Origin of the sequence: Chromobacterium sinusclupearum (genome assembly GCF_002902845.1) — a bacterium.
GTDB lineage: Bacteria > Pseudomonadota > Gammaproteobacteria > Burkholderiales > Chromobacteriaceae > Chromobacterium > Chromobacterium sinusclupearum.
Genome location: NZ_PPTF01000033.1, coordinates 1 through 48662, shown reverse-complemented (window position 1 = coordinate 48662; position 48662 = coordinate 1). Strand labels below are relative to the sequence as shown.

The window sequence follows — 48662 nt, the reverse complement described above, 5'->3', positions numbered from 1 at the left end:
TGAGAACCTCCTGCGCAGAAAGGGAAACCGCCCTGCTAGCTACGCCAGCAGGGCGGTTGAGTCGGGCTGACCATCACATTAGCCCCGAATCTCGGGGCTTTTTTCTTGATGCTCCACGGCCTCAGCGCTGGTGCGCCAGATTGAGCCGGTTCTCCACATGGCGCTGCAAGCGCTCGAACAGCGCGCTCAGCGCCCAGTAGATGGCCGCGGCGGCGAGGTAAAGCGGCAGCGGCTGAAAGGTTTGGGCAATGACTTCCTTGGTGGCCAGCATCAGTTCGGTCACCGTGATCACCGATACCAGCGAAGTATCCTTGATCAGCGAGATCAGGCTATTGGACAAGCTGGGCACTGACAAGCGCAGAGCCTGCGGCGCGATGATGTGGCGCATGGTCTGCCACCAGGTGAAGCCTAGCGAAAACGCCGCCTCCCACTGGCCCTTGGCTACCCCGGCGATGCCGCCGCGCAAACTTTCCGACAGATAAGCCGCCACGTTCAGCGTCAGCGCCAGCACGCCGGCCGGCACCGGGTCCAGCTCCAAGCCCACGCCGGGCAAGCCATAGTAGATGACGAAGATCTGCACCAAGAGCGGCGTGCCGCGCATCGCGCTGACGTAAAACGCCGCCAGCTGCGCCAGCAGCGGCACCCTGGCTACCCGCACCATCGCCACCATGAAACCCAGCGCCAGCCCCAGCGCCATCGCCACCACTGCGAACAGCACCGTATGCCAAGCGCCCTTAAGCATCACCGGCAGCGCCGCCTCGAACAGAGCCATCCAATCGCTCATGCCATCCCCTCCATAAAGGCGACGCCCCCGCTGCGCAGGGGCGTCTCATCCATCCTGATTCCGCTACGGAATTACTGCTTGGCTACTGCCGGCGCCTTAGAAACATCGATGCCGAACCATTTGAGCGAGATTTTCTTGAACGTGCCATCTGCCTTCATGCCGCTCAGCGCCTGATCGATCGCCGCCTTGAATTGCGGATTGCCTTTGGCGAACGGAATCGCCATCGTCGCCACCTCGCCAACCGGGGCGCCGGCCTTCAGCGGCAGTTTAGCCTGCTTGATGGCAAACGGAATCAACAGGCTGTCGTTCAGCGCCGCGTCCAAACGGCCGGTAGCCAGATCCTGCAAGTATTCCGGCGCGCCCGGATACGTCTTCACCTGCACGCCCGCCACCGCCTTGGCCATATCCGCATAGTTGCTGCCCTGGCCTACACCCAGCTTCTTGCCGTTCAAATCGGCCAAGCTCTTGAAGTTTCGCGTTTCGTTCTTGCGCACGATCAGCTGCGCGCTGGAATAGGTATACGGCTGGCTGAAATCGAACACGGCCTTGCGCTGCGGCGTCAGCCCAACCTGGTTGACCACGATGTCGAACTTGCCGCTCTGCAGGCCAGCCAGCAAGCCGCTCCACTCAGCCGCAGTGAATTCCGGTTTGACCTTCATGCGACGGGCGATCTCGCTGGCGATTTCAACGTCGAAGCCGGTCAACTGCTGCTTGGCGTCCTTGAAGTTGAACGGCGGATAAGTCCCCTCCAATGCGATCTTCAATGTGCCGCGCTGTTTGACGGCATCCAGCAGACCTGCCGCCATCGCGGCAGGCATGGCAAGCAGGACAAGTAAAGCAGTAAGAGGCAGTCGAATATTCATATAACAATTTTTTATTTAGAATGTTAAAAACATTAACATGAAGAATATCAGACTTCTCTGACTTACAGCAAGCCTACGCCCTCAAAAGAAAAACCCACTGCATGCAGTGGGTTCTATTGCAATCTTGAGCCTCAGGCCTTGGCAAGCTCCGCTTGCCGCTGACGCCGCCATTGCAGGAGCAGGCAAAGGCAGGTAGTTAGGAACAAGCCCGCCAAGGCGCTTAGCACAACTATCAGCCCCCCCCTGGGACTCGCCTTCTCCAACGGCGTCACCGCAGGCAGCACTACCTGTACATCCTGCGCGGCCTGCAACTCCGCCACTCGAACCTGTCGTTGCAATTCATCGGCCAAAGCACGGTTGAAGTAGAAATCACGCAGCAATTTCAACTGCTCGCCCGGCAGCTTATACAGGCTGGAGTTGCCTTTTTCCAACTCGGCCCGCAATTGCAGCAAATTGCCCATCAGGCCTTCTTTTTCGCCCAGCGCGTATTGTGCATCGAGCGAAGCGAAACCGATCAGGATTTGTTCGGCGTTGCCATCCAGACTGAGGCGATTACGCAAACCCATTTTCTCAATGGCGCCCGCATCGTTGTCCAGCTCCTTGCGCGCGATGTCCAAGCGCCCGCGCAACACGAACAAACGCTTGCTTTGCTCGGTCGCATGGCTATCCAGAATCTGCTGCCGCACTATGGCTGCCAGCGCGCCGGCAATGCTTGCGGCCTGCTCCGGATCCTGATCCCGCACGCTCAACTCCAGCAAACCATCTTTAGTGGCTGACGCTTTCACCCGATTCAACAATTCAAGCTTGGCTTCCCTATCGCCCTCAACTCGATAACGCTTTTGCAGATCGAAACGATCCACCAGGCCATCCAACGTCGTCGCGCCCTGTGCAATGGCGATGCCGCCTTGCGCGCCTACCGGCGCCGGAATCGACAGCAGCGTTTTGCTATCGTATTGATTTGGCATCTTCCAGGCGATCAAGCCAGCCGCTACGGCAAAAACCAACACTCCGCACAACAACCAGCGATACCAGATACAGACAAATGCCCAAATCTGAGCCAGATCCAATTCATCTTCACGATCTTGCAAAATATTTTCCCCAAGCGAATCCGATCGTTTTCAAGCAACTACCTTACTTTAGGTGAACCTTTATATTGCTATCTGATGCTACTTTGATATTAAAACTGACCCAGCCCATTTGGCTGGCAGGATTTGCAAAATAGCCGCATTCCCATGCGGCTATTTCAATTAAATCTTACAACGATGTTTAGACATTGAACAGGAAGTTCATCACATCGCCATCCTGCACGACGTATTCCTTGCCTTCCGCCCGCATCTTGCCAGCCTCTTTGGCCTTGGCTTCGCCGCCGTAAGCGATGAAGTCTGCGTAGGCGATGGTCTGAGCGCGGATGAAGCCGCGTTCGAAATCAGTGTGGATGACGCCGGCCGCTTGCGGCGCGGTGTCGCCGATATGGATGGTCCAGGCGCGGACTTCCTTGACGCCAGCAGTGAAGTAAGTCTGCAGGCCCAACAGCTTGTAGCCGGCGCGGATCAGCCTGTCCAAGCCCGGCTCTTCCAGACCCAGCGTTTCCAGAAATTCAGCCTTGTCGGCATCTTCCAGCTCAGCGATTTCAGATTCGATCGCCGCGCATAGCGCCACCACCGGCGCGCCTTCTTTGGCCGCGTATTCTTCCACTTTGGCCAGCAGCGGGTTATTGCTGAAACCGTCTTCCGCCACGTTGGCCACATACATGGCTGGCTTGATGGTCAGCAGGCACAGCGGCTTGATCAGCGCCTTCTCTTCATCGGACAGGCCCAGCGAACGCGCCGGCTTGCCTTCGTTCAGGTGCGGCACCAGCTTGTCCAGCACCGCGATCAGCGCGCGGGCATCCTTGTCGCCAGACTTGGCTTTCTTGCCCTCGCGGGTGATGGCTTTTTCCACGGCGGACAGGTCGGCCAGCGCCAGCTCGGTCAGAATGGTCTCGATGTCGGCGATCGGGTCCACCTTGCCGGCGACGTGCACGATATTGTCGTCGTCAAAACAGCGCACCACGTTGACGATGGCGTCGGTCTCGCGAATGTTGGCCAGGAACTGGTTGCCCAGGCCTTCGCCCTTGGAGGCGCCCGCCACCAGGCCGGCGATGTCGACAAACTCGACGATGGCCGGCTGGATTTTCTGCGGATTGATGATCTTGGCCAGTTCGGCCAGACGATGATCCGGCACTTCTACGATGCCGACATTAGGCTCGATGGTGCAGAACGGGTAATTGGCGGCTTCAATGCCGGCCTTGGTCAGCGCGTTGAACAGGGTGGACTTGCCGACATTGGGCAAACCGACGATACCGCATTTCAGACTCATGGCTGTCTTCCTAGAATTTCTATTTCAATCCATTATGGCGGCGGTCCAGCGGACCGCCAGCCCGCAATCACTTCGCTTCGGTGTGCAGCGTCTTCATCGCCTCGGCCATCTTGCCGGCGATGGCGCGCGGCAGCTCGCGCAAGGCGGCCAGGATGGCCTCGTCCAGCGCCTGCTGCTCCTCGGCGCGCGGCTTCTTCAACACGAAGTTGGCCACTTCTTTCTTGTCGCCGGGGTGGCCAATGCCGAGCCGCAAGCGCCAAAAAGCCGGCGAGCTCAGCCGCGCCGCGATGTCCTTCAAGCCGTTGTGGCCGCCATGGCCGCCGCCCTGCTTGAAGCGGGCGACGCCAGGCGCAAGATCCAGCTCATCGTGGACCACCAGAATCTCGTCCGGCAGTATCTTGTAAAAATGCGCCAGCGCCAGCACGGCCTGGCCGGACAGATTCATATACGTCATCGGCTTCAACAGCCAGACGTCCTGGCCTTCGACTTGGATTCTGGCGACGTCGCCATGAAACTTGCCTTCGCTGCGCCAGTTGCCCTTGAACTGCCAGCACAGCTCGTCCACCAGCCAGAAGCCGGCGTTGTGGCGCGTCTTTTCGTATTCGGGGCCCGGATTGCCCAGGCCAACAATCAGGCGGATGCCGGACATGTCGTCATTCCAAATTAAAAAGCCCGCTGCCCGCCACATGGGCGCACAACGGGCTCTTCACCGTTACCGCCAGGCGGCACGGCAGCAGGGATTACACACGAGCGAAATCGATGTGCAGCACTTGCTGTTTGTACGGGTGCATTTGGAACGCGGCAACCTTAACCTGTTCCTTCTGGCCATCGATCACCAGATCCAGCACGGAGGTGTGGAAATCTTCGTGCTTGACGGCGTGGTAGATGGTGTTGTGGTCCAGTTCCAGGGAAACGGCTTCCTTGCCAGCGCCGTATACCACGGCCGGCAGTTTGCCAGCGTGACGCAGGCGGCGGCTCGCACCCGTACCCAGATCAGCACGCTTGGCAGCAATCAGTTCGTAAGACATGTCAAAACTCCAGTTTCAGATTAAAAGCACCCGGCCCGCCGCGACCAGCAGGCCCGATGTTTACGGCAGGCAAGCGCCCGTCGCAACCAGTTCCTCATTGAAGAGGTAGGACACCGATTCTTCGTTGTTGATGCGGCGCAGCGTCTCGGCCAGCAAGCCGGCGATGGAGGCCACCCGGATATTCGGGCAGGCCTTGGCCGCAGCGGTCAACGGGATGGTGTCGGTCACCACCACCATATCGATGTCGGAATTCTTGATGCGATCCACCGCCTGACCTGAGAAGATCGGGTGGGTCGCATAGGCCAGCACGCGCTCGGCGCCGCGCTCTTTCAACGCGCTGGCGGCCTTGCACAGCGTGTTGGCGGTGTCGATCATGTCGTCGACGATCAGACAGGTGCGGCCGGATACGTCGCCGATGATGTTCATCACTTCGGCCACATTGGCTTTCGGGCGACGCTTGTCGATGATCGCCAGATCGGTGTTCAGGGCCTTGGCCACTGCGCGGGCGCGGACCACGCCGCCCACGTCCGGGCTGACTACGATCAGGTCGTCGAAGCGCTGGGCGCGGATGTCCTTCAGCAACACCGGGGTGGCGTAAACATTGTCCACCGGGATGTCGAAGAAGCCTTGAATCTGGTCGGCATGCAAATCGACAGTCAGCACGCGGTCGATGCCGGCGCTGGTCAGCATATTGGCCACCAGCTTGGCCGAGATCGGCACCCGGGCGGAACGCGGACGGCGATCCTGGCGGGCGTAGCCGAAGTAAGGAATCGCCGCGGTGATCCGGCCGGCGGAGGCGCGCTTGAGCGCGTCGGCCATCGTCAGGATTTCCATCAGATTGTCGTTGGTCGGGGCGCAGGTGGATTGCAGAATGAAAACGTCGCGGCCGCGCACGTTTTCCAGCAATTCCACCGCCACCTCGCCGTCGCTGAACTTGCCGACATCGGCGCGTCCCAACGAGATATCCAAATGTTTGACTACGTTCTGAGCAAGTTCCGGATTAGCCGTACCGGTAAATACCATCAAACTGTCGTATGCCGCCATGATTCGCTTTGCCTTAGCTGGATAAAGAAAAAGCGTGTAAGGCATTCTTACACGCTTTTTTCATGCTCTCTCTTATTTGGAGAAAGTCCTGGCTGGGGAGGTAGGGATCGAACCTACGAATGCCGGAATCAAAATCCGGTGCCTTACCACTTGGCGACTCCCCAGTAACCTTATTCAGCGCTGTCGAACAGGGGATGGACATCAAGTCCTTCAGCAACAAATCCCTGATATTTTTCCGACAACACTCGGTAAACTTTATCGGCTTCGTCTTTCGACTGAAACTCCAGGAACACGCAGGCTCCGGAGCCGGTCATCAGCGGCGAACCATATTTTTTCAGTTCGCTCAGTACTTCATTCACCGCTGGAAACATTCTCGTTACAACGTCTTGCAGATCGTTTCTGCGTTGCTGCGTTGTTTCGAGGCTTCGCATTATGCCGAGGCGACCAAGCCCTGTCAACATGCCCTGCGAAAAATTTCGGAATATCGCGGCGGTGGGCACATGTACCTGTGGGTGAATTACCAAATACCAGGCCGGCTTCAAAGAAACCGGCTCCAGGACCTCACCGACGCCGGTCGCCAGCGCGCTGCGGCCGAAGATGAAAACCGGCACGTCCGCGCCCAGTTGCAAGCCGAGCTGCTGCAGCCGCTCGCGAGGCCAATTCAAGCGCCACAGCCGATTCAAGGCGATCAATACCGTGGCGGCGTCGGAACTGCCGCCGCCCAGGCCGCCGCCCATGGGCGTGCGTTTTTCCAGCTTGATGCTGGCGCCCAGGGCGCAACCGCTTTCTTGCTGCAACAATCTGGCCGCGCGCACCGTCAGGTCCTGCTCTGGCGGCACGCCGTCAGTCGGCGTCAACAGCTCGATCTCGCCATCGTCGCGCACCGCCAGATGCAAGGTGTCGCCAAAATCGATGAAACGGAACACCGTTTCCAACAGGTGGTAGCCGTCCGGCCGCTTGCCCACCACGTGCAACAATAAATTCAGCTTGGCCGGGGCCGGGAAAGAGTAAAACGCATGCTGCATATCGGTCTTGAATCTGTATCTGAATGGGTATTTTGCGGATGGGCAACAGGACCACTCACTGCCAGCTCTGCACCACCACTTTGACGGTCAGGCCATCGCGCTGCATTTCCACCCGCTTGGGGTGCTGGCTATCGACGTCGGCGTCGCGCACGAATTGGATGCGCCAGCCCTGCTGCTCCAGGCTGCCGTCGGCGTCGAGACGGCTGGGCAAGTTCGGCGCCGGCAGGCCGCGTATCCACCATACCAGATTGGACAGCGGCAGCGGCCAGCCCATCACTTGCCGGGTCAGGCTCTCCACGTCGTCGGCCTGCCAGCGCTTGCCGTCCGCCAACAGAACCACGCCATCGCCGTCGCGCAGCACCTTGGCTACGGTATTGCCCAGCGGCGAGTTGATCGCCACCTCGTCGCGCGGCGGCTGATGCTGCCAGTCGAAATTGGCGACATGGCCCTTGCCGTCCAGATTGGCAGACAGCCGGCCGCTGACGCTGAACGGCGTATCGATGGCGGCGGACGCTGACGGGGCGGCGCGGAACGGCACTTCGCGGCTGGCGCAGGCTGTCAGCAGCACGGCCAGCAGCGCGCAGGCCAGCCATTTCATCGCTTGGCCCCCAGCCGCCGCATGGTCTCGGTGATCACTTCATGGTCCGGATGCGCCGCCAGTTCCTTCTCCCATAGCTGCTGCGCCTCGTCGCGCCGGCCCTGACGCCACAGCACCTCGCCCAGATGAGCCGCCACCTCGGGATCGGGCATGGCGTGGTAGGCCTTTTCCAGATATTTGCGCGCCGCATCCAGCTTGCCTTGCTTGTACAACACCCAACCCATGCTGTCCTGGATCACCGGATTGTCCGGCTCCGCCTTCAGGGCCTTGTCGATATAGCCATAGGCCTCATGGTAGCGGGTGGTACGATTGGCCAGCGTGTAACCCAGCGCGTTCAGCGCCTGGGTATCGCCCGGCTTGTCCTTGAGAATCAGACGCAGATCGCGCTCGGCGTTGCCGGCATTGCCCAGCATGTCCGACACCAGCGAACGCTCGTACAGCAGCTCGATGGAACGCGGTTGGCGGCGCAGCGCCTGGGTCAATAGCTCATACGCGCGTTGTGGCTGCTTGGCGTCGCGCGCCAGCTGCGACTGCAACAGCACCACCGACACTTTTTCCTGATCCGTGCTGCCCAGCAGGCCCAAGCGGCCCAAGGCTTCGTCGAGCTGGCCCTCGCCGGCCTCCAGCAGCGCCAGCCGCGACTGCGCCGGCAGATACTGCTGGCCAGGCCCGACCTGGCGATACCAGTTGGCGGCGCGCGCCGCGTCGTGGTCGTCTTCGGCGATCTGGCCCAGGGTGAAACGGACAAAATCCGGTTCAGGGTGGCGCTGCGCCAGCGCCCGCTCCAGGCGATCCGACGCGGTTTTCAGATCGCGCATCTGATAGGCCAGCAGACCGGTGGCGTACAACAGGTCCGGATTATCCGGATAATCTTTCAATAGCGCTTCAAACGCCGCTCGCGCCTCGACAAAGCGCTTGGCGCCAACCAGCAGCCGCGGATAAGCCATCTGCAGTTCCAGGCTGGCCTGCGGCCGACGCGCCAGTTCGCGCTGCAAAAACGCTGCCGCCTGATTCATATCCTGCCGCCGCAAACGGTCCACCTGCCAGGCAACCGGCAAATCCCACTGTGGGGCGATCTGGGCCAGGCGGTCGAACTCCCGGTCCACCGCGGCCTTGTCGCCGTTATCCGCCGCCGCGGCCAGCACGGCGAAGCGCGCTTCCGGCAGGTTCGGATACTGGGCGGCCAGTTCGCTGACCATCTGATAGGCGCGGGCCGAGCCGCCGTCCGGCCGCGTGCTCAGCCTGGCCAATTGCACGAAGATGGCCGGCGCGCGCGCAGGTTCGCGCCGCAGCAGCTCCTCTGCCAGCGGCTTGCTCTCGGCCAGGTCGCCGCTGCGCATCAACGTGACGAACAACTGCTCGCGCGCCGGCAGAGAGTCGGGATCGAGTTCTATCCACAAGCGCAAGGCCGCGGCCGCCTCTTTCAACTGGCCGGACAGCAGGCAGAACTCGGCGGCGCGCTGCGCCAGCCTGGGGTCGCGCGTCTGACGGGCAAGATCGAGATAAGTCAGCCCAGCCGAACCGGCGGCGCCGCGCTGGGCGGCGATCTCTCCGGCCAATACGCCATAAAAGATTTCCGGCGTCAGCTCCACTTTGGGCAGCGCGGCATCCGCCGACTTGGCGGCATCATCCTGGCTGGCGTTGTCATCGCCGGCGGCGTTCTGCTGCACTGGAGGTACCGACGGCGCGGGTGGCTTGACGCTGGCGCATGCCGCCAGCAGCAGCGCCAGCAGCAATGGAAGGGTTCGTTTCAGCGGTTTCATTCGCATGGAGTCTAAGGTGCCTGCTCAAAGCCTGTTGAACGCGTAGAATAGCATGTCCGGTTTTTATGTTTGCACCATTTACCGATTCGCATTGAAGACCATGCCCGAACTGCCAGAAGTCGAAACCACCCGCCGCGGCGTCGAGCCGCATCTCGCCGGCCGCACCTTGCGCGGCGCGGTCGTGCGCAACCCCTCGCTGCGCTGGCCGGTGCCGCCCGATCTTGCCGAGCGCCTCGCCGGCGAGACCGTGCTCGCGGTGCGCAGACGCGCCAAATACCTGCTGCTGGAATGCCAAAGCGGCACCTTGCTGATTCACCTGGGCATGTCCGGCAGCCTGCGGGTGATGGCGTCCGGCGCGCCGGCGCAAAAGCACGACCACGTGGACCTGTTGCTGGACGGCCAGCTGCTGCGCTACCGCGATCCGCGGCGCTTCGGCGCCATGCTGTGGCATGTCGGGCCGATCGAGCTGCACCCGCTATTGAAAGACCTGGGGCCGGAGCCCTTGTCGGACGCCTTCGACGGCGCGGTGCTGTTCAAGGCCATCCGGCGCCGCAGCAGCGCCATCAAGCTGGCCATCATGGACAACCACGTGGTGGTCGGCGTCGGCAATATCTACGCCAATGAGTCGCTGTTTTACGCCGGCATCGCCCCGACGCGTCCTGCCAACTCGCTCAAGCGCGCCGAATGCGACCTGCTGGCAGCAGAAATCCGCGCCGTGCTGCGGCGGGCAATCGATGCCGGCGGCAGCACCTTGCGCGATTTCGTCGACAGCGAGGGCAAGCCCGGCTACTTCCAGCAAAACTATATGGTGTACGACCGCCAGGAGGCGCCGTGCCGCCGTTGCGGCACCCCCATCCGTCATATCCGCCAAGGCCAGCGCAGCTCTTACTATTGCCCGCTGTGCCAGCCGTGATAGAGTGGCGGCCTGTCATCATTCAGACTCGAAATCTTAAAAAAACCTTGAAGTCATCCGCTACCACCTCAGTCGCCACTCGCTGCGGCCGCGTATTGCGCCTGCTTGGCCATCTTGCCGTAGGCGTGTTCATCATTGCGACCCGCTATTCCCGGCTGGCGCAGGCCGAGCGCGCGGTCGTCACTCGCCGCTGGGCGCAGCACGCGCTGAAGATACTCGGCGTCAGCATCAAGGTTCAGGGCATCAATCCCGGTTTTTACCCGCCCAATACGCTGCTGGTGGCCAATCACGTGTCCTGGCTGGACATCATCGCGCTGAACAGCTGCACCGTATCGCGCTTTGTCGCCAAACGTGAGATTCGCGATTGGCCGCTGATCGGCTGGCTGGCCTATGTCGCCGGCACGCTGTTCATTGATCGCGGCAACCGCCGCGACGCCTCCCGCGTCAATCAGATTCTGGCCGAGGCGATGCAGAACGGCGGCTGCATGGCCGTATTCCCGGAAGCCACCACCTCGGATGGCAGCGGCCTGTTGCCGTTCAAGGCCTCCTTGTTCGAGGCGGCCCTGCTGGCGGGCGGCACGGTGCAGCCGGTCTCGCTGCGCTACCAGCGCCCGGATGGCAGCCTGCTGCTGGAGGCGGCCTATATCGATGAGATTTCGCTGCTGCAAAGCATGGGAAAGGTGCTGTCCGTCCCCGAAATCGAGGTCGAAATCTGCTACGGCAAGCCGTTGAAGGCCGGCGATGCCGGCCTGGACAACCGCTTTCTGCTGGCCGAGGCCGCCCGCGCAGAGGTGGCGCGCGGCTTGCGTTTGGCGCTGGAGGCCCCGGCCGCGGCGGCTAGCCAGGCCACCAGCGAAACCGGCGCCTGAGCCAGCCCTATTTACCCGCTGCCAGCGCGACTTCTCGATACGCCTCGCACGGCAGGGAAAACAGCTGGCGGTCGTCCAACCGCAGCGCGGACAGGCTGCCGCCCCACAGGCAACCGGAGTCTATCGCCAGAATATCCTCGTCCAGATGCAAGCCCAGCGCCGACCAGTGCCCGCACACGATGGGCGTGCCGCCATGGCGGCGGCCCGGCGCCTCGAACCACGGCACCAGATTGGCCGGCGCGCCGTCCAACTCGCCCTTGTAACTCAGATCGATCTCGCCGTCGCGGGTCAGGAAGCGCATGCGGGTCATCACGTTGACGATGATGCGCAGCCGGTCCACGCCTTTCAGGTCGTCGCTCCAGCGCGTCGGCTTGTTGCCGTACAGGCGGCCCAGGAATTCCCGATATCGATTGCTGGCCAGGCCGAACTCCACTTCCTCGGCCAAGCGCAGCGCCTTGGAAATGGTCCACTCCGGCAGCAAGCCCGCGTGCACCATGGCGTAGCCATGCCCCTCCAGCATCAGCGGCTGGCAGCGCAGCCAGTCCAGCAGGACCTTGCCGTCAGCGGCGTTTAGAATGTCCTCGATGGTGTCGTCGCGATGCAGCTTGCCGAACCCCTCCGACACCGCCAGCAGATGCAGATCATGATTGCCCAGCACCATCTCCACGTGATCCTGATGGCGGAATACCCAGCGCAGCACGTCCAGCGACTGCGGGCCGCGATTGACCAAGTCGCCGGTCAGCCACAAGGTGTCTTTGCCAGGATTGAAATCGATCAGGCGCAGCAGCTTCTGAAAAGGAGCGAAGCAACCCTGGATATCGCCGATTGCATAGATGGCCATTATTATTTCCTTGTGAAGCGGATCGAGGACGATCCCATCCGCGTTTAAGCCATGATACCCCATGCTACAATGCACGGCCTCGATTACCGAATTGCTACGCCCGTCCGGGCCATACCGCCATGTCCGCTCCCCTGCTCAACCCGCCGCAACGCGCGGCCATTCATTACCTAGACGGCCCGCTGCTGGTGCTGGCGGGCGCGGGCTCCGGCAAGACCCGGGTCATCACCTACAAGATCGCGCATCTGGTGCGGCAGGGCGGCATCCCGGCGCGGCACATCGCCGCCATCACCTTCACCAACAAGGCCGCGCGCGAGATGCTGGAGCGCGTGGGCAAGCTGATGACCTCGGCCGAGATCCGCGGCATCACCGTCTCCACCTTCCACTCTTTGGGGATGCACATTCTCAGACAGGAAGCGCCACATCTCGGTTATAAACCGCAATTCTCCATTCTGGACTCCTACGATGCCGGCAAGATCATCGCCGACATCTTGAACACCACGTCCAAAGACGAGATCCGCAAAGTGCAGAGCCAGATCTCGCTATGGAAGAACGACCTGAAAACGCCGGACGACATGCTGCTGGCCGCGCAGGATCAGTGGGAAAGCATCTGCGCCAAAACCTATATCGCCTATCAGGACACGCTGACGGCCTATCAGGCGATGGACTTCGACGATCTGATCCGCCTGCCGGTGCAACTGTTCCGCGAACATCCGGAAGTGCTGCTCAAATGGCAGGGCAAGCTGCGCTACCTGCTGATCGACGAATACCAGGACACCAACACCTGCCAATACCAGCTGGTGAAACTGCTGACCGGCGTGCGCGGCCTGTTTACCGCAGTCGGCGACGACGATCAGTCCATCTACGCCTGGCGCGGCGCCAATATGGAAAACCTGCGCCTGTTGCAGCAGGACTTCCCTCAGCTCAAGGTGATCAAGCTGGAGCAGAACTACCGCTCCACGGCCCGCATCCTGCGCGCCGCCAACAGCGTGATCTCCAACAATCCGAAATTGTTCGAGAAGCAGCTGTGGAGCGAACTGGGCTTGGGCGAACCGATACACGTGGTGCAGTGCAAGGACGAGGAACACGAGGCGGAGACCGTGGTGCAGAAGCTGCTGGCGCACAAGTTCGAGCACCGCACCGACTTCAAGGACTACGCCATCCTGTACCGCGGCAATTATCAGGCGCGGATTTTCGAGCAGGCGCTGCGCAATCAGCGCATTCCGTACCAGATGGCCGGCGGCCAAAGCTTCTTCGACAAACCGGAGATCAAGGACCTGTTGGCGTATATGCGCCTGATCACCAACCCGGACGACGACCCAGCCTTCATCCGCGCCATCACCACCCCCAAGCGCGGCGTAGGGGCGGGCACGCTGGAGAAACTGGGCGCCTGGTCCGGCCAATATGGCAAGAGCCTGTTCGCCGCCGCCCACGACGGAGGGCTCCGAGTGCAGATTCAAGCCGCGCAGCTGGCCCCGCTGGAACAGTTTTGCGACTTCATCACCCAACTGCAATACCGCGCCACCCGCGAGGAAGCCGGCAAGCTCGCGCTGGAACTGCTGCAGGCCATCGGTTACGAAGCCTGGCTGTACGACAGCGAGGACAGTCCTAAGATTGCCGAGACCAAGTGGAAAAACCTGCTGGAGATGGTGGCCTGGCTGGCGCGCAAGGGCACCGACGATGGCAAGAACCTGATCGAACTGACCCAGACCATCGCGTTGATCACCATGCTGGAAGGCCGTGACGAAGGTGAAGTCGACGCGGTAAGAATGTCCACCCTGCACGCCTCCAAGGGCCTGGAATACCCTCATGTATTCCTGGTCGGTTGCGAGGAAGGCATCCTGCCGCATAGCGAGTCAGTAGAGAACGGCATGGTGGAGGAAGAGCGGCGGCTGATGTACGTCGGCATCACTCGCGCCCAGCGCAGCCTGACGCTGAGCTATTGCGTCAAACGCCGCCGCGCCGGCGAATGGCAATTCATCGAGCCGTCCCGCTTCATCAGCGAGATAGACGGCGACGACTTGCGCCATTTCGGCAAACCCGGCGCGGAACCGCTAGTCAGCAAGACGGAAGGCAAGTCGCGGTTGGCCAATCTGACGGCGATGCTGGCCGGCAAGGACAAGTCCGGCGACCCGCCGCAGAATTGAGCAGGCAAGAAAAATGGCGCCGCGAGGCGCCATAAAGAAGAATGAGGAACATCTCTGGGTGAAGCGAGGCTGGGGAACCCCACCTGACTTGCAAGCTTGACTGGCCTACCCGTCAATCAGATGTACCCATGATGCCTGAAGTGGCCTGCGCTGCCACCTGTCCTTTCTATCCGGTCACATCTATTGACTTTTTGACGCAATGCAATATTCATGAAAAACGCCCCAGGCATGAACCATGGGGCGCTTTTATTACTGCTATCAATTATTTTGAATTATTGACCATATACTCGACTGCGGCGCGGAATTCCGCATCGCTGCCGGTATAGCCGCCTTTGGGCGGCATGGCGTTCAAGCCCTTGGTGGCGATCTTCACCACTTCATCCAGGCCCGGCTTCAGGCGCTCGGCCCAAGCTGCCTTGTCGCCGAATTTCGGCGCGTTGGCTACGCCTGCCGCGTGGCAGGCCACGCACACGCTTTCATAGATCTTCTTGCCCACCACGGCGGGATCGGCCGCAGCCGCCGCGCCGGCTGCGCCGCCAACCGGCGGTTCGGTGAACTTGGCGCCGCCGGCATTGCCCATATAGGCCACCGCGCGCTTGACTTCGTCATCGGTCAAGTCCGGCGAACCACCCTTGGCCGGCATCGCGTTGAAACCGTGCAAAGCATGGGTCACCAGCGTATCCCACCCCTTGGCGATGCGCGGCGCCCAACTGCCGGCGTCGCCGAATTTGGGCGAGCCGGCCAGACCCGTGCCGTGACAGGAAATGCAGATCGCCTTGTATACCTGCTCGCCGGTGCGCATGCCCGGCGGCGCATCGCTGGCCTTGGATTCGCCGACCGGCTTCAGACGGGCCGCGACGGCTTCCTTGGTCATCACCTCGGCATCCACATTGAATCCACTGGTGGCCAGCTTGGCCAGAAGCCAAATCGCCACGACAAGAAAGACAACGACGCTGACCAGAACCTTTACGATCTGATCGGGGGCCATTCCGTTCTCATTACTCATCCCAAGCCTCGCCTGAAAAAATGACATTTAAAACCTGTCGATTATAAAGTATGCAGGTGCGCAAGGCAAAAAACCATACTCTGGACTCGGATTAGTTTTCTGTTGTATGATGCTTCCTTGAGTGCCATCGCACAAAGCACCCGTAGCTCAGTTGGATAGAGTGTCAGTTTCCGAAGCTGAAGGTCACAGGTTCGATCCCTGTCGGGTGCGCCAAAGAAATCAAGGGCTTGTAGCTTCACGCTGCGGGCCTTTTTTGTTTTTTATGCTGCCATTTTTCTGAATTACCGTAAATAGAACGGGGCTATAAAAAACATGCCATCCGGCAACCGCCGCCGCAATCCCGCAACATCCCACCGCCCAGCCAAGTGTTTTTTTGCGCGTCAAATTTGATATAGATCATTTCGGCGCCGAATTTCACCGGATGCGATGCCACCGTTCTGCCTCAGCCAAACAAGCCCTGCCTCATGGCCAGCAACAACGGAACCAGTGACAGGCTATCCGGAATCTCATGGCGCGCGATCATTTCCATCACTTCGTTCCCATCAAACCAGCCCGTTTCCAACACCTCATTGCCGTCGATCTGCTCGCAGCGCCGTTCCGTTTGCTCCGCCAGGAAAATCTCGAACAGCTGATTGCTGCTGCCATATGTCGGATAAAAGGCGATCAATGGCTGCAGCACCAACGCGGCATGGCCGGTTTCCTCCAGCAGCTCGCGCCCCGCGGCTGCGAGAGACGCCTCGCCGGCATCCACGCCGCCGGCGGGAATCGCCCAGACTTCGCGATCGATCAATACCCGGTACTGGCGCACCAGCAGCACTTTCCCCGCATTCAAAGCCAAGACGCCCACTGCGGAGCGGTCATACTGCGCGGAGAAATAGCGAATCAAGCTGCCATCCGGCAAGCGGACCTGGCGCCGCCACACCTGAAACCAGGGATTCGCATGCTCCACGCTGACATCCAGCACCTCCCAAGCCGCATTGGCCATCGCGTTGTCCTTTAGGCATGCCCCCCCTGCCCGCGGCCAGGGGTTGGCTCGATCATCCCATCAACGACACACTGTCGTTTTCGTCGTCATCTTCCTCGCCGAGGAAGCCTCCGCTCTGATGGGCCCACAATCTGGCGTACAAGCCGCCATGCGACAGCAATTGCTGGTGGGTGCCCTGCTCCACCACCTGGCCGCGGTCCAGCACGATCAACCGGTCCATCGCCGCGATGGTGGACAGACGGTGCGCGATCGCCACCACTGTCTTGCCTTCCATCAGACGGTACAGACTGCTCTGGATCGCCGCTTCCACTTCAGAGTCCAGCGCGCTGGTCGCCTCGTCCAGCAGCAGTATAGGCGCGTCCTTCAGCATCACGCGCGCGATGGCGATGCGCTGGCGCTGGCCGCCGGACAATTTGACGCCGCGCTCGCCGACGTGGGCATCGTAGCCGGTGCGGCCCTTCGGGTCGCTCAGGGTGCGGATGAATTCGTCCGCTTCGGCCTTGCGCGCGGCCGCGATCATGTCCTCGTCGCCGGCATCCGGCCGGCCATACAGCAGGTTCTCCCGCACCGAGCGGTGCAGCAGCGAGGTATCCTGCGTCACCATGCCCACCTTGGCGCGCAGGCTATCCTGCGTGACGCCGGCGATGTCCTGGCCATCGATCAGGATGCGGCCGCCGTCCAGATCATAGAAGCGCAGCAGCAGGTTCACGATGGTGGACTTGCCGGCGCCGGAGCGGCCGACCAGGCCAATTTTTTCGCCGGGACGGATGGTCAGGTTCAGATTGGCGATCACCGACTTGGCGCCGCCATAGGAGAAATCCACGTTCTCGAAGCGGATCTCGCCGCGCGGCACCTCCAGCTTGGCTGCATCGGGCTTGTCCAGCACCGTGACGCGGCGCGACAGCGTGGTGATGCCGTCCTGCACCGTGCCGATATTTTCAAACAGGCTGGACATTTCCCACATGATCCAGTGAGAAATGCCGTTCAGGCGCAGCGCCATCGCAATCGCCGCCGCTACCGCGCCGTAGCTGACTTCGCCGCGGCTCCACAGCCACAGCGCCGATCCTGCGGTCAATCCAACCAGCAGCATGCTGGTCAACTGATTGACAATCTCGAAGCCGCTGACCAAACGCATCTGGCGATAGGCCGTGGTCAGAAACTCCTGCATCGCGCCCTTGGCGAAGCGCGCCTCGCGCTGGCCATGCGAAAACAGTTTGACGGTGGCGATATTGGTATAGGCGTCGGTGATGCGGCCGGTCATCAGGCTGCGCGCGTCTGCCTGCTGAGTCGCGGCCTTGCCCAGGCGCGGCACGAAGAACCACAGCGTCGCGACGTACAGCGCGAGCCAAGCCAGGAAAGGCAGCAGCAGGTAGAGGTCGAAATGCCCCAGCACCGCGATCATGGTGACAAAGTAAATCACCACAAACACCATGATGTCGGTGAGGATCAGCACCGTGTCGCGCACCGCCAGCGAGGTTTGCATCACCTTGGCCGAGACCCGGCCGGCGAATTCATCCTGATAAAAGCTCAGGCTCTGGCCCAGCAAGTGGCGGTGGAAATTCCAGCGCAAGCGCATCGGAAAATTGGAAAACAGACCCTGGTATTTGCACATCGCCTGCATGGCAACCAACGCGACGCTGCCCAGCAGGATGCCGCCGAGCAAAAACAGATGGCCGCGTTCGCGCTGCCACAGTTGATCCGCCGGCGTCTTGGCCAGCCAATCAACCACCGAGCCCATCATCGAAAACAGCAGGGCTTCGAAGGCGCCGATGCAGGCAGTCAGCAGCGTCATGCACAGGATCAGACCGCGCAGGCCTTTGGTGCAGAACCAGATAAAGGAAAAAAAGCCCTGAGGAGGTTGGGCAGGGGGCGTGTCCGGATACGGGGACACTCGGCGTTCAAACCAGCCAAACATAAAGATCGCTCCGCTCTCCGCCGCCGGGGAGGCGCGCGGACAATGGGTTTAAGGGAGCGATGACGGTAGCGTATCCTGCGGCAAGATGCAACGGGAAAGTTGTAAGAATGCAGTCCGCGCGGAGCTACTCGATCCACTCCTGTTTGATGTAGACCTCTTCCAGCTTTTCGGTCTTGCGCGTCTTCACGTCCACGCGATGCACCTCCGCGCGCACATTTCCCCTATACACACGCAGCATCAGCTCCGCGGCTTGACGCGCCTGTTCCTGAGTCGGATGCAACGGCCCCTTGTCGTCGATGCCGAAGTGCGGCGAAATCAATTTCAACCGGTACATTTTTATTATCTCTGTCGAAGCGGCGTTTATTGAATTTTTATACTGATTGGATTTCCTCTCGGCAATATTAACATGAGTTAAGCTGAGCGCTCACCCTAATGCGCAGCCCATCCCGAACTTTTACACAACATCATATGGCGCTTACAAAACCACTTAAAATCACAATATTCCAATATTGAAACACTCATCATAAAAATGATGAAAAATCATACCGCATCGACTCATCTCAAAAATAAACCCGGCATTGCCGGGCTTTTTCATTCACGCAAGCGGGGCGCGATAAGCTGGACTCAGGCCAGCGCCGCCTCATCCTGCCCCATGGCATGCCGAATACGCGCCAGCGCGTCGGCCACCACCGGATTGGCCTGCTGCCAATAGCCCAAACGGCACAGGCAATCCATGCAGACCAGGGCGGCATCGATCATGAAGCGCTCAGCCACCAACAGCTGCTCCACCTCCTCCAGCGGCAGCAGCAAGTGCTCCGCCACCTCTCCATCCTGACAACAGGGCGGCTGCCCCAGCGGCAGCCACAAATCGTAGGCATACAGCCATTCGCGATGCAGACCACGCTGCACCGGGCGCTGCGCCAGCAGCAGAGAGGATGGCTTGAGTCCTTGCAGCGACTCGCGCGCGATGCCGGCCTCTTCCCAGCCCTCGCGCTCCAGCGCCAGCTCCAGCGTCTCGCCGGCCGCCACGCCGCCGCCAACCAGATTGTCCATCCGGTTCGGGTCCACGGCCTTATGCGGGCTGCGCCGGCCGACCCACATCCGAACTTCTCCGTCCGCCATGCGGCACAGGCCGTTGATATGAACCGCGCGGCTGGTCAAACCCAGCGGCCGGAAGGCGGCGCGTTCCAGCTCGAAAAAGGGCGTGCCGTCCTGACGGAAGGCGGTAAAGTTTTCGTTGCGCCAGCCGTTCAGCCAGCCGGCCTGCTGCCAGCGCCGCGCCGCCAAGGCCAGCGCATGGCTGATGCTGCGGTAGCTGCCGTCCAGCCGGCAACAGACGCCAAGGTAGTTTTCTTCGAACAGGGCTGACTCATGCTGCAGCAAGCGCGCCTTCCATTGCGCGTTGACGCAACCCATGCGTTCGGCGCCGATGAATAGCGGCGTGAACTGTTGGGAATCGAATCGGCTGATCTTATCCAGATAGCCCAGAACGGCATCCACCTGCATGAACACTCTCCCCCTGCATTTTTTCGGGAAGGCTGCATCTTAGGATGTCTACCGGCGCTTGACTATTCTTCCTCGCACAATGACGCGAAGTGTTGCATTCCATCCATTTGGCTCAGCGCAAACGGTCCGCCAAGCCGGAATCGCGCCGCGGCGCGGAGGCCACGCCCGCCAGCCAGACCGCCTCGCTGCCCGCGACGGCAAAGCGAGAACGCGCCCGGGTGATGGCGGTATACAACATAGCCCGGTTCAACAATGGCCCCACCTGCTCCGGCAGCTGCAGCCACACTTCGTCGTACTCCGAACCCTGGCTTTTGTGAACCGTCATCGCGAACACCGTTTCGTGCGCCGGCAAGCGCGCCGGCGCAAAGGCCCGCCAGCCGCCATCATCCGCCGGAAACAGTACGCGCAGGCCTGCTTCGCTCTGCAGCGCAAAGCCGATGTCGCCGTTGAACAGCCCGAGTCCGTAATCGTTCTCGCTGATCATGACGGGCCGACCCGGATACCAGTCGCGGCCCGGCTGTTTGAAGCCATCGCGCTCCAGCTTGCGCTCGATGCGCTGATTGCATTCGGCCACCTGGCGCCGTTCCGCCGCCAGCAACATGAAAGCGGAGAAGGCGCTTTGCACCCGCTCCGGCGGCTCGCCTGCCGCCACGGCGCGCCAATAGCCCTCGCGCCTGGCCAGCAAAGCCGCGTCCTCCACCGCGTCCCGCAGCGCCACGTCCGCCCAGGCCTCGTCGCGCAGCACATCCAGCGCCGCCGCGCCGTCGCCGGCGTTGACCCGGCGGGCCAGCTCGCCGATGCCGGACTCCGCGCCGAAGCGATGGCTGCGCGTGAGCAAGGCGACGCAGTCGGTCAAGGCCCCGGCCTCGCCGCCGCTTTCCGGCTCGGTGCCGCATACCCGCCGCAGCCATTGCCGGGTGGATTCGCGATAGCCGATGCGGGCGCACAACTCGCCCAGCACCGCGCCGGCCTCCACCGACGACAGCTGGTCACGATCGCCCAGCAGGATCAGCCGGGCCTGCGAAGGCATCGCCTCCACCGTGCGCGCCATCAGCGCCAGGTCTATCATCGACGCCTCGTCCACCACCAGCAGGTCCAGCGGTAGGGGATTGCCGCCATGATGGCGCGGCTGCTCCGCGCCGGGACGCAAGCCCAGCAGACGGTGCAGCGTTTCCGCCTTGGCCGGCAGCTGACGCCTCACCGCCTCGTCCACGTCCAGCCTGTCCCGCGCCGCGCGCACCGATTCGGACAGCCGCGCCGCCGCCTTGCCGGTCGGCGCCGCCATCGCCATCACCAGCGGCCGCGGCGACAAGGCCGCCAGCAAGGCCAGCAGCCGCACCACGGTGGTGGTCTTGCCGGTGCCCGGCCCGCCGGAAATCACCATCAGCCGCTGCCGCGCCGCCAGTGCCGCCGCCAGCTTCTGCCGATCCGGCTGGCCATCGCCGGCATCGGGAAACAGCCGCGCCAGCAAGTCCGACAGCCTGGCCTCGTCCGGCAGCGGCAAAGGCTCGGCCAAACGGATCAGCGCCGCCGCCAAGCGGTCTTCATCATGCCAATGGCGGGCAAAATACAGCCGCCCCGCATCGTCCAGGATCAGCGGCGCATACGCGCCGGGCGCGCCGACCAGCGGGCTGGCCCGCAAGGCCTTCAGCTCCGCCCGATGCGCCAGCGGCAGACAGACATGGCCGGCCTGATTGGCGTGGCTCAACTCGCCGATCAAGGCCAGCAGGGTGTCGTCTACATCGGGCAACAGCCGCGAGAACAAGGCGGCCAGTTGCTCAGGCAACTGGGGTGACAATGATTTCATCATGAATCCGGGAATGGCCATGCCGCCGCAGTCAGGGAACGACTGGACCGCGCAGGATGAATAAAGGCTTGAGTTTGCCCTGGTTGTTGAGCGTCTGGATGGCCTGATTGAATCTCGGCAGCAGCTCGCGATACTGCGGATGCAGGCGCAGCATCACCGGCAGGCTGCCTGCCGACTCCGACAACTGGCAAAGGCTGCCCTCGGCCCGTCGGTTCCAGTACAAGGCGCGGCCGCGCTCCAAGGCCGCCGCTTGCACCTGGCCCAGCCGCAGTTTGTCGAGCAGTTCGTCCTCGTTGCTCGATACGTCGCGCTTCAGCCGCTGCGCCTGGAATGCAGGCTCCAGCAAGGGGTACTGCTGCCCGGCCAGCGTGCCCACCGTCCAGCCTTTCATATCGGCCAGCGCAGTCTGGACATGCCCTTTGCCGGGCGGCAGGCACAGCTGGTACTCCACCTCGCCTATCGGCATGGTATAGAAGCCCGCCACCGGCGACAGCGCGCGCCAGGACGGGTTGACGCCGACCTCCACATCCAGCCGGCCGATCACAAACAGTTGCTCCAAACGCTGCGTCGGGTAGTAGTCGAGCTGGAAGCGGATGCCGCTCTGTCGCGCGATCAGCGCCACAGCCTCGCGGTAAGCCTGCTGCAACTCGCCATCCCCTGCCTGGCGCAGCGGTTCGCTGCTGTCGTTGGCCACGCCGGCGCGCAGGATGACTTGCGCCCACACCGGCAGGCTCAACAGACCCATCAGGCAAAACCAGAGCACTCTACTCACTCAACCTTGCCTCCAATGCTTCGCAGATGGTGGTCAGAATCTTGATCCGGGCGAAATACTTGTTATTGGCCTCCACCAGGGTCCACGGCACCTTGCTGGTGCTGGTGCGGTCCACCATGTCGCTGACGGCCTGGCGGTACAGATCCCATTTATCGCGGTTGCGCCAATCCTCGTCGGTGATCTTGAAGCGCTTGAAGCCGGTTTCCTCGCGCCCCTTGAACCGGGCCAACTGTTCGTCCTTGCTGATCGCCAGCCAGAACTTCAGCACGATGGCGCCGTTCTCGGTCAACTGGTGCTCAAAATCGTTGATCTCATAGTAGGCGCGCATCCAGTCCGCCTCCGCGGCAAACCCTTCCACCCGCTCCACCAGCACCCGTCCGTACCAACTGCGGTCGAAAATGGTGATGCGGCCCTTGCCCGGCACATGGCGCCAGAAACGCCATAACCATGGCTTGAGCTTTTCCTCCTCGGTCGGCGCCGCCACCGGCACCACCCGGTAACGCCGCGCATCAAGCGCCTGGGTGATGCGGCGGATGCTGCCGCCCTTGCCCGCCGCGTCGTTGCCCTCGAACGCCAACACCAGCGAATGGCGGGCGAAGCGCGGATCGCGCGTCAGCTTGCTGAGCCGGCCCTGCAGCTGATCCAGCTTTTTCTGATACGTGTCCTTGTCCAGCTTCTGATCCAGCACCAGGGTGTCCAGCACCAGCTTGTTGTCTATCGGCGCCAGCAGCGGCGGGGCTTCGGTATGGTCCGTGGTCAGCACGGTCTGGCCGATGCGCTTGCGGATCGCTTCCAGTATCGTATTGGCGACAGTCAGGCTGCGGTAATTGGCGTCCTCGCCGTCGATGATGATCCACGGCGCATAGGCGGTATTGGTCAGGCGCAGCATGTGTTCGCCGTATTTGCGGATCTTGTCGTAGCGCTCGTAGTGCTCCCAGTCGGTCTTGGTGACGCGCCAGCTGGTGGCCGGGTCCTGTTCCAGTTGCTTGAGCCGCTGCTTCTGCTTGTCGCGGCTCAGATGGAACCAGAACTTCAGCACCACCGCGCGGTCCAGCGTCAACATGCGTTCGAAGCGCAGGATGTCGAAAATCTGCCGGTCGAACGCGTCGCGGTCGCTGCGGTTGAATACCCGGTCAAACAAGGTATCGGAGTAATACGAGCCGAAGAACATGCCAATGCGGCCATTGGCCGGCAGCTCGCTCCAGTAGCGCCACATCCACGGCCGGGCGCGCGCTTCGTCGTTGGGGCTGTCAAACGCCACCGTATGGATCAGCCGCGGGTCCAGCCACTCGTTGATCAGGTTCATGGTTTCGCCGCGGCCGGCGCCGTCGAAACCGTGAATCAGGATCAGCACCGGGACATTGGCTTGTTCTTTCAGGTCGTACTGCACGTCGAGCAATGCCTCGCGCAGCGAGGGCATCATCTTGCGAAACGTGTCTTTGTCTATGCGGTGGCCGATTTCGGCAGATTCAAACATGAAGTTCCATCCTTATCCCCTAGCTTAGCTTAGTTGCAGTCTATGGTAGTCATCACTGCGTATAACTACCGATCTCCCTTCAGCAGGCCATCCAGCGCGTCGAGCAGGGCGATGGACGGCGAGTCGGCCCACACGCCGCATCCGGCCGGTCCCATGCCGCGCAGGAACAGGTAGCGCACGCCGCCGAAGCGGCCGTCCCAATCCGCGCCGCGCGCGGCGAAGTAGCGCCGCAGCGCCACCAGATAAATCAGGTACTGCAGATAGTATTGTTCGCGCGCCACCGCCTGCAGCAGGCTGTCGACGCGATAATCGTCGTAATCGTTCCCCAGATGGTTGGATTTGTAATCCACCAGGTAGTAGCGGCCATCGATCTCGCACACCAGATCGACAAAACCCTTCAAAAACCCTTGCACCGTGGCGAAATCCAACGCGCCGGCGGCCGCCCGCAACGGCTCGGCCAGCCCGTGCTCGGGCTTTTGCAAGACCGCGATCAGCGCCTTCACATCCAGCCGCTTCACCGGCAGCGTGAACTCCAGCTCGATCAGCCGCTTGCCATCCGCGACGTCGCGCAGCCTTGCGCCGGGATCGATCTGCGCGTTCAGCGTGCCCAGGATCAGATCGCAGCCGGCATCCAGCCACTCCAGGCCGAAGCCATGCCGCGCCAACGCCTGTTCCGTCGCCGCGCGGATGTCCGGCTCCGCCGCGCCGAAGCTGATCTGCTCGAAAATCTCATGCAGGCAGACGCCGGCCTTGGCCCCGCGCGGAAAATGGAAGCGATCGAACTGCGGCTCCACAGCCAGCTCGGTCTCGGCCGGCCTGGCCAAGCGGTCGTAATCCGGCGCCTCGGCCAGATGGCTGCCGGCGTCGTGCGTCAGCGAGGTAAAGCTGGCGATCTTCCATGGCGAGTACAGTTTGCGCTCGAACGGCCGCGCGGCATAGCGGCGCGCGGCGGCGTCCAGGCTGTTCAGCGCCTGCCGGCCTTCATCGACGAGCCAGCGCGCCGCCTCGCCGCGGCCATCCAGAAACTCCCGCAGCTGCGCCTCCACCTGGGCGCCGTCCAGCGCCTGCGATTCCAACTCGGCCAGGCTGCGCGCGCCCGGCGCATGCAACAGCCACGACAGCGCGGCGGTTTCCAGCTCGCGCACCCAGCCCCAGGCCAGGTATTGCCGATACTGGGCGCGCGTCAACGCCACGTACAACAGGCGCAGCTTCTCCGCCAGCATCTCGCTGCGCGCCGCCTGTTTGACCCCGTCGTCGGCCGCCACCTCCGGCGCCAGCCAGGGCTGGTCGCCGTCGTGATAGCTCCAGAAGCTGGCGCCGCGCCGCTCCAGCGCGCCATTCCATAAAAACGGACAGAACACCACCGGGTACTGCAGCCCCTTGGAGGTGTGAACGGTGACGATCTTCACCAGCGCCGCGTCGCTCTCCAGCCGCAGCACCGCGTCCTCGCCGCGCGGCGGATCGGCCACCCGCCCGGCGAACCAGGCCAATAGCGGCGCCATGCCTTGGCGGCTTTCGCTCTCCTGCTGCAGCAGCTCGGCCAGATGGCCCAGATTGGTCAAGCGACGCTCGCCGTCCGGCAGCGGCAACAACCGCTCCGCCACCCGCTCGCGGCCGAAATAATGACGCCAGGCCGCCATGAAGCCGCGCTCGCGCCACAGCTGATGATCAGCGCCGTTCTTGAGCAGCTGCAGCTCCCAGCGCGACTCGTCTTCCAGCTCGGCCTTGATCTCGGCGGCATCGAGGCCGGCCAGCTCGGTGGCCAGCGCGCGGCGCAGACGGCCCTCGTGCGCCGGCTCCGCCCAGGCCGACAACAGGGCAAGCAGCTCTTCCGCCTCGCGGCTGGCGAACACGCTCTCCTGGGTCAACGCCACGCTGGCCACGCCGCGGGCGCGCAGCTCGGTGCGCACCCGGTCGCCCTGGCTGTGGGTGGCCACCAGCACCGCGATATCGCCGCCCGCCAGGGGCCGCCTCGCCTCGCCCTTGACGATGGCGGCGCGATCTTCCAGCGCCAAGGACAGCAAACGCGCGATCTCATTGGCGCACGTCTCGGCGGCCGCCGCTTCCGCCGCCTCCTTGCTCAAGGCCTTGTCGCCGGCTTGCAGCCACTGCGCATTGAAAGCCGCGCGGTCGTCGTCCACGTCCAGATACGCGCCCGAGGACGGCTGCGCCGCCACCGGCTGATAGGCGATGCCATCGAGCAGGAAAGGCAGCTCGCGGCCGAACAGCGCGTTGACGGTTTCGACCAGCGGCGCGTCGGAGCGGCGGTTGGTGTCCAGCGTGTAGTGGCGCTCGGCGTCGTGGCGGGCGGTGAGATAGGCGAAGATGTCCGCGCCGCGGAAGCTATAGATCGCCTGCTTGGGGTCGCCCACCAGAAACACCGGACGCCCTTGCTCGACGAAACAGCGGCGGAAGATGCGGTATTGGGTGGGATCGGTATCCTGGAACTCGTCGATCAGCGCCACGGCAAAGCCGCTGGCCACCTGGGCCGCCAACAGCGCGCCGGTTTCCGGATGGTCCAGCGCCGCGCCCAGATCGGTCAGCAGATCGTCAAAGCTGCGGCTGCGTTCCGCGCCGCGCCGCCTCGCCAATTCCTCGTTGGCCCAGGCGATCAGCTCCAGCTTCAGTCCGGCCAGCGAGTTGGCGACCTGCTCCATATACCGCCCCCAGGCGGCCAGCCAGGCCTCGACCTGCTCGAACAGCGGATGGGCCGGCGGCTCGCAGCCTTTTTTCATGCCCTTGGCCAGCGATTCCGGCAGCAGCTTTTCCAGCAGCTTGCGGCTGTCGCTGTCCAGCTCCGGCAGGTTGTCCGGCAGCGCCAGCCAGCCGCGCAAGGTCTCCGCGATGCGCTGCATGGTATCGGGACGGTAGATATTGGCCTTGAAGCCGGGGTGGGCGAGGAAAAGCGCCAAACCCTCCTCCACTCGCGCCGGGTCGGCCGCCAGCGCTTGCCAGCGTTCCTCCGCCAGCCGTCGCGCCGTGTCCAGACGGGCCGAATCCGGCGCGCGCAGCTTGAGGTAGGGCTTGGACAGATACGGGCGGATTTCCGCCAGCCAGGCATCCGGCGTGGCGCCCTGCTCCACCAGCACCTGGGCCAGCAGCGGTTCAGCGATGATGCGGCGGCGCCAGAAATCGTCGACGATTTCCGCCAGCCGCGCCGCGTCGTCCTCCACCAGCTCGGCCTGGAAGGTCTGGCCGCTCTCGAAGGCGGCATCGGTCAGCACGCGTTGGCAGAACCCGTGGATGGTGTAAATGGCGGCGGCGTCGAAGCCGGTAACGGCGGCGATCAAACGCTGCCGCGCCTGCTCGCGCGCCGGCCCTGCGGGAAAGCGCGCCGCCAGCGCCTGCAGAAAGTCGTCGCCATCGGCCTTGCCTTCCAGCACGGCCAGCATCTCGGCCAGCCGCTTGCGCAGCCGCTCGCGCAGTTCGGCGGTGGCGGCCTTGGTATACGTCACCACCAGCAGTTGGTCCACGGTGGGCGGCGGCGCGCCGTCGCGCTCCTCCAACAACAACCGGGCGAACAAGGCCGCGATGGTCCAGGTCTTGCCGGTGCCGGCCGAGGCCTCGATCAGATTGACGCCCGCCAAGGGGCAATGCAGCGCGTCCAGCGCCTGAGCTTGACGCGCGCTCATGCTTCGCCTCCCTGCAAACGCTCCGCCAGCGGCAGCAACAGCGTCTGCGCCAATTGGGCGAACAGCGGGTCATCCAGCGGCGACTGGTGGCGGAAGGCCAGCGCGATGGCCGGCTCATCCTTCTGCGCCATGCCATCGCCCAGGATGAAATTCGGCTCCCATTTTTGCCAGGCGGCGGACAAGGCTTTCTCCTGATTCTCTGGGTTCTTGGCCAGCGCTTCGGCATAGGCCCAGCTGGTGCGGCCAAAAAATGGCAAAGGCTGAGCCTGGCCCTGCCGCCAGCGCGCCAGCCATGGAGCCAGCAATCCGGCGGCATCGATTTCGTCGTGCAGCAGCGTGCTGCCGGCGTCGTCGTAGCAGGCGCTGTGGCAGGCGATGCCGGCCGGCCGGGCCGCGCACAGGATCAGGTGGCTGAGCCACAGCTCGATGCGCTGCGCGGCGTTCAGCTTGCCGACGATGAAGCTCAGCCGCCCCTCCGGCCGCAAGCCGTACAGCTCGCCCACCAGCGTGAAACCGGCAATTTCCAGATGCACCGGCTGCGGCGGCAGCGTCTCGCAGGCCAGCGCGCGCGGCAAGCGGCCGGCCAGGCGCACGCTGGCGCGGCCCTCTTCCTGCAGCCAGGCTTGGCCGAGCTCGCCGCAGGGCAACAGCCCGGCGGCGGCCACCCGCTGGCGCACCGGGACGGACGGCTTGCGGTGCAGCATGGCCTCCACCAGTTGGCGGCGCAGCGTCTGGCTGGCGTCGCGCTCCATCGCAAACGGCTCGCGCGACGGTTGCGCCTCGTCGCCGCGCCCTACGCGTATCGCCAGCTGATCCCCCAGCCAGGCGCGGGCCGGGTTCTGCCAGAAACGGATGAAATCGTGCAGATTGACCAGCGTCGCCGCCGGCTGATCCGGCATCGCCGCGACAAATGGCCTGGGTTCGGTCGGCGGCGCCGCCAGCGCGGCGGCGAAGGCCGGCTCGAAGCTGGCCTGCCGGGCATCGGCGCCATCGAACGATTGCGGCGCGAACGGCTGCAGCGGATGGCGCAAAGTCAGCTTGGCCGCCATATCCTCGCCGCACATCGCGGACAGGGTATCGAACAGCTCGGACAGCAAGGGCGACGGCGGCAACGGTTCGCCGCTGCGCGCCGACTGCCCGACATAAGACAGATACAAGCGGCTGCGCGCCGACAGGATGGCTTCCAGAAACAGATAACGGTCATCGAACCGGCGCGAGCGGTCGCCGCGCCGCGGATGGCGCGCCACCAGATCGAAGCTGACCGGCCGCTCGTCGCGCGGGTAGGCGCCGTCGTTCATGCCGATCAGGCACAGCACCTGGAACGGGATGGAGCGCATCGGCACCATGGCGCAGAAGGTCACGCCGCCGGACAGGAAGCCCTGCGCGGACGACAAGGACAGCTGGCGCAGCAGCCAGTCGCGGACCACCGCCAACTCTACCGGCTGCTCGAAACCGGCCAGATCGGCGTCTTCGGCCAACTCGGCGAAGGCGGCGCGCAGCAGTTCCAGCGCGGCTTCGTCATCGCCGTCCGCCGCAAACAGCGCGTCGCAGGCCCAATGGAAGCGCTGCGCCCATTGCTGCGGCGCGGCGGGAACGGACCACTCGCGCGCCAGCGCATCCAGCGCATCGTAGAAATTGGCGAAACGCGCCAGCGTCTCGCCCAGCTGGCCCTGGGCCGCGGTGTACGGCAGCAGGCCGGCGAACAGCCCCGCTTCGTCGCCGGCCAAGGCTGGCGGCAGCACGGTGCCCAGCAGCAGACGGTCCAGCCCCCAGCGCCAGGTGTACATCGGCTCGGCCGGCAGGCCCAACGCCGCCTTGTGCGCGGCATCGCGCCCCCAGCGGATGCCGGCATCGCGCACCCAGTCCTGGATGAAGCCGAGGTCGGCGTCGGCCAGATCGAAGCGCGCCAGCAAGGCCGGGCAATCCAGCAGCGCCAGCACCGCGTCGGCGGCGAAGCGCGAATCCGCCAGCTTCAGCACCGCGGCAAAGGTGGACAACAGCGGCTGCTCGCGCTCGACGCGGCGGTCGGCGATGCTGTACGGAATGTTCGGCGCGTCGTCGCGGCGGCCGAACACCGCGTCGATATACGGCGCATAGGCGTTGATGTCCGGCGTCAGCACCGCCACGTCGGCCGGGCTGAGCGCGGGATCGTCGGCGAACATCGCCAGCAGCCGGTCTTTCAACACTTCCAGCTCGCGCATCGGTCCGTGGCAAGCGTGCGCCTCCACCGAGCCATCGCCCGGGTCGAATGGCTGCGGGTCTTGCGCCGGATCGTTCAGCTGCAGGATGTCGCGCTGCAAGCGGGCGAGCAGGCTAGCACCCTTGGGCGCGGCGAACAGCGGCCGCGCGTCCAGCTCAGCGTCCTCGGCGATGAGTTCGAAGAAATCGCGCCCCTGCTTGCCCAGGGACGCCAGCAGCGGATGGCCTTCGGTGGCGAACAGGTCGCCGGCCTGCCTCAGCTTCAGCTTGCGCCGGGCGTCGACGATGTCGCCCCAGTAAGCCTCGCACGGGTTCAGCGTGAACAGGCAGACATCGGTCAGCTCGGACAAGCGCTTGACCAGGGCCAGATACATCGGCGCCAGGCTGGCGATGCCGAACAAGGTGACGCGCGGCGGCAGATGCCCGGGCTTCAGCTCGGCGAAGAACTGGTCCAGCATGCGCACCCGATGGCGGCCCGGGTCGCTCTCGGCCAGCCGCCGCCACAAAGCCGCCTGCCAGGCCTCGTCCTCGCCCAGGCCCAACAGCTCGCCGCCTTCCCAAGCGCGTATCCAGTCCGGACGGAACACCAGGTATTGGTCGAAGATGTCGGCGATCTTGCCGGCCAATTCAAAGGCCGCGCGCTCGCCGCCCTCCAGATAATGCCGCACCGGGCCGAACGGCTCGCCCTGCAGCGTCGGCAACAACGCCAGCAAGCGCCAGGCCAGCACTTCCGGCACGAAAGCGGATTTCTTAGGCAGTTCCGGCATGACTTTCTGCATCAGCCGCCAAGCGAAGGCGGCCGGCAGCACAAAGTCGATGTTGGCGGCCACGCCGGCCTGGCGCGCCAGGTCCAGGGTGATCCAGCGCCCCATGCCGCGGCTTTGCACGATGACCGTTTCGGCGGCGAACGGGTCGGCCAGCGGCATGGCCTGGGTCATGCCGCGGAACAGTTCGCCCAGTTGCTCGAGGCGATTGGATTGATAGAGGAACAGCATGGAGTTGGCGCGCGTCCGGATGCGGATATGGCCGGATTGTAGCATTGCGCCAGGCATCGCAAGACCGGCGCCGCGCGCCGCCAGGTTTGATATTGATCAACACCCACCAATACCAATGACATACCATATGCGAAATGAATCAGTCCGTGCCCCCCCCCTCTCTGCGCTCGCGCCACGCATGGCGCGCTACAAAACGCCGCCCTCCCCGTGTACCATGGCCGGCATCGGCGCGCAGCGCCTTCCCAGCCCGTACCCGCCATGTATCCGTATCTGATCGTCAAGCATGCCCATATGGGCTTCGCCATCCTGTCCATCCTGCTGTTCGCCGCGCGCGGCGCGCTGGTGATGGGAGGCCGCGGCCATCTGCTGCAAAACAAGCCGCTGCGCATCGCGCCGCATGTCATCGACACGCTGCTGCTGGGCTGCGCGATTGCGCTGGTGGTGATGGGCGGCTGGCCCATCCTGCACAGCCCGTGGCTGCTGGCCAAGATCATCGGCCTCGTCGCCTATGTGGCGCTCGGCACTATCGCGCTGCGCGGCGCCACGCCCAAGAGCCGGCGTCTGGCCTTCTTCGCCGCGTTGGCGGTGGTCGCCTACATCCTGCTGGTGGCCAAGACCAAGATGGTGCTGCCGCTGCTGTAACGCCTCCGGCGATCTTGACTGTCCGGTTTCAAACTTCTAGGAAACAGGTAGGGACGGCGGCCGCGCCGTCCATGCCCCATCGCGCCTGTGCGCATGTTCCCGCCTGCCCCAAGCCATTGATGTCGGAGCCTGTGGCCAGATGACCCATTCCCCATGCTTGCTGAAACAGACGCGCGGCTTCTCGCTGATCGAGCTGTTGATCGTGCTGACGCTGGCCGCGCTGATTCTCGGCTTCGCCATCCCCAGCTACCAAAGCTATATGCAGCGTAGCCGCCGCAGCGACGCGCTGGATGCGCTGCATCAGCTGCAGCAGGCGCAGTTGCGCTATCGCGGCTTCAACCAGAATTACGCCGATTCCCTTGAGAAGCTGAAAACGCCATTTGCCGGCGGCACCAGCGCCCAGGGTTATTACCGGCTGGAAACCGGCGTGCCAAACAAAGCGGATGCCGCCTCCAGTTACTTTATCCGCGCCATCGCGGTTGCCGGCGGCGCCCAGTCCGCCGACGCCGAATGCCGGACCATCACGCTGACCCAGCGGCAGCACACCGTCACGCTGGAGCCCTTGCCCTGCTGGGGCCGGCGATGAAAGCCCGTTGGCGCGGCGTCACCCTGATCGAGCTGCTCGTCACGCTGACGCTGCTGGCGGTCTTGCTGTCGCTGGCGCTGCCGGCCATGGGCCCGTGGATCGCCCGGCAGCAACTGCAGGGCGCGCAGGACGATATCCACCAGAGCCTGGAACTGGCGCGCAAGTTTGCCACCACCCGCCAGAGGCTGGTGTGGGTGGAGTTCAGCCAGCAGAAGGACGGCTGGTTGATGCGGGTGTCCGAACAAAAGATCGCCAATGGCTGCGACACCAGCCGAGACTTGCGCTGCATAAGCAGCGCACAGCATGCCGGCATCGCCCTGAGCGCGCCGGGCAAAGCCCTGCCGCTGCAGCTGGCGTTTTCGCCGCTGCGCGGCATGCCGCAAGACGCCGACGGCCCGCTGCAGCACGAAATCAAGCTGCAACTGCGACGCGCGGCCTGCCAGCCGGCAGAGCTGCAGCTGCTGTCCACCGGACTGATCCAAAACGGGACCGTGCGGTGTCCATGAAAGCGATGCGCGGCGTCAGCCTGCTGGAGCTGCTGGTGGGCATGACCATAGGCCTGTTGCTGCTGCTGGCGATGTCCAGCCTGCTGGTCAACCTGCTGGGCGGCCAGGCGCATGACCGCCGCCAAGTCCAATTGGGGGCGATGCTGGACACCTCGCTGTCGCTGATGGCGATGGAGCTGCGCCGCGCCGGCTACTGGAACGGCAACGGCGATGCGCAGAGCAATCCCTACCGCCAGCTGTTCATCGAACAGGGTGGCCGCTGTTTGCGCTACGCCTACGACGCGCCGCCGCCGCAAAACAATGACGGCAAGCGCTTCTTCGCTTTTCGCCTGAATGGCAATGGCCGCATCCAGCGCCTGACCATCGATCAGACAGGCTGGAGTTGCAACGCGGCAGACGCGCTGTGGGACGATCTGAGCAAGACCGATATCGGCGTCATCGACTCGCTGCGATTCTCCGCCGATGGCACCCATGCCATTGCCCTGGACGTGGCGGCGCACGCTGCCGGCAGCGCCGGCGAGGAGAAGCTGGACATCCACACCAGCGTCACGCTGCGCAATCAGCCGATGGTGAGCGTCCGATGAGCGGCCAGGCAAAACAACGCGGCCTGGCCACGCTGTTCATGGCATTGACGCTGCTGGCGCTGGCCAGCTTGGTGCTGCTGGCCGGTTCGCGCCAACTGGTGCTGGCGCATGCCAACGCGCAAAACCAGCAGCGCTACCATCAAGCCTTGAACTACGCCGAAGAGGGACTGTTCGCCGGGCAAAGCGCGCTGAGCCAGGGCTTGCCGCTGCCGAGCAGCACGCACTACCAACTCAAAATGACCGACCTTGGCGCCAACCGGCTGCGCTTGGAGAGCATCGGTGTTTACGACGGGCATCAGGTTCGGGTGCAGCGGATTTTCATGCAAGGCGCCGACGAGGACCCGCCGCGGAGCGCGCTCACGATTGTCGGCGACCTCAACCTGAGCGGCGCGATCAAGATGATCAGCGACAAGCCGGTCGACATGACCGTCGACGGCACGGTCACGCTGGACGGCAGCGTGGACAACATCGACACGCTGCAGAGCACCGGCGACATCATCGTCCGCGGCAACCAGACCATCAACACGCTGCACTCCAACGGCAATCTTGAGCTGTCCAACGGCCGTTACCAAACGGTGAAGGCCATGGGCAAGCTGACGCTGACGGGCAGCGCCATGGTCGAGCAATTGGCGCGCGTGAACGGCAACGCGGATTTCCTGAACAGCCCAGGCGGCCAAACCGCCGTCAAGCAGGCGCAGGTGAAGGGCAACGTCCTCATCAATACCGGCGGCGCTCCGCTTGGCGCGCTGGAGACCGAAGGCAAGGTAGACATCCAGCAGTTTGGCGGCATGGCCAGCCTGAAGGCGCTGGGCGATCTGACCATCCAGGGCTGGGGCGCCCCGATATCCGGCGCCATCGCCGGCCGCTTAGGTTACAACACCAATAACCGCGATATCAGCATCCAGGTCGACCCCAAGCTGCAGCTCAAGCTTCAGCCGGTGCCGCCGCTGCAAGTGACCCGGCCGCGCATCGACGCCTACGACTTCCGGCATGAAGCCCACTACCGCTTCGAATATGACGACAAGGGCCGCGTCTTGGTCACCGTGCGCCAGATACATGGCATCCCGGACGGCAGCTACCGGCTGGGCATCGCCACCGACAGCCAGCAACCCAATCATTTATGCCGCGAGCTGGATGCCTCCGGCCGCTGCCTGGCCGGCAACCCCAGCTACCTGATCTGCAAAGGCTACGATCCCAACACCAGCGATTGCTTCGCCGGCAGCGCGCCCGGCCGCTGGAAAATCAACGGCACCACCATGGCCCCCGGCGTGCTGTGGTTCGACGGCGACCTGGAAATCGGCAGCGGCGTCTACCACAACACCTTCATCGCCACCGGCAATATCGTCACCAGCGGCCAGCACGTCAGCTACGCCGTCAACTACGCTGGCCAGATCGGCATCTGCCGCAACAGCGATTTCCCCAACAGCTATCCGCTCGATTACTGCCCAGGCGGCATATTCAAGGGCCGCCCCATCGGCCATGCCGTGCTGCTGGCCGGCGGCTACCGCAACGGAAAATTCCGCGGCGGCAACATCACGCTGGGGGCATCCACCCAGGCATACGGCAATGTCTGGGCCGGCAATATGCTGATCTCCAGCGGCAGCACCACCATCCACGGCTATATCAGCGCGGCCCGACAGAGCAACGATGCCAGCCTGCGCCACAACTGGGGCGGCAGCACCACCATAGACCTGAGCAGCCTGCCCGACAGCTTCAAACCCGGCGTCGATCCCGGCCAGGGCAGCAACAACGGCGCGAAAAAAACGCTGACGGCGCTGCCCTACAGCTGGATGGACAGCGGAGTCGGCTCATGAGACGCCAAACCGGGTTTACCCTGCTGGAAATGATGATCAGCCTGCTGGTGCTGGCGGTTGGCGTGCTCGGCCTGCTGCGGCTGCAAACCGAGCTGCTGCACAGCCAGATGGCCGCCAACGACTACAACACCGCCACCAATCTGGCCCAGGCGGTGCTGGAGCAGCGGCATAACGGCGCGCTCGTCGATTGCGCCCAAGCCGACTATGCCGCGTTTCGCGGCAACGGCGCGCTGTCCCGCTTCCGCTGCCGGCGCGAAGAAAAAGACAACACCATCACGGTCTATATGCAATGGACCGACAGCCAAGGCGATGAGAACACGCTGCGCCTGAGCGCGCCCACCGTCCTGAACGTCGTCCCGCCGCCGGCCAAGTGACTGCCGCGCTTGACCCAAAGCAAGGGCTGGCCAGGCGGCATCTGCTACTGTCGCCGCATTTCCCCTATCTGTGACTTTCCATGCCAGCCAGACAGCATCTGCCGGAACTGGTGTGCCCGGCGGGCAGCCTGCCCGCGCTCAAGGCCGCCGTCGACAATGGCGCCGACACCGTCTATTTCGGCCTGAAGAACGACACCAACGCCCGCAATTTCGCCGGGCTCAACTTCGACGAACACACCGCCCGCATCGGCATCCGCTACGCGCGAGACCGCGGCCGCAAGACCCTGCTGGCCATCAACACCTACGCCCAGGGCGGCGACATCGCCCGCTGGCAGCGCGCGGTGGACCAAGCCGCCGACCTGGGCGTGGACGCCGTGATCCTGGCCGACCTGGGCCTTTTGGCCTACGCCCGCCGCCGCCATCCGGATCTGCGGCTGCACCTGTCGGTGCAAGGCTCCGCCACCAATCGCGAAGCGCTGCGGCTGGCGCATGAGCTGTTCGGCATCCAGCGCGCCGTGCTGCCGCGCGTGCTGACGCTGGAGCAAGTGCGGCAAGTGATCGAACACAGCCCGGTGGAGATAGAGGTCTTCGGCTTCGGCAGCCTGTGCGTGATGGTGGAAGGCCGTTGCCTGCTGTCCAGCTACGCCACCGGCGAATCGCCGAACAGCCATGGCGTATGTTCGCCGGCCAAGTTCGTGCAATGGCAGCAGGGACCGAACCACCTCGATGCCCGGCTGGGCGGCATCCTGATCGACCGCTACGCCAAGGACCAACCCGCGGGCTACCCCACGCTGTGCAAGGGCCGCTTTGAAGTGAACGACGACACCTATTACGCGCTGGAAGAGCCCACCAGCCTGAACGTGCTGCCGATGCTGCCGCAGCTGCTGGAGATAGGCGTGGCCGCCATCAAGGTGGAGGGCCGCCAGCGCAGCCCGGCCTATGTCGCCCAGGTCACCCGCGTACTGCGCCAGGCGCTGGACGCCGCCGGCCGCGAACGGCAGCGTTTCATGGTGCAGGCGGCATGGCAGCAGGCGCTGAACAAGGTGGCGGAAGGCTGCCAGCAAACGCTGGGCGCCTACAACCGCCCGTGGAAATAAGCGCGAGGAGTCCCGCATGAACGCCATCCCATCGAAGCTCTCGCTCGGCCCGGTGCTGTTTTTCTGGAGCCGCGACGACATCCTGCGTTTCTACGCCGAGGCCGCCGACTGGCCGCTCAACACCATTTATCTGGGCGAAGTGGTCTGCGGCCGCCGCCAGCAGATGCGCGGCCAGGACTGGATTGCGCTGGCCGCCGACCTGGCCGCCACCGGCCGCGAAGTCGTGCTCAGCTGCCAGGCCCTGATCGAGAGCGAATCCGATATCAAGCGCGTGCGCAAACTGGTGGATAACGGCGAGCTAGCGATTGAGGCCAATGACCTGGGCGCCGCCAGCCTGGCGCGCGAAAAACGCCTGCCCTTCGTCGCCGGCCCGCATCTCAACATCTACAACGCCGACACGCTGGCGGTGATGGAAATGCTGGGCGCCTACCGCTGGCTACCGCCGGTGGAGATGAGCCGCGACACGCTGGCCGGTGTGCTGGCGGAGGCGCATCGTCAGCAACTCAGCATGGAGACCGAGGTTTTCGCCTGGGGCCGCCTGCCGCTGGCGCTGTCGTCGCGCTGCTTCACCGCCCGCCACTACAACCTGAACAAGGACGACTGCCAGTTCCGCTGCCTGGAGCATCCCGACGGCTTGACGCTGAGCACGCGCGACCGTCAGGGCTTCCTCGCCATCAACGGCACCCAGACCCTGTCCGACGGCTGCCAGACCTTGCTGCCGCACTTGCGGGACATGCACGAGATCGGCGTGCGGCGCGTCCGCATCAGTCCGCAATCGCAAGGCACCGACGCGGTGGTGCGGGCCTTCGCCCAGCTGCTGCGGCAGCCGGAACCCATCGACACCCTCTTGCCGACACTGGCCCGCCAAGCGCCCGGCGAACTGGTGGACGGCTATTGGCGCGGCCAGGCCGGCATCCGCCCATTGGAGAAACAACATGCGCATTCCTGACCTGACGCTGCCTTCCGCCGTGGCCGGCCTGCTGTCTCGGCTGCCGGCCACGCCACCCAGCCAGTTGTTGGCTACCACGCTGAACCAGTTGGCCAAGCGCGGCGTTTTGCCCGTCGACATGGCGCTGCTGGCCGGCAAGCGCTTCGAGATTCGGCTGGAGGACGCCGGACTCACCCTGACCCTCGCCGCGTCCGACAGCCGGTTTTCCGCCGCCAACGGACCAGCGGACCTGACACTGGTGGCAAACTGCGCCGACTTCGCCCGCATGCTGCTTCGCGAGGAAGACCCGGACACGCTGTTCTTCAACCGCAAGCTGCGCATCGAGGGCGACACTGAGCTGGGCCTGATCGTCAAGAATCTGCTGGACAGCATAGACTGGAGCGAAACGCCGCTGTCGCGGCTGATGGCGGCTTGACGCGCCGCGGCTTGCCCCGCCCCGCGCCATGGGCTAGCAAGAAGCTAGACCTGCCGAAGATGGGGCATCATGAAATACTGGCCATACAAAGAACGGCGGATTTGGATAGAGCTGGCCTGGATTGCCGCGTTCAACCTGGCGTGCTTTGCGCTGTTCGTTTATTTCGAACTCTTCGACAAACTGGATGATTGGTTCCACAACCATCCCGATACCCCGCTGGATGAAGTGATGCTGGTCGGCTTCTCGCTGGCGGTGTCGATGACGGTATTCGCCATCCGCCGCCTGCGCGAAGCGCGCGGCCTGCTCAAGGTGCTGCGGCGGCAGGCCGAGCGCGACGACATCACCAATCTGGCCAACCGCCGCCGCGCCAACCAGATGTTGCAGCGCGAAACCGAACGCAGCTTCCGCTCCAACCGCCCCTTTTCCGTACTCTTGATCGATATCGATCACTTCAAGTGCATCAATGACAACCATGGCCACCAGGTTGGCGACGCGGTGCTGCATCGCTTTGCCAAAGTCCTGCAAACACGCGCCCGCCAGCTCGACACGGTGGCGCGCTGGGGCGGGGAGGAGTTCATCGTCGTCTGCCCGGAAACCGGGCAACTGGGCGCGTTGCAGCTGGCGGCCGACATTGGCCGGCTGTTGCAGGAAACCGATTTCGCCCCAGTGTCCGCCGTCACCGCCAGCATAGGCGTCGCCACGCTGCAGGAAGACGACACCCCGGATAGCCTGATTCATCGCGCCGACATGCGGCTGTATGCCGCCAAGCAGGCCGGCCGCAATAGGGTTGTGGGAGAGTTTGGAACAGACGAACCCTTGAGCGCATGAAAAAAGCCGGCAATGCCGGCCTTTTTCATGGCAAGACGCAATCGATCAGACGATGCCTATGCTTTGTTGCACCGCGCTGCGCTTGGCGCTCAGGTCCAATCCCGGCAGGTCGGCCATGATGTCCGGATGATCCGCCAGCTTCTCCACCACGAAATCGACGAATACGCGGGTACGCGGCGCGATATGGTCGCGATGCGGGAAGCAGATGTAGATCGACCGCTCCAGCGACACCATGTCGGTCAGCACCGGCTCCAGTTCGCCGCTGCGGATCATATGCACCACCTCGTGGCCCGGCAATTGCGCCACCCCCATGCCCAGCCTGGCCAGCTCGGCCACCGCCTCCATGTCGTTCAGGGTATAGGTGCCGTTCACCTCAACCGGGATGCGCTCGCCCTTGCGGTCGAACTCCCATTTGAACAAACGGCCGGACGTCGGGAACTGGAAGTTGATGCAGTCATGATTGCCCAATTCCTCCGGTGTGGTCGGCCTGCCATAACGATCCCAATAGGCCGGCGACGCCACCACATACAGCGGCATCTGCGACAGATTGCGCGCCACCATCCGGCTGTCCGGCATCATGCCGGTGCGGACGCCCACATCGTAGCCGTCCTCGATCAGGTCGCTGAAGTGGTCGTCCAGGCCGAAGAAAACGCGAACCTTGGGATAGCGCTCGCAGAACTCGCCCATGATGGGCAGAATGAAGCGTCGGCCAAAGGAGTTGGGCATGCTGACGCGCAGATGCCCGGCCGGCTCATCGCGGCTCGCCTTCAGTTGGTTGATGGCAGAATCCAGATTATTGACCGGACCACGACACTGCGCGTAAAAACGGCGACCATCCTCGGTCAGCGTCAACTGGCGCGTGGTGCGGTTGAACAGGCGCACTTCCAGCTCCTGTTCCAGTCTGGCGATACTCTGGCTGATGGCAGCCGGCGACACGCCGAGCTTGCGGGCCGCATCCGAAAAACTGCCGTTTTCAGCAGTGGTCATGAAGACCATTAGAGCTTTTAAGGTATCCATAGGCGAGGCGATTCCTGAACTGGCATGTTGCGCACGGGTCTTGAACGACTAGGACCATGGGGCGAACACCGCCGTTCACGGGATTGAATGTAAATACTTAAAAAAGATTACACCACTCCCGCATGATATTGAAGATTCTTCTAAAAAATGGTCATCACGTCACCAGCCTCATTCACTACAGAACCCACACTTCCCCAACTGCCTGCCAGCCCTTATCGCCGAGGTGACGAGGCCAGTCATGTTTATTTTTTATGCGAAGCAATTATGCGCTTTTAAGCGTTTGCTTGCCAGAATTTATTAGCTTTTGCTTACAATTTATGCCTTCGTTCTGAGGCTTTGATGCGACAAACCGTGCCAGACTCCCAATCGAGCTTGTATAGCGCAAGCGATGGCCTGTGGGTGCCCTCAAACTTCCCACATGGCATAAATTGCCACCTGAAAAATAGAGAATGTCAAGAATTTATCAGCAATAAAGCGGTTACATATTGTAAAGGTCTTGCCAATGACAAACAAAGCTGTGATTTATCAGTATTTTTCCTAGGATCAGCAGAAGGACAAATTTGGTATACTGACGGACGGAAAAACAACAATCCACATGGTTTTTGCGCCAAGGTTCTTACATGCAGAAAGCATGTAGGCTACTATTTACCGTGCGCCCTCACAAAATCAAGGAAGACCTGTTCATGGCGATCTCGAAAACCATCAATGCAAGACCCCTTCCTGCCGGCCTGACCACTTCTCAGCAGTGGACGCTGTTGGAATGGATCCACATGGCGGGACACATCGAGACCGAAAGCGAACTGAAGGCATTTCTTGACTCCATTCTCGCGCAGGCGCCTTCCGACAAGCTCATTTTGGTTCTGGGCCGGCTCAACAACCAGAATCAGATCCAACGGATGGAAAAAATTCTGAACGTCAGCTACCCATCAAGCTGGCTGGAGCAATATGCGCAAGAGAACTTTGCGCAGCACGACCCCATCATGCGCATCCACCTTGGCCAAGGCCCAGTCAGCTGGGAGGAACGTTTCAGCCGCGCCAAGGGCGTCGATGAAAAACGGTTTGTCGCAGAAGCCACGCTGAACGGCATGGGCAATGGCGTCACCTTCAGCGCGGCCTCCGAGCGAAACAACGTGGGCAGCATCTTATCGATTGGCGGACGCGAACCGGCGCGGAATGCGGCCCTGGTCGCCATGCTCAATTGCCTGACGCCCCATCTGCATCAAGCTGCGGTACGCATCGCCAATCTGCCGCCGGCCTCCCCCAGCAGCATGCCGCTTTCACAGCGCGAATACGACATCTTCCACTGGATGAGCCGCGGCAAGACCAACTGGGAAATCGCCACCATCCTAGATATTAGTGAACGCACCGTGAAATTCCACGTTGCCAACGTGATTCGCAAGCTCAATGCGAATAATCGTACTCATGCCATAGTTCTTGGCATGCATCTGACACTGTCACCCCGGGACATAGTGAGCGAATAAGCTCCGGCCGCGCCTGCCGCCAATCCAGAAGGCCGGCCATCGACATCACTCCGCCATCCAAAGGTCTCGGCACTCCCACAGGAACGATGGGAAAACCGAACATCACCAGCCGTCGATAAAACACCGGTTCTACCACGAAATACATCCAGCGCACGCCATGGATCTGCGACCACAACCAGGCGCCCAGATAGAGCATGCGGGCCGCCATCACCGACTCCCTGCCACTCAATGAATGGCGATCAATCGCCAGCCGCGTGATTTCCGAGTACTCGCGCCCCTTGCCGATGCTCTCGCCCGACGCCAACAAACCAGAGAATTCCTCTTCCAGCATGAAGGGATTCTGCCCTCCGGTCAGACGTATCGCTCCCACCACCTGCCCATCCCGATAAAGCGCCAGATTATCGGAGAAATCATCATAGCCATCCCGATCATAGCCATCCTCACATACTGGCACCCAGGCCAGTTGCTCCCGGAAGATTCTGTGTCGGAATGCCCACAGCTGCTTTTGTTCCAACGGTGAGGAAACGACATCCAACACCAGACCATCCAGCTCCAACGGGAAAAACGCTTTCATTTCAGCCTCCTAATTAAGCCTTGCTCAGGCAGCTGAAATGTAAAACCAGCCCAAAAGTACGAAATCTGGCCAATCGGCCAGTGCTTAGTGCAAATGAGAATCCGCCTCCAAACATTTACACTGAAATGAATATACTAACTGGCCCGCATTGACAGGAAACCCATAACAAATAAAACAATATTCAATAAAAACAATATCTTAAAAATAAACCTACTTTCAAAACTGCCCTCAAAGCGTTTTATTTGTTACATTTGTTTTTTTTCCAGCCACTTCGTCATGACCGCCTTTACCAGTTGCAACCCCGCCACCGGGGAGGTCTGCTACACCCGCCCCACTTGGCACGCCGACGAGCTTGACCTGGCGCTGAAACAATTGAGCGCAGCCCAAGACAGTTGGGCCGCGTTGACGGTAGAACAGCGCGCAGCCCAGCTTCTGCGCTTGGCGGAGCAGCTGGCCCAACAACGCGATGCCTTGGCCGACCTGATCACCCAGGAAGTCGGCAAACGCACCGGCGAATGTTTGGCCGAAATCGACAAATCGGTGCAATTGATCCGTTACTACGCGGCATTGGCGCCTGAGCTATTGCAATCGCTGCAGATTCCCACCCAGGCTAGCCGCAGCGGCGTGGCGTTCGAGCCGCTCGGGCTAGTTCTGGCCGTGATGCCGTGGAACTATCCCATCTGGCAAGTGCTGCGTTTCGCCGTTCCCGCGCTGATGTCCGGCAACGCCTGCCTGGTCAAGCCGGCGCCCTCGGTTCCGCAATGCAGCCAATTTCTGCTGGACTGCATCCGCCAATCCGGACTGGCGGTGATGGACATGGCGTGGATTGATACCGAACTGGTGGAGGACGCCATCCGCCGTTGCGATGCCGTCGCCTTCACCGGCTCCACCCACACCGGCAGAATCATCGCCTCGCTGGCCGGCAAGCATCTGAAGAAAACAGTGCTGGAACTCGGCGGCAGCAACCCTTTCATCGTGCTCGCCGATGCCGATATCGAAGCCGCCGCCCGCGATGCCGCTAACTCGCGTTTTCGCGATGCCGGCCAGAGCTGCAATGCCGCCAAGCGGATGATCGTGGTGCCGGAAGTGGCGGACGCCTTCGTCGAGACCTTTTGCGCCGAAGCCGCCAAATTGCACGCCGGCGATCCGCGCGATCCGGCGACGACGCTGTCGCCGCTGACTCGCGCCGATCTCCGGGAAGCCTTGCACGCCCAAGTGCTGGATGCCTGCCATAATGGGGCAAAGCTGCGGCTGGGCGGGCAGATGCCGCAGACGCCCGGCTTTTTCTATCCCGCGACCGTGCTGGATCGCGTGACGACCGCCTGCCGGGTCTATCACGAGGAGGTGTTCGGCCCGGTCGCCAGCATTCTGCGCGCCAGCGATGAGGCTGACGCCATCCGACTGGCCAATGACACGCCATTCGGGCTCGGCGCCAGCATCTACAGCGCCGATAATGAGCGGGCCTGGGCGCTGGCGCGGCAAATTGAAGCCGGCAGCGTGTTCATCAACCGCCACACTAGTTCCGACCTGAGATTGCCGTTTGGCGGCGTCAAAGCGTCGGGCTACGGACGCGAGTTGTCGGAATTCGGCCTGTACGAATTCGTCAACGTCAAAACCTATTGGCAGAAGTAGCGGGCACCAACAGCAACAAAGGAGCGCAGCGCCGCCCAAGGCTCAAAATGCGAAGAGCGGTGCCAGGGAAAATCAGCGCTTGGTTTCAAGCCGCAATAGAAAAAGGGGCCGCAAGGCCCCTTTTCTGCTGCTGGCGTGGCCATCAGTGCAAACGCGCCACGCTTTGCGACAACGGCATGCCGGCCTCGCGCAGACAATCGGCCAAGTCGCGCCAAGCGGCGTCGCGGTCCGGCGCCACATCCGGCACCACCAGCCAAGGCACGCGCGCTTCCACCTCATCGCGCCCCTTCACCCGCAAGGCCACTTCAAAGCCCTGGATTTCGGGCTGATACTCGGCCACCGCTTCCAGCTTGTCGATGCCGCCCTGGCTGGCGGCCAGCAAGGCTGCTGTCACGCCCAGACGCTTGCGGTTCCAGGCGCGCATGCCGCTGGATAAGGCCTCCCACCACGGCAAGGGAGCAAACAGTTCCGCCTCGCCATACTCCATCTCGGCGGCAACCGCTTGCTGCACCAGCGGCATGGCCACATCCAGCGCCCGGCGGGCCAAGCGGCGCGCCTTGTCCATCGGCAGCGCGCCGCGCTCTACAAGGAATGGAATCCACGCCATCACCAACTGCGGATCATTCGTCTTGCGCGCCGCCTCATAAGTGGCGCGCGACGATTCCGGGTCCAGCGGCGCGAAATCGCAGCCAGCATCCATCACCGGCGCCAATTGCACCAGATCCTGGCAACCACGCTCATTCAGCATGTCCACGGTGAACAGGGTGGGCGAAATCCACAGAATCGACTTTTCCGGCACCTCCAGCGCATCGGCCAGGGCTACCTCCAAGGCTTCCAGCCGCGGAAAATGCCACCATACGCCTCCCTGGCTGCGAGAGAAGGCAAACGGCAACGCCCACAGTTCAAACGACACCACGGAGCCGTCCTTGCGCAGCACTTCGGGGAAGGCCACCGCATCGCGCGCGCGCTGGATCAGCAATTGCCGCGCGTCAGGCTCCGCCAGCAAGGCCAGCTGGGCCTCGGTGAACACGGCCTGATCGCCGGCCATCAGCGCCATCTGCACGGCGGCAGCCAGTTGCATGCCGCCCATGGGCTTGCCCACCGCCAGGCGGGCCTGCTCGATCAACTGGCTGATCGCCTGCTGGCGCTCGGCCGGGGGCAATGGCTTGGTCGGCCCCGTGCGCATCTCGCGCGGCGGCGGACCGGCGGCGTCGCGCTCGGCATAGGCTTTCTGCAGCTTCTGGTAGGCGCGCATCGCCTCATCGCAGATATCCTGCAACTGGCCGACATTGGGTTCGACCTCATCATAGAAATTGAAGTCGAACAGCCTCAGCCGCAAATTGCAGACATAGACCGTGATCTTCTCCGCCTCGTCATACAGTACGGCGCTGGCCAAGCCCTCGCTTTCGCGGCCGGGAAAATCGGTATCATCGTTGCCTACAAGCCGGCAAATGAAGGCAGGGGATTCGGTATGCACCAGGTATTCGCTCCCCTCCAAGCCCTCGTCATCGACGGCATCGCCGAAAATAAAGCGGCTGGGCAGGAAAGGCTCGCCCCGGATGCGGGCGTTGCGCGGCAGAGATTTCATTCAGACAACACTATCAAGGGATTACAGTCACCCATTGTAGCGCCGCAGCCTCCCCGCATGAAGTCCAAAGAGCGAATTAGCCCTGCCGCGCCATGAAATGGGCCAGATCGCATCGCTGCCGGCCCGCCGCATCGAAATTGATCGGATGCAACCAGCTCTCCAAGGCCAGGCGCCTCGCCGACCACTCGTGATCCAGCATAGAGAAACAGGCCGCGTCGCGATTGCGTCCCTTGCTGACCCGGCGTTGCCGCCACAGGCACTCGAACGTGAAGCCCAAACGCAAGGCGGCGCGCGCCGACGATGCGTTATGCGCGTCGCAACGCCACTCGCAGCGGCGGTAATTCAGCTCGAATACCTGCTTCAGCATCAGATACATCGCCTCCGTCGACAGCCGGCTGCGGCGCATGGCCGGCGAAAAATGCACCCCGCCGATTTCGACGCAGCCGTCTTCAGGCTGGGCATTCATATACGCGGCCATACCCTGCGCCATGCCGCTATCGGCATCGATCAGCGCGTAATAGCAGGTACGCTTGACCTGGATCGCGCTCGCCAGCCAGGACTGCCATGCATCGAAGGACGCGAACGGTCCCTGATTCAGATACGTCCAGTTCGCGCGGCTGGCATCGGCATGCAGGCAGATAAACAAGTCCCGTCCATGCCGCGCCGCATCCAAGGCCTCCAGGCGGCAGAAGCGGCCCTGCAAGACAATACTCGGCGGCCAAGCCGCCCCGCTCCATCGATCTACCTCGCAACCGACAGGCTGCCCCACGGCATTGAAAGCCGCCGCTTGAGCCAGCGCGCCCGTATCCGCGACCAAGCTCAAGCCGCCGCCTCCGCAGCAAACTCCGAGAGACTGCGCAATTGCCGCCCTTGCGCGTCGAAATTGGCATCCGCCAACCACTCTTCCAGCGCTCGCCGCCGCTGCGGCCACTCATGGTCCAGAATGGAGAACCAGGCGGTATCCCGGTTGCGTCCCTTATTGGTGCGCGCCTGGCGGAACAAGCCTTCAAAGGTGAAACCCAGCCGCAGCGCGGCCTTCACCGACGGAGCGTTCTGGGCGTCGCATTTCCACTCGTAACGCCGATAGCCGAGCTCAAACGCATTGCGCATCATCAGGTACATCGCCTCGGTGGCCAAGCGACTGCGCTGCAGGCGCGGAGAGAAATTGAGAAATCCCACTTCGATGCAACCGTCGGCAGGCGCAATGCGCAGATAGCTGCACAAGCCGATAGCCACATCGTCCCTGGCATCGACGATCGCATAAAACTGCGGATCCTCCCGTCCGGCATGGGCCTGCATCCAAGTCTGCCAATCCTCCAGACTGCGAAACGGGCCGTGGCTAAGGTAGGTCCAGTTGGCCCCGCCCGCCATCTGATGCAAGGCTTCGTACAACTGGGCGCCATGCCGCTCGGCATCCAGCGGCTCCACTCGGCCATGCCTCCCGGTCAGGACTTGGCGCGGCGGGTATGTCGCGCCCGTCCAGCCCTCTACTGGCAAACCTACCCACTGCCCGGTCGAAATCTGCTCGGCCGGCTGCGCCAGCGCGTCCCAGTCAGCACGCATCGCATACGTCCTTGCCGCAGCCGGCGTGCAGCGTGGTTGCGTAGCCATCACGCTTCCACCAATCGATGCCGCCCTGCAGCTCCTTGACCTTGAAACCAAGCCGGGTCAACTTCAGTGCGCCCTTGGTGGAGCCGTTGCAGCCAATGCCATCGCAAAAAGTGACGTAGGTGCGCTCGCGCGCAAGATGGGCGGTGCTTTCCTCAGTCATCAGCCGGTGCGGCAGGCTGATCGCTCCGGGAATGGTTTCATGGGCAAACGCTTCCGCACTGCGGGTATCGACTAATACCAGCGAGTCATCGCCTTGGGCGAAAGCCTGCGCCACATCGGCGGCATCCATCTCATACGCCAACTTGGCGGCATAGAACGCTTCCTGACTGATCATCACCTTGCTCCAGCACGTTACGATGCTGTTATCCTACGACACAAGCAGCACCATCTGAAGGACCACATTCATTAATTTGATGGGACCACCTTGAATCGCGACTGGCTCTGTTCTTACCTCAAACCCCGGCTGCAGCGCGGCCAGGGGGAAAACCTGTCACGCCAACTGTATCGACACCTGCGAGAGCTGATCCGCCAAACCCGGCTTGCGCCCGGCAGCGCGGTACCCGCCAGCCGCCAGCTGGCCGAGGCGCTGGCATTAGGTCGCAATACCGTGCTTGCCGCATATGAGCAACTGATTGCCGAAGGGTATCTGGAAAGCCGGCATGGTTCGGGCACTTATGTCTGCCAGGCGTTTGCGTCCACGGCATCGCCCGCTCCCGCCGCCTTGCCGCGACGAGAGCTATCGCGGCGCGGCGTACAGTTGCAAGCTTACAGCCGTCTGCCCGCCAGCAAATTTGGTGCCTTCATCCCCGGCCAGCCCGAGCTGGCGCGCTTTCCCCATCAGCAATGGCAAAAGTGTCTGGCGCGCAGCCAACGAACCGCCCCGCTGGAATGGATGCATTATCAGCGCGAAGGCGGCCTGCAGGCGCTGCGCCATGCGCTGGCGGAGTACCTGTTCCTGACCCGATCCGTGCGTTGCAGCCCAGAGCAGATCCTGGTCACTAGCGGCACGCAAGTCGGACTGGCGCTCATCGCCAAGCTGTTGGCCGATCCCGGCGACATCGCCTGGCTTGAGGAGCCAGGCTATACCGGCGCCCAAGCCGCGATGCTGGAAGCTGGGCTGGCTTGCCGCCCAGTTCCAGTGGATCAGCATGGACTCGCGCCCCTATCCTGCGCAGCCTCTCCCAAACTGATCTACGCCACGCCGGCGCACCAGTATCCAACCGGCGTCATCATGGGGCTGGCGCGGCGGCTGGAACTGTTGCAGACGGCGCGGCATCACGATAGCTGGATCATCGAGGACGACTACGACGGCGAGTTCAGCCATACCGCCAATCCATTAGCCGCCTTGCAAAGCCTGGATCAGGATAATCGCGTCATCTATCTGGGCACCTTCAGCAAGGTGATGTTCCCCGCGCTGAAATTGGGCTATCTTGTGCTGCCGCCTGAACTGGTTGAGGCCTTCCGCCATTGCCAGGCGCGGCTGCACGGCGAAACCGGCTACCTCCACCAGGCGGCGCTGGCCGATTTCATCGAGCGCGGCCACTTTGCCCAACACATCCGCAATATGCGCGAACTGTATGCGCACAGGCAGCATCTGCTGCGAACCGCCATGGCGCGCTACCTGGGCGATGCCTTGCCGATATCGGGCGGCGAGGCTGGCATGCATCTGCTGGCCAATCTACCCTTGGGCTTTGACGAATGGGAGCTGCAGGATGCCGCGGCCAAGCAAGGGCTCTGGCTGCGGCCGCTGGCTCGCCACTTCCTGGGCAAAGCCGATCGCAACGGATTGGTGCTCGGTTACGCGGCCGTGCCGGACGAACGCATCGCCCCCGCCAGCCAAGCGCTGGCCAGACTTCTGGAGAGCAGACTGTGACCATAAAACCCAAACTCCTGATCAGCGCCTGCCTGCTGGGACAGCCAGTGCGCTATGACGGCCAGTCCAAACCGATGCGCGATGTCGACTGGACGAAGATCCACGATAGATTCGGACTCATTCCCGCCTGTCCGGAGTGCTTGGGCGGTCTTCCCACGCCAAGACCCGCGGCAGAGATCACCGGTGGCTCGGGCAATGATGTGCTGACGCAGCAAGCATCGGTCCAAACCGGAGACGGGCAGGATGTCAGCCTGGCATTCATCACCGGCGCTTGGCAAACCTTGCGCCTGGCCCAGCAGGGGGACTGCAAACTGGCGCTGCTAAAGGCCAACAGCCCATCCTGTGGCAATCGGCAAATCTACGATGGCAATTTCGGCAAAACCTTGCGCGACGGCCAAGGCGTGACAGCCAGCCTGTTGAGCCAACATGGCATCCGAGTGTGGAATGAAGAGGAAGTCGATGCCTTGCTGCGGCAGGATGGGGACGACTAGCCCCCTAAACGCCAAAGCCCCGGCAGTGTCTGTCGGGGCGGGTTTCGCGCATTCTGCGCGCACAATGCGCAAAGCC

At 62.9% G+C, this 48662-nt stretch carries 44 protein-coding genes and 2 tRNA genes; 18 read left to right on the top strand and 28 right to left on the bottom strand.

Going from position 1 to position 48662, the window contains the following annotated elements; genetic code table 11:
• Positions 1-121 precede the first annotated feature (121 nt).
• The 11 genes from C2134_RS09790 to C2134_RS09740 all read right to left on the bottom strand — a co-directional run bounded on the left by C2134_RS09790 (position 122) and on the right by C2134_RS09740 (position 9463).
• On the bottom strand, positions 122-784 hold the full coding sequence (locus C2134_RS09790) for an amino acid ABC transporter permease (protein WP_103319624.1): 663 nt from the start codon (positions 782-784) through the stop codon (positions 122-124).
• 71 nt (positions 785-855) lie between these two features.
• Positions 856-1590 (bottom strand): transporter substrate-binding domain-containing protein, encoded by a 735-nt coding sequence (locus tag C2134_RS09785; protein WP_233196408.1) that lies wholly within the window; start codon positions 1588-1590, stop codon positions 856-858.
• Between the two features lie 188 nt (positions 1591-1778).
• On the bottom strand, positions 1779-2735 hold the full coding sequence (locus tag C2134_RS09780; protein ID WP_103319621.1) for a GumC domain-containing protein: 957 nt from the start codon (positions 2733-2735) through the stop codon (positions 1779-1781).
• 178 nt (positions 2736-2913) lie between these two features.
• Positions 2914-4005, bottom strand: coding sequence for a redox-regulated ATPase YchF (ychF, locus tag C2134_RS09775; RefSeq protein ID WP_103319620.1), 1092 nt, complete (start codon positions 4003-4005; stop codon positions 2914-2916).
• A 67-nt stretch (positions 4006-4072) separates the two neighbouring features.
• Positions 4073-4654 (bottom strand): aminoacyl-tRNA hydrolase, encoded by a 582-nt coding sequence (gene pth, locus C2134_RS09770; protein ID WP_103319618.1) that lies wholly within the window; start codon positions 4652-4654, stop codon positions 4073-4075.
• Positions 4655-4745: 91 nt separating this feature from the next.
• Entirely contained in the window at positions 4746-5033 is a 288-nt protein-coding gene (rplY, locus tag C2134_RS09765; protein ID WP_103319616.1) for a 50S ribosomal protein L25, read from the bottom strand.
• A gap of 60 nt (positions 5034-5093) precedes the next feature.
• A complete protein-coding gene (locus C2134_RS09760) occupies positions 5094-6077 on the bottom strand; it encodes a ribose-phosphate pyrophosphokinase (RefSeq protein WP_021478224.1) in 984 nt (327 codons plus the stop codon).
• Positions 6078-6166: 89 nt separating this feature from the next.
• Positions 6167-6241, bottom strand: a tRNA-Gln gene (locus tag C2134_RS09755).
• Positions 6242-6247: 6 nt separating this feature from the next.
• On the bottom strand, positions 6248-7102 hold the full coding sequence (gene ispE, locus C2134_RS09750) for a 4-(cytidine 5'-diphospho)-2-C-methyl-D-erythritol kinase (RefSeq protein ID WP_103319615.1): 855 nt from the start codon (positions 7100-7102) through the stop codon (positions 6248-6250).
• A 55-nt stretch (positions 7103-7157) separates the two neighbouring features.
• Entirely contained in the window at positions 7158-7700 is a 543-nt protein-coding gene (gene lolB, locus C2134_RS09745; RefSeq protein ID WP_103319613.1) for a lipoprotein insertase outer membrane protein LolB, read from the bottom strand.
• Positions 7697-9463: a tetratricopeptide repeat protein gene (locus C2134_RS09740; protein ID WP_233196407.1), complete on the bottom strand. Its 1767-nt coding sequence runs from the start codon at positions 9461-9463 to the stop codon at positions 7697-7699. The genes lolB and C2134_RS09740 overlap by 4 nt, the downstream gene beginning before the upstream one ends.
• A 100-nt stretch (positions 9464-9563) precedes the next feature.
• Here C2134_RS09740 and mutM point away from each other — a divergent pair, with 100 nt between their 5' ends.
• Both mutM and C2134_RS09730 read left to right on the top strand, forming a co-directional pair.
• Entirely contained in the window at positions 9564-10376 is an 813-nt protein-coding gene (gene mutM / locus C2134_RS09735; RefSeq protein ID WP_103319636.1) for a bifunctional DNA-formamidopyrimidine glycosylase/DNA-(apurinic or apyrimidinic site) lyase, read from the top strand.
• A gap of 47 nt (positions 10377-10423) precedes the next feature.
• The gene (locus C2134_RS09730) at positions 10424-11245 is read left to right on the top strand and encodes a lysophospholipid acyltransferase family protein (protein ID WP_103319609.1); all 822 of its coding nucleotides are present in this window, start codon (positions 10424-10426) and stop codon (positions 11243-11245) included.
• A gap of 7 nt (positions 11246-11252) precedes the next feature.
• Here the strand turns inward: C2134_RS09730 and C2134_RS09725 are convergent, their stop codons facing one another.
• Positions 11253-12086 carry a symmetrical bis(5'-nucleosyl)-tetraphosphatase gene (locus C2134_RS09725; RefSeq protein WP_043623116.1) on the bottom strand — a complete coding sequence of 278 codons (834 nt, stop codon included), beginning with the start codon at positions 12084-12086 and terminating at the stop codon, positions 11253-11255.
• A 119-nt stretch (positions 12087-12205) separates the two neighbouring features.
• Here C2134_RS09725 and C2134_RS09720 point away from each other — a divergent pair, with 119 nt between their 5' ends.
• Positions 12206-14230 (top strand): UvrD-helicase domain-containing protein, encoded by a 2025-nt coding sequence (locus tag C2134_RS09720; protein ID WP_103319607.1) that lies wholly within the window; start codon positions 12206-12208, stop codon positions 14228-14230.
• Positions 14231-14492: 262 nt separating this feature from the next.
• Here the strand turns inward: C2134_RS09720 and C2134_RS09715 are convergent, their stop codons facing one another.
• Positions 14493-15218: a c-type cytochrome gene (locus tag C2134_RS09715; protein WP_233196406.1), complete on the bottom strand. Its 726-nt coding sequence runs from the start codon at positions 15216-15218 to the stop codon at positions 14493-14495.
• A 154-nt stretch (positions 15219-15372) separates the two neighbouring features.
• Here C2134_RS09715 and C2134_RS09710 point away from each other — a divergent pair.
• Positions 15373-15449: transfer RNA gene (locus C2134_RS09710), tRNA-Arg, on the top strand.
• 229 nt (positions 15450-15678) lie between these two features.
• Here C2134_RS09710 and C2134_RS09705 read toward each other — a convergent pair.
• From C2134_RS09705 to recC, 9 genes are all read right to left on the bottom strand, one after another.
• The gene (locus C2134_RS09705) at positions 15679-16221 is read right to left on the bottom strand and encodes an NUDIX hydrolase (RefSeq protein WP_103319604.1); all 543 of its coding nucleotides are present in this window, start codon (positions 16219-16221) and stop codon (positions 15679-15681) included.
• 52 nt (positions 16222-16273) lie between these two features.
• Complete coding sequence (locus tag C2134_RS09700; RefSeq protein WP_103319602.1) at positions 16274-18136, bottom strand: ABC transporter ATP-binding protein; 1863 nt, start codon at positions 18134-18136, stop codon at positions 16274-16276.
• A gap of 124 nt (positions 18137-18260) precedes the next feature.
• Positions 18261-18470 (bottom strand): hypothetical protein, encoded by a 210-nt coding sequence (locus C2134_RS09695; protein ID WP_043623136.1) that lies wholly within the window; start codon positions 18468-18470, stop codon positions 18261-18263.
• A 290-nt stretch (positions 18471-18760) separates the two neighbouring features.
• Positions 18761-19642 carry an NUDIX hydrolase gene (locus C2134_RS09690; RefSeq protein WP_103319600.1) on the bottom strand — a complete coding sequence of 294 codons (882 nt, stop codon included), beginning with the start codon at positions 19640-19642 and terminating at the stop codon, positions 18761-18763.
• Positions 19643-19754: 112 nt separating this feature from the next.
• On the bottom strand, positions 19755-21449 hold the full coding sequence (gene recD, locus C2134_RS09685; protein WP_103319634.1) for an exodeoxyribonuclease V subunit alpha: 1695 nt from the start codon (positions 21447-21449) through the stop codon (positions 19755-19757).
• 31 nt (positions 21450-21480) lie between these two features.
• On the bottom strand, positions 21481-22221 hold the full coding sequence (locus tag C2134_RS09680) for a substrate-binding periplasmic protein (protein ID WP_146042125.1): 741 nt from the start codon (positions 22219-22221) through the stop codon (positions 21481-21483).
• The gene (gene pap / locus C2134_RS09675) at positions 22214-23698 is read right to left on the bottom strand and encodes a polyphosphate:AMP phosphotransferase (protein ID WP_103319597.1); all 1485 of its coding nucleotides are present in this window, start codon (positions 23696-23698) and stop codon (positions 22214-22216) included. The genes C2134_RS09680 and pap overlap by 8 nt, the downstream gene beginning before the upstream one ends.
• Positions 23699-23763: 65 nt before the next feature.
• Positions 23764-27330 carry an exodeoxyribonuclease V subunit beta gene (recB, locus tag C2134_RS09670; protein WP_103319595.1) on the bottom strand — a complete coding sequence of 1189 codons (3567 nt, stop codon included), beginning with the start codon at positions 27328-27330 and terminating at the stop codon, positions 23764-23766.
• A complete protein-coding gene (recC, locus tag C2134_RS09665) occupies positions 27327-30569 on the bottom strand; it encodes an exodeoxyribonuclease V subunit gamma (RefSeq protein WP_233196405.1) in 3243 nt (1080 codons plus the stop codon). Before recC ends, recB begins: the two co-directional genes overlap by 4 nt.
• A 213-nt stretch (positions 30570-30782) precedes the next feature.
• Between recC and C2134_RS09660 the strand changes: the two genes are divergently transcribed.
• From C2134_RS09660 to C2134_RS09620, 10 genes are all read left to right on the top strand, one after another.
• Positions 30783-31166, top strand: coding sequence for a SirB2 family protein (locus C2134_RS09660; RefSeq protein ID WP_103319593.1), 384 nt, complete (start codon positions 30783-30785; stop codon positions 31164-31166).
• Between the two features lie 139 nt (positions 31167-31305).
• Positions 31306-31752 carry a type IV pilin protein gene (locus C2134_RS09655; RefSeq protein WP_103319591.1) on the top strand — a complete coding sequence of 149 codons (447 nt, stop codon included), beginning with the start codon at positions 31306-31308 and terminating at the stop codon, positions 31750-31752.
• The gene (locus tag C2134_RS21880; protein WP_158248739.1) at positions 31749-32258 is read left to right on the top strand and encodes a GspH/FimT family pseudopilin; all 510 of its coding nucleotides are present in this window, start codon (positions 31749-31751) and stop codon (positions 32256-32258) included. The genes C2134_RS09655 and C2134_RS21880 overlap by 4 nt, the downstream gene beginning before the upstream one ends.
• Complete coding sequence (locus C2134_RS09645) at positions 32255-32842, top strand: hypothetical protein (protein WP_146042124.1); 588 nt, start codon at positions 32255-32257, stop codon at positions 32840-32842. The genes C2134_RS21880 and C2134_RS09645 overlap by 4 nt, the downstream gene beginning before the upstream one ends.
• Entirely contained in the window at positions 32839-34656 is a 1818-nt protein-coding gene (locus C2134_RS21190; RefSeq protein WP_146042123.1) for a bactofilin family protein, read from the top strand. Before C2134_RS09645 ends, C2134_RS21190 begins: the two co-directional genes overlap by 4 nt.
• Entirely contained in the window at positions 34653-35030 is a 378-nt protein-coding gene (locus C2134_RS21525) for a prepilin-type N-terminal cleavage/methylation domain-containing protein (protein WP_158248738.1), read from the top strand. The genes C2134_RS21190 and C2134_RS21525 overlap by 4 nt, the downstream gene beginning before the upstream one ends.
• Before the next feature lie 80 nt (positions 35031-35110).
• Positions 35111-36127 carry a ubiquinone anaerobic biosynthesis protein UbiU gene (ubiU, locus tag C2134_RS09635; protein ID WP_103319586.1) on the top strand — a complete coding sequence of 339 codons (1017 nt, stop codon included), beginning with the start codon at positions 35111-35113 and terminating at the stop codon, positions 36125-36127.
• 16 nt (positions 36128-36143) lie between these two features.
• Positions 36144-37076 (top strand): U32 family peptidase, encoded by a 933-nt coding sequence (locus C2134_RS09630; protein ID WP_103319584.1) that lies wholly within the window; start codon positions 36144-36146, stop codon positions 37074-37076.
• On the top strand, positions 37063-37491 hold the full coding sequence (gene ubiT / locus C2134_RS09625; protein WP_103319582.1) for a ubiquinone anaerobic biosynthesis accessory factor UbiT: 429 nt from the start codon (positions 37063-37065) through the stop codon (positions 37489-37491). Before C2134_RS09630 ends, ubiT begins: the two co-directional genes overlap by 14 nt.
• Before the next feature lie 69 nt (positions 37492-37560).
• Positions 37561-38319, top strand: coding sequence for a GGDEF domain-containing protein (locus tag C2134_RS09620; protein ID WP_103319580.1), 759 nt, complete (start codon positions 37561-37563; stop codon positions 38317-38319).
• A gap of 45 nt (positions 38320-38364) precedes the next feature.
• Here the strand turns inward: C2134_RS09620 and C2134_RS09615 are convergent, their stop codons facing one another.
• Entirely contained in the window at positions 38365-39336 is a 972-nt protein-coding gene (locus C2134_RS09615; protein WP_103319578.1) for a LysR family transcriptional regulator, read from the bottom strand.
• A 683-nt stretch (positions 39337-40019) separates the two neighbouring features.
• On the opposite strand from C2134_RS09615, the gene C2134_RS09610 reads away from it, so the two are divergent.
• Positions 40020-40817, top strand: coding sequence for a LuxR family transcriptional regulator (locus tag C2134_RS09610; protein ID WP_071110073.1), 798 nt, complete (start codon positions 40020-40022; stop codon positions 40815-40817).
• On the opposite strand, the gene C2134_RS09605 is transcribed toward C2134_RS09610, so the two are convergent.
• Positions 40738-41391: an acyl-homoserine-lactone synthase gene (locus C2134_RS09605; protein WP_103319575.1), complete on the bottom strand. Its 654-nt coding sequence runs from the start codon at positions 41389-41391 to the stop codon at positions 40738-40740. The genes C2134_RS09610 and C2134_RS09605 overlap by 80 nt on opposite strands.
• 276 nt (positions 41392-41667) lie before the next feature.
• Here C2134_RS09605 and C2134_RS09600 point away from each other — a divergent pair, with 276 nt between their 5' ends.
• Positions 41668-43023 (top strand): aldehyde dehydrogenase family protein, encoded by a 1356-nt coding sequence (locus C2134_RS09600; RefSeq protein ID WP_103319573.1) that lies wholly within the window; start codon positions 41668-41670, stop codon positions 43021-43023.
• A 142-nt stretch (positions 43024-43165) separates the two neighbouring features.
• Here the strand turns inward: C2134_RS09600 and C2134_RS09595 are convergent, their stop codons facing one another.
• The 4 genes from C2134_RS09595 to C2134_RS09580 all read right to left on the bottom strand — a co-directional run bounded on the left by C2134_RS09595 (position 43166) and on the right by C2134_RS09580 (position 46556).
• Positions 43166-44611, bottom strand: coding sequence for a hypothetical protein (locus tag C2134_RS09595; protein WP_103319571.1), 1446 nt, complete (start codon positions 44609-44611; stop codon positions 43166-43168).
• Positions 44612-44687: 76 nt separating this feature from the next.
• The gene (locus C2134_RS09590; protein WP_233163994.1) at positions 44688-45434 is read right to left on the bottom strand and encodes a GNAT family N-acetyltransferase; all 747 of its coding nucleotides are present in this window, start codon (positions 45432-45434) and stop codon (positions 44688-44690) included.
• The gene (locus C2134_RS09585) at positions 45431-46174 is read right to left on the bottom strand and encodes a GNAT family N-acetyltransferase (RefSeq protein ID WP_103319569.1); all 744 of its coding nucleotides are present in this window, start codon (positions 46172-46174) and stop codon (positions 45431-45433) included. The genes C2134_RS09590 and C2134_RS09585 overlap by 4 nt, the downstream gene beginning before the upstream one ends.
• Complete coding sequence (locus C2134_RS09580; RefSeq protein ID WP_199179907.1) at positions 46164-46556, bottom strand: rhodanese-like domain-containing protein; 393 nt, start codon at positions 46554-46556, stop codon at positions 46164-46166. Before C2134_RS09580 ends, C2134_RS09585 begins: the two co-directional genes overlap by 11 nt.
• Positions 46557-46646: 90 nt before the next feature.
• Between C2134_RS09580 and pdxR the strand changes: the two genes are divergently transcribed.
• Positions 46647-48095 (top strand): MocR-like pyridoxine biosynthesis transcription factor PdxR, encoded by a 1449-nt coding sequence (pdxR, locus tag C2134_RS09575; protein ID WP_103319565.1) that lies wholly within the window; start codon positions 46647-46649, stop codon positions 48093-48095.
• Positions 48092-48586: a 2-thiouracil desulfurase family protein gene (locus C2134_RS09570; protein ID WP_199179906.1), complete on the top strand. Its 495-nt coding sequence runs from the start codon at positions 48092-48094 to the stop codon at positions 48584-48586. The genes pdxR and C2134_RS09570 overlap by 4 nt, the downstream gene beginning before the upstream one ends.
• Positions 48587-48662: the final 76 nt, after the last annotated feature.

Coding starts and splice junctions, on each gene's coding strand:
- C2134_RS09610 (WP_071110073.1), top strand. CDS start 40,020: ATGGCGATCTCGAAAACCATCAATGCAAGACCCCTTCCTGCCGGCCTG.
- C2134_RS09695 (WP_043623136.1), bottom strand. CDS start 18,470: ATGTACCGGTTGAAATTGATTTCGCCGCACTTCGGCATCGACGACAAG.
- C2134_RS09760 (WP_021478224.1), bottom strand. CDS start 6,077: ATGGCGGCATACGACAGTTTGATGGTATTTACCGGTACGGCTAATCCG.
- recB (WP_103319595.1), bottom strand. CDS start 27,330: ATGAGCGCGCGTCAAGCTCAGGCGCTGGACGCGCTGCATTGCCCCTTG.
- pap (WP_103319597.1), bottom strand. CDS start 23,698: ATGTTTGAATCTGCCGAAATCGGCCACCGCATAGACAAAGACACGTTT.
- ychF (WP_103319620.1), bottom strand. CDS start 4,005: ATGAGTCTGAAATGCGGTATCGTCGGTTTGCCCAATGTCGGCAAGTCC.
- C2134_RS09645 (WP_146042124.1), top strand. CDS start 32,255: ATGAAAGCGATGCGCGGCGTCAGCCTGCTGGAGCTGCTGGTGGGCATG.
- ubiU (WP_103319586.1), top strand. CDS start 35,111: ATGCCAGCCAGACAGCATCTGCCGGAACTGGTGTGCCCGGCGGGCAGC.
- C2134_RS09715 (WP_233196406.1), bottom strand. CDS start 15,218: ATGGCCCCCGATCAGATCGTAAAGGTTCTGGTCAGCGTCGTTGTCTTT.
- rplY (WP_103319616.1), bottom strand. CDS start 5,033: ATGTCTTACGAACTGATTGCTGCCAAGCGTGCTGATCTGGGTACGGGT.
- recC (WP_233196405.1), bottom strand. CDS start 30,569: ATGCTACAATCCGGCCATATCCGCATCCGGACGCGCGCCAACTCCATG.
- C2134_RS09660 (WP_103319593.1), top strand. CDS start 30,783: ATGTATCCGTATCTGATCGTCAAGCATGCCCATATGGGCTTCGCCATC.
- pth (WP_103319618.1), bottom strand. CDS start 4,654: ATGTCCGGCATCCGCCTGATTGTTGGCCTGGGCAATCCGGGCCCCGAA.
- C2134_RS09725 (WP_043623116.1), bottom strand. CDS start 12,086: ATGGCCATCTATGCAATCGGCGATATCCAGGGTTGCTTCGCTCCTTTT.
- C2134_RS09690 (WP_103319600.1), bottom strand. CDS start 19,642: ATGCAGGTGGATGCCGTTCTGGGCTATCTGGATAAGATCAGCCGATTC.
- C2134_RS09580 (WP_199179907.1), bottom strand. CDS start 46,556: ATGATCAGTCAGGAAGCGTTCTATGCCGCCAAGTTGGCGTATGAGATG.
- C2134_RS09585 (WP_103319569.1), bottom strand. CDS start 46,174: ATGCGTGCTGACTGGGACGCGCTGGCGCAGCCGGCCGAGCAGATTTCG.
- C2134_RS09620 (WP_103319580.1), top strand. CDS start 37,561: ATGAAATACTGGCCATACAAAGAACGGCGGATTTGGATAGAGCTGGCC.
- C2134_RS09655 (WP_103319591.1), top strand. CDS start 31,306: ATGACCCATTCCCCATGCTTGCTGAAACAGACGCGCGGCTTCTCGCTG.
- C2134_RS09600 (WP_103319573.1), top strand. CDS start 41,668: ATGACCGCCTTTACCAGTTGCAACCCCGCCACCGGGGAGGTCTGCTAC.
- recD (WP_103319634.1), bottom strand. CDS start 21,449: ATGAAATCATTGTCACCCCAGTTGCCTGAGCAACTGGCCGCCTTGTTC.
- C2134_RS09790 (WP_103319624.1), bottom strand. CDS start 784: ATGAGCGATTGGATGGCTCTGTTCGAGGCGGCGCTGCCGGTGATGCTT.
- C2134_RS09615 (WP_103319578.1), bottom strand. CDS start 39,336: ATGGATACCTTAAAAGCTCTAATGGTCTTCATGACCACTGCTGAAAAC.
- C2134_RS09700 (WP_103319602.1), bottom strand. CDS start 18,136: ATGTTTGGCTGGTTTGAACGCCGAGTGTCCCCGTATCCGGACACGCCC.
- C2134_RS09605 (WP_103319575.1), bottom strand. CDS start 41,391: ATGAAAGCGTTTTTCCCGTTGGAGCTGGATGGTCTGGTGTTGGATGTC.
- C2134_RS09785 (WP_233196408.1), bottom strand. CDS start 1,590: ATGGCGGCAGGTCTGCTGGATGCCGTCAAACAGCGCGGCACATTGAAG.
- ubiT (WP_103319582.1), top strand. CDS start 37,063: ATGCGCATTCCTGACCTGACGCTGCCTTCCGCCGTGGCCGGCCTGCTG.
- C2134_RS09705 (WP_103319604.1), bottom strand. CDS start 16,221: ATGGCCAATGCGGCTTGGGAGGTGCTGGATGTCAGCGTGGAGCATGCG.
- C2134_RS09595 (WP_103319571.1), bottom strand. CDS start 44,611: ATGAAATCTCTGCCGCGCAACGCCCGCATCCGGGGCGAGCCTTTCCTG.
- C2134_RS09720 (WP_103319607.1), top strand. CDS start 12,206: ATGTCCGCTCCCCTGCTCAACCCGCCGCAACGCGCGGCCATTCATTAC.
- lolB (WP_103319613.1), bottom strand. CDS start 7,700: ATGAAATGGCTGGCCTGCGCGCTGCTGGCCGTGCTGCTGACAGCCTGC.
- mutM (WP_103319636.1), top strand. CDS start 9,564: ATGCCCGAACTGCCAGAAGTCGAAACCACCCGCCGCGGCGTCGAGCCG.
- C2134_RS09630 (WP_103319584.1), top strand. CDS start 36,144: ATGAACGCCATCCCATCGAAGCTCTCGCTCGGCCCGGTGCTGTTTTTC.
- C2134_RS21525 (WP_158248738.1), top strand. CDS start 34,653: ATGAGACGCCAAACCGGGTTTACCCTGCTGGAAATGATGATCAGCCTG.
- C2134_RS21190 (WP_146042123.1), top strand. CDS start 32,839: ATGAGCGGCCAGGCAAAACAACGCGGCCTGGCCACGCTGTTCATGGCA.
- C2134_RS09740 (WP_233196407.1), bottom strand. CDS start 9,463: ATGAAACCGCTGAAACGAACCCTTCCATTGCTGCTGGCGCTGCTGCTG.
- C2134_RS21880 (WP_158248739.1), top strand. CDS start 31,749: ATGAAAGCCCGTTGGCGCGGCGTCACCCTGATCGAGCTGCTCGTCACG.
- ispE (WP_103319615.1), bottom strand. CDS start 7,102: ATGCAGCATGCGTTTTACTCTTTCCCGGCCCCGGCCAAGCTGAATTTA.